This window comes from Myxococcus sp. MH1, assembly GCF_059738865.1.
In genome coordinates, this window is record NZ_AP026947.1 from 3,596,456 (window position 1) to 3,654,126 (window position 57,671).

Annotated in this window: 20 protein-coding genes and 1 pseudogene (1 of these 21 cut by a window edge); 8 read left to right on the forward strand and 13 right to left on the reverse strand. The window is 70.2% G+C overall.

Going from position 1 to position 57,671, the window contains the following annotated elements:
* Positions 1-392 precede the first annotated feature (392 nt).
* The 5 genes from AC6JA9_RS14455 to AC6JA9_RS14475 all read right to left on the reverse strand — a co-directional run bounded on the left by AC6JA9_RS14455 (position 393) and on the right by AC6JA9_RS14475 (position 38,472).
* The gene (locus AC6JA9_RS14455) at positions 393-1,616 is read right to left on the reverse strand and encodes an alpha-hydroxy acid oxidase (protein ID WP_223785117.1); all 1,224 of its coding nucleotides are present in this window, start codon (positions 1,614-1,616) and stop codon (positions 393-395) included.
* An 84-nt stretch (positions 1,617-1,700) separates the two neighbouring features.
* Positions 1,701-2,804 carry a serine hydrolase domain-containing protein gene (locus AC6JA9_RS14460; protein WP_497959954.1) on the reverse strand — a complete coding sequence of 368 codons (1,104 nt, stop codon included), beginning with the start codon at positions 2,802-2,804 and terminating at the stop codon, positions 1,701-1,703.
* 15 nt (positions 2,805-2,819) lie between these two features.
* Positions 2,820-3,311, reverse strand: a complete 492-nt coding sequence (locus tag AC6JA9_RS14465; RefSeq protein WP_223751316.1) for a Cif family virulence factor — start codon at positions 3,309-3,311, stop codon at positions 2,820-2,822.
* A 99-nt stretch (positions 3,312-3,410) separates the two neighbouring features.
* Positions 3,411-36,995, reverse strand: a complete 33,585-nt coding sequence (locus AC6JA9_RS14470) for a non-ribosomal peptide synthase/polyketide synthase (protein ID WP_497959955.1) — start codon at positions 36,993-36,995, stop codon at positions 3,411-3,413.
* Between the two features lie 49 nt (positions 36,996-37,044).
* Positions 37,045-38,472 (reverse strand): MFS transporter, encoded by a 1,428-nt coding sequence (locus AC6JA9_RS14475; RefSeq protein ID WP_223783163.1) that lies wholly within the window; start codon positions 38,470-38,472, stop codon positions 37,045-37,047.
* Positions 38,473-38,742: 270 nt separating this feature from the next.
* Between AC6JA9_RS14475 and AC6JA9_RS14480 the strand changes: the two genes are divergently transcribed.
* Positions 38,743-39,180 (forward strand): DUF2383 domain-containing protein, encoded by a 438-nt coding sequence (locus AC6JA9_RS14480; protein WP_046712600.1) that lies wholly within the window; start codon positions 38,743-38,745, stop codon positions 39,178-39,180.
* Positions 39,181-39,530: 350 nt separating this feature from the next.
* Positions 39,531-40,223, forward strand: a complete 693-nt coding sequence (locus tag AC6JA9_RS14485; RefSeq protein ID WP_223746904.1) for a hypothetical protein — start codon at positions 39,531-39,533, stop codon at positions 40,221-40,223.
* 6 nt (positions 40,224-40,229) lie between these two features.
* Here the strand turns inward: AC6JA9_RS14485 and AC6JA9_RS14490 are convergent, their stop codons facing one another.
* Together AC6JA9_RS14490 and AC6JA9_RS14495 are read right to left on the reverse strand one after the other, a co-directional pair.
* Positions 40,230-41,324, reverse strand: a complete 1,095-nt coding sequence (locus tag AC6JA9_RS14490; RefSeq protein ID WP_248546433.1) for a hypothetical protein — start codon at positions 41,322-41,324, stop codon at positions 40,230-40,232.
* 21 nt (positions 41,325-41,345) lie between these two features.
* Entirely contained in the window at positions 41,346-41,906 is a 561-nt protein-coding gene (locus tag AC6JA9_RS14495; RefSeq protein WP_223783162.1) for a DUF2378 family protein, read from the reverse strand.
* A gap of 486 nt (positions 41,907-42,392) precedes the next feature.
* Between AC6JA9_RS14495 and AC6JA9_RS14500 the strand changes: the two are divergent.
* Positions 42,393-42,671: pseudogene (locus tag AC6JA9_RS14500) on the forward strand (VWA domain-containing protein); the annotation flags it as partial.
* 706 nt (positions 42,672-43,377) lie between these two features.
* On the opposite strand, the gene AC6JA9_RS14505 reads toward AC6JA9_RS14500, so the two are convergent.
* The 6 genes from AC6JA9_RS14505 to AC6JA9_RS14530 form a co-directional block, all read right to left on the reverse strand.
* On the reverse strand, positions 43,378-44,340 hold the full coding sequence (locus AC6JA9_RS14505) for a VWA domain-containing protein (protein WP_497959957.1): 963 nt from the start codon (positions 44,338-44,340) through the stop codon (positions 43,378-43,380).
* Between the two features lie 62 nt (positions 44,341-44,402).
* Positions 44,403-46,640: an RCC1 domain-containing protein gene (locus tag AC6JA9_RS14510; protein WP_483577551.1), complete on the reverse strand. Its 2,238-nt coding sequence runs from the start codon at positions 46,638-46,640 to the stop codon at positions 44,403-44,405.
* A gap of 162 nt (positions 46,641-46,802) precedes the next feature.
* On the reverse strand, positions 46,803-47,960 hold the full coding sequence (locus AC6JA9_RS14515; RefSeq protein WP_497959959.1) for a hypothetical protein: 1,158 nt from the start codon (positions 47,958-47,960) through the stop codon (positions 46,803-46,805).
* Positions 47,957-48,289, reverse strand: a complete 333-nt coding sequence (locus AC6JA9_RS14520; RefSeq protein ID WP_223746492.1) for a hypothetical protein — start codon at positions 48,287-48,289, stop codon at positions 47,957-47,959. The genes AC6JA9_RS14515 and AC6JA9_RS14520 overlap by 4 nt, the downstream gene beginning before the upstream one ends.
* Before the next feature lie 89 nt (positions 48,290-48,378).
* Complete coding sequence (locus AC6JA9_RS14525) at positions 48,379-49,206, reverse strand: hypothetical protein (RefSeq protein WP_223746493.1); 828 nt, start codon at positions 49,204-49,206, stop codon at positions 48,379-48,381.
* Positions 49,207-49,299: 93 nt separating this feature from the next.
* The gene (locus AC6JA9_RS14530) at positions 49,300-50,565 is read right to left on the reverse strand and encodes a hypothetical protein (protein ID WP_141332117.1); all 1,266 of its coding nucleotides are present in this window, start codon (positions 50,563-50,565) and stop codon (positions 49,300-49,302) included.
* Positions 50,566-51,446: 881 nt separating this feature from the next.
* On the opposite strand from AC6JA9_RS14530, the gene AC6JA9_RS14535 reads away from it, so the two are divergent.
* From AC6JA9_RS14535 to purL, 5 genes are all read left to right on the forward strand, one after another.
* Positions 51,447-52,886: a hypothetical protein gene (locus AC6JA9_RS14535; RefSeq protein WP_497959960.1), complete on the forward strand. Its 1,440-nt coding sequence runs from the start codon at positions 51,447-51,449 to the stop codon at positions 52,884-52,886.
* 38 nt (positions 52,887-52,924) lie between these two features.
* Positions 52,925-53,764 carry a metal-dependent hydrolase gene (locus AC6JA9_RS14540; protein WP_141327062.1) on the forward strand — a complete coding sequence of 280 codons (840 nt, stop codon included), beginning with the start codon at positions 52,925-52,927 and terminating at the stop codon, positions 53,762-53,764.
* Positions 53,765-53,775: 11 nt separating this feature from the next.
* Positions 53,776-55,035, forward strand: coding sequence for a phospholipase C/P1 nuclease family protein (locus AC6JA9_RS14545; protein WP_497959961.1), 1,260 nt, complete (start codon positions 53,776-53,778; stop codon positions 55,033-55,035).
* A gap of 87 nt (positions 55,036-55,122) precedes the next feature.
* Positions 55,123-56,286, forward strand: coding sequence for an NAD-dependent epimerase/dehydratase family protein (locus tag AC6JA9_RS14550; protein WP_267696911.1), 1,164 nt, complete (start codon positions 55,123-55,125; stop codon positions 56,284-56,286).
* A 163-nt stretch (positions 56,287-56,449) separates the two neighbouring features.
* Positions 56,450-57,671: the start of a phosphoribosylformylglycinamidine synthase gene (gene purL / locus AC6JA9_RS14555; protein WP_497959963.1), read on the forward strand. The gene runs 2,690 nt beyond the window's last position; only the first 1,222 of its 3,912 coding nucleotides appear in the window; its start codon is at positions 56,450-56,452; its stop codon lies beyond the right edge, outside the window.

The following is a 57,671-nucleotide window of genomic DNA, read 5'->3' on the forward strand; positions in this document are numbered from 1 at the left end:
GCTCGTGGGCCGCCCGGAGGCGGACACACCACGCACGCACACGCCAGACAGCGACAGGCGGCCTTCACGTCAGCGCACGCGGACGCGCGGGCCCGCTGGAGGGCCGGCGACATGGCGGAGGGCTGGAGGAAGGCAAGGCGCATGGAGGAGCGACGAAGGGGGAACAGCGGTGTGCGGAAGGGGAGCGCCGGACCTCGGGGCGAGGTGGCGCTGGGCGAGGCACGAGGACTCAGGCAGCGTCCGACGCGCGCTTCAACAGCCCAGGCCCGAGCGGGCACAACAGGCACACCCCTGACAGCAGCGGCGGAACGGCGCGGCCATCGAGGTGGAAGGCATCAGCACGAAGCGCAAGCTAACGGCTGACATGGTGAGCCGTCAACCCACGCTCCGCTTCACGACTCGTGAGCCCCACCCGCGCGTCGTGGCAGGGCATGTGGCCCCAGGTGGGTGGACGTCGTGGCGCGCTCCAGGGACGCGGGGGCGTCGAGTCGCAGCGCCGAGCGGTCCAGCTCCGAGAGCCGCGGGCGGCCCAGCAGCGCGAGCGTGCGGTCGACCTCGGCGGTGAGGAGGTCCAACGCCTGCTCCACGCCGGCCTGTCCGTTCGCGGCCAGACCGTAGAGGAAGGGGCGGCCCACCATGCAGGCGCGAGCGCCCAGGGCGATGGCCTTCACGATGTCCGAGCCCCGGCGGATGCCGCCATCGAGGATGACCTCGGAGCGGCCCTCCACGGCGTCGACGACCTCGGGAAGCACGTCGATGGCGGCGGGGAGGAAGTCGAGCTGTCGTCCGCCGTGGTTCGACACGACGAGCGCCTCGACTCCGAGCGACACGGCCTTGCGCGCGTCCTCCGCGCACGAGATGCCCTTGAGCACGAGGGGGCCGGGCCAGATGGAGCGCAGCCACTCGACGTCCTTCCACGTGACGGCGGGGTCGAACTGGCTGTTGGTGAAGCGCGCCACGCCCACGGCGTTCGCCTGGGTGAGCGCGGGGTGGTCCACGAAGTTGCCGAAGGTGGCGCGTGGGCTGGACGTCATGCGCAGCACCCAGCCGAGGTGGCGCAGCACGTCCATCACGTTGGAGAAGTGCAGGCGCGGCGGGACGGTGAAGCCGTTGCGCCGGTCCTGCTCCCGGTTGCCCATGACGGGCACGTCCACGGTGAGGCACAGCGCGCGGTAGCCCGCGGCCTTCGCGCGCTCCACGAGGGACTGCGTGACGCTCCGGTCCTTCCAGACATAGAGCTGGAACCAGAGGGGCGCGGAGGACGCGGCGGCGACCTCTTCAATCGTCCCGATGGACATGGTGCTGAGCGTGAAGACGGCGCCCCGGCTCGCGGCGGCCTTGGCGGCCAGCTCTTCTCCACGGGGTGCGAGCAGGCCCGCGAGCCCCGTGGGGCCGAGGATGATGGGCGTGGCGAGCCGCTCACCCAGGAGCGTGACGGAGTGGTCGATGACGCTCACGTCCACGAGCGAGCGGGCACGGAAGAGATAGCGCTCGAAGCTCCGTCGATTCGCGTCGGCGGTGAAGCCGTCGTCCGAGGCGCCCTCGACATAGTCGAAGACGGTCCGGGGCAGCCGCCGCCGCGCGCGCTGACGCAGGTCCTCGATGCTGACGCTCACGATGCGGGCTCCCGGGAAGCGACGACGCTTCCGAGGATAGCAGCCCTGGCTTGGACTGCGTCACCCAGGCGACGAGCCGCGGGGTTACTCGTCAAGCTCCGTGCGCGAGCGGCTCCCGGGCTCGAACCCCAGAGCCAGCTCCTTCAGCTCGAACGTCAGCTCGCGGATGGGAAAGGGCCGCACGTTCCCGAGGACAATCACGGTCAGTCGGTCCTCGGTGTAGTGGTGGAGATTGGAGAGGAAGCCATCCATCGAGCCTCCGTGCCGCACCAGCACGCCGCGCTCCTGGACGCCGGGGCCTCGCTGGTAGGGCTGAATCCGGAAGCCATAGCCGTAGTAGCCCTGCTCGCGCGTCCCTCCTGTGAACAGCCGCGTCCTGCTCTCCGCGGAGAGCCACTTCACTCCGAAGAGCGCCTGGGCCCAGGTGTACAGGTCATCGACCGTCGCGTAGATGTCGCCCGAGCCCAGGGCATAGGAGACGTTGTTCTCGTCGCGTGAAACGCCCAGCAAGCCCTTGGCGTAGCCGAATGACCGCTTGGGCGGGACGTTCGTGGCGCGCTCGATGCCCGAGTCCGACATCGCGAGCGGACCGAAGGTCTTCGCCTGGAGCACCTGCGCATGGGACCTCCCCGTGACGGCTTCGATGACGAGGGCCGCGAGGTGGTAGTTCAGATTGGAGTACTCGTACTTCGTTCCAGGCTTGAACGAGAGTCGCGCGGTGTTGATGAGCCGCAATATCTCCTCGGAGGAGACATCCGTCTTGGACTCGCGCTCCACCAGGGAGTCCAGGTGCGTGGGCAGTCCGGACTGCTGCTTGAGCAGCAGGTGGAGCGTCAGGCTGTTGCCCAGGTCGGCGCGCAGCTTCGGGAGGTAGCGCGAAATGGGCGTCTGGAGGTCCAGGGTGCCATCCTCCACCAACTGCATCACCGTCACGGCGGTGAAGGACTTGGTGAGAGAGCCGATGAGGAACTGGGAGTCCACCTGATTGGGGCGCTTGCCCTTCTCGTCCGCCAGTCCGTACGCGGCACGATGAATCACCTTCCCGTCCTTCGCGACGAGCACCGCGCCGCGAAAACCCTCCTTGTCGACATAGGTCCGGAGGTGGGCGTCGAGTTTCGCGGCGACGGGGTCCTGGGGCGCGGCCCCCAAGCAGAAGGACGCGAGGGCGAGGACAGAGAGGAGGGCCATGTCGTTTCACCCGCCCTAGTTGTTGGACCAGATGACGGAGGCGATCTTCCAGCCCGAGTCCGTGTTCACCAGGTGCCAGCTCTCCTGTCCTCGGTTGATGACGCGGTCATCGAAGAGGAAGGTGAACTCGAAGGAGACCGAGGCGATGGTTCCGTCCGTGTCGATGCGGACGTTGATGAACTTCTCCTCGCTGCGCCCCTTGTCCGCCACGATTCCGTCGATGAACCGCGTCGGAGTCTCGCGTGCCGTCAGATTGATTCGGGTCGCCTGGGGGTTCTTCTGACGACGGCGCTTCATGAGCTCGTCGCCATCGACGGACTGCCAGGTGATGTCCTCGCGCAGGAACAAGCCGAGGAACTTCTTCTTGTCCTTCTGGAGGATGGCGTCGCGGAAGTCGTCGACCACGGCGGTGATCTGCTGACGCGCCGCGGTGGTGTCCTTGGCTGTTGCTTGCGCGAAGGCGGGCAGCGACACGAGACAGGAGAGCAGCAGGAGAGACAGCTTCACGCGGGCTCCGTGACAGGACGGCGGGGTGTGTTCGCGCGGCGGACCTGGAAACCCAGGGCCGCCGCGCTTATTCCGTCGTGTCGCGCCTGACGGGAGACGTCAGGCCGCGTCCCGCTTCAGCGCCGCGAGGAGCTGCTCGAACAGCGCCGCGAGCGTGTCGACATGCGGCGCGCGCAGCATCGTGTAGTGGTCTCCCGGGACCTCGTGCACCGTGGGCGCGGTCGCGAGCCACGCACCCCAGCCGAGGTCCGGCGTCACCGTCACGCCTTCGAGCGGCGTGCTGGCCCGGATGAGCACGCTGGGCCCTTCGTACGGCGCGCCCGTGGGGACGTAGGCCCGCTGTGCGGCGCTCATCCGCTGATAGAGGGCGAAGAGCCGCTCCGCCGTGTCGAGGTCCAACGCCAACCCCGGGGAGGCGACCCGCGCCTGCTCCAGCAGATACGCCAGTCGCTCGCGCCCCTCGAGCCGCGTCAGTTGCTCCCGGTCCACTGGCAGCCCCCGCCACGGCAGCCCCAGGATGTGCGCGAACGAGACCAGCTGCGTGAGCGCCTCGGGGGCGGGGCGCGGCTCCGGCTTGGGCGCGTGGCTGTCGACCAGGACCAGCAGCTCCACCTGCTCACCCTGCGCCTGGAGTCGACGCGCCATCTCGTGCGCGACGAGCCCGCCGAAGGACCAGCCCGCGAGCAGGTACGGCCCCTTGGGCTGCACGACGCGAAGCTGCGACAGGTAGTCGCGCGCGAGGACCTCGACCGAGGCCGGAGGCAGCTCTCCCCCGTCGAGCCCGCTGGCGGAGAAGCCGTGGATGGGACGGCTCGGCGTGAGCCCGCGCACCAGCTCCGTGTAGCCCAGCGCGCTGCCGCCGCCGCCGTGGACGAGGAACAGCGGGCGCTCGGTGGACGTGCCCGCGTCGAGTCGCACGAGGTTCGGCAGGGCGCGCACTCCGGCTTGCTGCACTTCGAGCACGGAGGCCAGTCGCTCGATGCTGGAGCCCTGGAAGAGCGCGGTGACGGGGAGCGAGCTGCCCGTCCGCTCGCGAATCCGCGCCATCAAGCGGATGGCGAGCAGCGAGTGGCCACCCAGCTCGAAGAAGTCATCCGAGACGCCGACCTGGGGGACGCGGAGGACGTCCGCCCAGATGGACGCGAGCAGCTCTTCGGTAGGCGTGCGCGGCGCGACGTACGTCTCGGACGGTGCGCCGAGGACGGACTCCGGGGCCGGCAGCGCCTTGCGGTCCAGCTTCGCGTTCGCGGTGAGCGGGAGCGCGTCGAGCCGCAGCAGCGACGACGGCACCATGAACTCGGGCAGCCGCGACTTGAGGAAGGCGCGCAGCGACGTCGTGTCCACGTCGTCACCCACGAAGTAGCCGACGAGGCGCTTGTCACCAGGGACGTCCTCGCGGGCGATGGCCACGGCCTCCCGGATGGCGGGATGCGCGAGCAGGGCCGACTCGACCTCGGACAGCTCGATGCGGAAGCCTCGGACCTTGACCTGCGCGTCCGCGCGGCCGACGAAGTCCAGCAGGCCGTCATGCCGCCAGCGAACGAGGTCGCCGGTGCGGTAGAGGCGAGCGCCGGGCTCGGAGGAGAACGGGTCGGGGATGAAGCGCTCCGCGGTGAGCGAAGGCTGGCCGACGTAGCCCCGCGCGAGGCCCTCGCCGCCGATGAACAGCTCGCCCGTGACACCGACGGGGACGGGCTGAAGCGACGCGTCCAGGACCCGGACGCTCGTGCCGAGGATGGGGCGGCCGATGGGCAGCGTGGACCCGATGTCCTCCACGCCCTCGATGGTGAACATCGTGGCGAAGACCGTGGTCTCGGTGGGGCCGTAGGCGTGGCCCACGGGCACTCCCCACTCCGTCAGCGCGCGGCGGACGTGGAGCGGCGAGACGACGTCGCCGCCCGTGAGGACGCGCTGGAGCGAGGCGGGCGCGGGCAGACGGGCCTCGACGAGCTGCGCGAACAGACCACTGGTCGCCCAGAGCGTGGTGACGCCGTGGCGGGCGATGGCCTGGAAGAGCTCCTCGAGCGAGGGCGCGTGCGGCGGGAGGATGACCAGTCGCGCGCCGTGCAGCAGCGCGCCCCAGATTTCGAACGTCGAGGCGTCGAAGGAGATGGGCGCGAGCAGCAGGTGCGTCTGCTCGGGACCGAACCGCGTGTAGTCGGTGCCGATGAGCGTGCGGATGACGTTGCGATGGGTGCTGCCAACGCCCTTGGGCCTGCCCGTGGAGCCGGACGTGAAGTCGACGTAGGCGAGCGACTCCGGGAGGGCGGCGTGCGGCACGGCGTCGATGGACTGGTGCGCCAGTGAGACCTCGTCCAGGAGGACCGTGGTGAGGCCCTCCGCGGGGAGGTTGGGGAGCAGCGCCCTCGTGGTGATGAGGGCTCCGGGCCGCGAGTCCTCGAGCATGGAGACCAGACGCTCCCGCGGATAGGACGTGTCGAGCGGGACGTAGGCGGCGCCGGCCTTGAGGATGGCGACCAGGGTGATGACGAGCTCGGGTGAACGCTCGAGGGCGAGCGCGACGCGGGAGTCCGTGGAGATGCCGAGGGCGCGCAGGTGTCGGGCGAGCTGGTTCGAGCGCTCGTCGAGCTGTCGGTACGTGAGGCTCGTATCGCCGTGGATGAGCGCGACGGCATCGGGAGTCTGGGCCACGACGCGGGCGAAGACCTCCGGGAGCGTGGAGTCCGTGGACACTCGCGCGGGCGCCAGGGCCCAGGTGCCGAGGACGTCGCGGCGCTCGTCCTCCGTGAGCATGGTGTGCTCGGAGAGGGCGGCCTCGGGGCGCTGGGTGATGGCCTCGACGAGCTGCTCGAAGTGCCGGGCCAGGCGCTCGATGGTGGCTCGCTCGAACAGGTCCGTGTTGTAGCCGAGTCCTCCGAAGACGCCGTCCGGGGTCTCCGTCAGGTTCAGCTGAAGCTCGAACTTGGCGGTGGCGACCACGGAGCCCACGTCGACCGGGCTCAGCGTCAGCTCGGTCTTCTGGATGGAGGACTCGGGCGTGTTCTGGAGGACGAACAGGGCCTGGAACAGGGGGCTGCGGCTCAGGTCGCGCGCGGGATGCAGCTCCTCGACGAGTCGCTCGAAGGGGATGTCCTGGTGCGCGTAGGCGCCGAGCGCGGTCTCACGCACCTGACGCAACAGCTCGACGAACGAAGCGCGTGGAGTGATGCGGGCACGGAAGACGAGCGTGTTGACGAAGAAGCCGATGAGGCCTTCGACCTCGGAGCGGTGACGGCCGGCGATGGGCGATCCGACGGCGATGTCGTCCTGTCCGCTGTGCCGCGAGAGCAGCAGCTGCCACGCCGCGAGCAGCGCCATGAAGGGCGTGGAGCCTTCACGCTGGCAGAGCGCCTTGAGCTTCGCGGTGACGGCCTGGGGAATGAGGACGGGTTGCGTGGCGCCTCGGAAGGTCTGGAGCGGAGGCCGGGCCTTGTCGATGGGCATCGCCAACGGCTGGATGCCCGTGAGCTGGTGCCGCCAGTAATCGATTTGAGCGTCGAGGACGGGGCCCTGGAGCCAGGAGCGCTGCCAGACGGAGAAGTCGGCGTACTGGATGGAGAGAGGGGCGAGGGGAGAAGGCTTGCCGTGAGAGAAGGCGTCGTAGAGGGCAGCGACCTCCTGGATGAGGACACCCATGGACCAACCGTCGGAGACGATGTGGTGCATGTTGAGGGCGAGGACGTGCTCGGTGTCGCTGAGCTCCAGGAGCTGAGCGCGGATGAGCGGACCCGTGGAGAGGTCGAAGGGCCGCTGGTACTCCTCACGCAACCTTCGCTGGATCTCCGTGCGTGAGGACTCTTCGTCGAGTCCCCGCAGGTCGACCCGCGTCAGCGGTAGCTCTCCGTTCGGACTGACGCGCTGGAAGGGCTGACCGTCGTGCTCGAAGAAGGTCGTGCGCAGCGCTTCGTGGCGAGAGACGAGGGAGTCGAAGCTGAGCTGGAGGGCCTTCGCATCGAGTGGGCCTGAGAGGCGCACGAAGGAAGGCATGTTGTAGGTGGCGGAGCCGGGCTGGAGCTGGTCGATGAACCAGAGGCGCTGCTGGGCGAAGGAGAGGGGAAGAGGCCCGGTGCGAGGGACAGGGAGGATGGGAGGAGGCTGGGCGGTGAGGGCCTCGCGAGAAGCGGAAAGGATTCGCGAGGCGAGAGAGGCGACGGTGGGAGCCTCGAAGAGGGCCCGGAGAGGCAACTCGACGCCGAAGGAGGAGCGGATGCGGGAGATGACCTGGGTGGCGAGGAGCGAGTGGCCACCGAGGGAGAAGAAGTTGTCGGTGACGCCGACGCGCTCCAGGCGGAGGACGGAAGAGAAGATGGAGGCGAGCTTCTCTTCGGCGGGGTTGAGGGGAGCGACGAAGGAGGAGTCGCCACGCAGGGAGTCGACGTCGGGGGCGGGGAGGCGGTTGCGAGCGAGCTTCCCGGAGGGAGTCAGGGGCAGGGCCGCCAGGGAGACGAAGGCGGAGGGCACCATGTACTCGGGGAGGCGCTGGAGGAGGAAGGCGCGGAGGGCCTCGGAGTCGAGAGGCGAGTCAGTGCCGAGGACGACGTAGCCGATGAGGCGCTTGTCGCCCGGGACGTCCTCACGGACGACGGCTGCGGCGTCACGCAGGCCGGGAGCCATGCGGAGGACGGACTCGACTTCGCCCAACTCGACACGGAAGCCACGCACCTTCACCTGGAAGTCGAGGCGGCCGAGGAACTCGAGGGTGCCGTCGGCCTTCCAGCGAGCGGAGTCACCGGTGCGGTAGAGCCGGTCGCCGGGGATGCCACTGAACGGATTCGGCACAAAGGCGGCGGCGGTGGTGTCCGGCCGAGCCAGGTAGCCGTGAGCGAGGTGGGTGCCACCGACGAAGACTTCACCGGCGACGTCGATGGGGACGGGCTGGCCGAGGGAGTCGAGGACGTAGAGCTGCGTGTGGCCAACGGGGCTGCCGATGGAAGGCAGGCGAGGCCAAGCGGAGGGCGCACCGTCGAGACGGAAGGCGGAGACGACGTGGGCCTCGGAGGGGCCGTACTGGTTTTCAAGGACGCTGCCGGGGAGCTTCTCGAAGAAGGAGGTGAGGGTGGAGTTGACCTGAAGCTGCTCACCCGCGGTGACGACTTCGCGAAGCGAAGACGGAAGCGTCGCACCATGGGAGACGGAGTCGGCCATGGCCTGGAGTGCGACGAAGGGGAGGAAGAGCCGCTCGACCTTCTGCGCGTGCATGAAGTCGAGGAGGGCTGGGATGTCCTGGCGAAGGCCACCGAGGGGGAGGACGACGTGGGCGCCCACCCACCAGGAGGCGAAGAACTCCTGGATGGAGACGTCGAAGTTGAGGGAGGCGAACTGGAGCGTCACCGCGAGAGGGTTGGGTGACTGCCGGATTTGCCAGGCGAGCAGGAAGCTGAGGGCCCTGTGGGGCATGACGATGCCCTTGGGGATGCCGGTGCTGCCGGAGGTGTAGATGACGTAGGCGATGTCCTCGGGCGAGACGTGGATGGGGGGCGCCACCGAGGGGCGCAGGGCCACCGCGTCGGCCTCGGAGTCGACGAGGATGCGTCGGGCGGAGGAGGAGGCGGGGAGGACGGAGGAGAGGGAGGAGTGGGTGAGGACGACAGGCGCGCGGGTGTCCGCGAGCATGAAGGCCAGACGCTCAGCGGGGTAGTTGGGGTCGAGAGCGACGTAGAAGGCACCGGCCTTGAGGGTGGCGAGGACGGCGACGGCCATGTCGAGGGACTTGTCGAGGCAGATGCCGACGGCACTGCCAGGAGAGACCCCGAGGGCGAGCAGGTGGTGCGCGAGCTGATTGGCGCGAGCGTCGAGCGCGGCGTAGGAGAGCGAGCGCGTACCGTCAGACAGCGCGATGGCGTCAGGCGTGCGACGCACCTGTGCCTCCACCGGCCCATGCATCGTCGTGACGGCGTGCGACTCGCCCGACGTGTCATTCCAGGTGACGAGGATCTGCTGGCACTCCTGTGCATCGAGCATCGGCAGTCGCCAGATGGACTGACTGGGGTCGCGGACGGCGGACTGCAACAGCCGCTGCAAGTGCGCGCCCATCCGCATGGCCGTGGCCGGCGTGAACAGGTCGGTGTTGAACTCGAGCAGACCGCTGATGTCGTCGCCGTGGTCCGCGAGCAGCAATGACAGGTCGAACTTGGCGCTGCCGTGGGTGACGGTCATGGGGCCCGGCGCGGGGGCCGGCTCCTCACGACGGGCATCACCACGCGCCTGTCGCGGAGTGTTCTGCAGCGCGAGCATCACCTGGAACAGCGGAGAACGGCTCAGGTCACGCTCGGGCTTCAGCTCGTCGACGAGCTTCTCGAACGGCACGTCCTGGTGCGCGTAGGCCCCGAGCGTCGTCTCCTTGAGCTGAGCGAGCAGCTCGCGGAACGACATCGTCCCGGACAGTCGTGCACGCAGGGCGAGCGTGTTGGCGAAGAACCCGACGATGCCCTCCAGCTCCGTCTGCTGCCGGTTGGCGATGGGCGAGCCGACGACGATATCGTCCTGCCCCGAGTACCTCGCCATCAAGATGTGGAACGCGGCGAGCAGCCCCATGAAGGGCGTGACGCCCTCGCGCTTGCACAGCGAGCGGAGTGACTCGGTCAGCTCGGTGCTCAGGTGGACGGGCAGCGTTGCGCCGACATGCGTCTGCACGGGCGGCCGGGGTCGGTCGGTCGGAAGCTCCAGCGCATGGGGAGCGCCGGCGAGCTGCTGCCTCCACCAGGAGAGCTGCTGCTCCAGTGCCTCGTCCTTCAGCCAGCCGCGCTGCCACAGCGCGTAGTCCGCGTACTGGAACTCCAGCGGCGCGAGCGGAGACGGACGTCCCTGCGAGAACGCCTCGTAGAGCGCGCCCACTTCGCGCAGCAGGATTCCATTGGACCAGCCATCAGAGACGATGTGGTGCACCGTGACGAGGAGTACGTGGGTCTCTTCCGTCACGCGCAACAGGGACGCACGCAGCAGGGGCGAGCTCGTCAGGTTGAACGGCTTGCCGGACTCCTCGGAGGTCAACCGCCCCACCTCCGCGTCCAGCGCGGGACCCGTCAAATGTCGCAGGTCGATGACGGGGACCGATAGCTCGGCGTGCGGATGGATGACCTGGACCGCGGTGCCGTCCTCCTGCACGTGGAACGAGGTGCGCAGCGCCTCGTGTCGCTGCACCAGCTCCTGGAGCGCCCGCTCCAGAGCGGCCGTATCCAGGTGGCCATCGAGCACCTTGCCCGAGTGGATGTTGTAGGAGGCGTTGTTGGGTTCCAGCCTGTCGAGGAACCACAGTCGCTGCTGAGCGAAGGACAGCGGCAGCGGCCCGGTACGAGGCGCCGCCACCAGCGGAGGCCGTGTGTTGGACGGGCCCTCACTCAGTGCTGCCTCGACCCGCTGCGCGAGCTCCCAGATGGTCGGCGCTTCGATGAGCGCACGCAGGGGCAGCTCGACCTGGAAGGCCTTGCGGATGCGGGAGACGACCTGGGTGGCGAGCAACGAATGGCCACCCAAGGAGAAGAAGTCGTCGGAGACGCTGACGGCGTCGAGGTGGAGGACCTCTGCCCAGATGGAGGCGAGGAGCGTCTCGGTGGGGTTGCGAGGCGCGAGGAAGGAGTCAGTGGGCCCGGAGTCGGGGGCGGGGAGGGCCTTCCTGTCGAGCTTGCCGTGGGTGTTGAGAGGCAGGGAGTCCAGGGCGACGAAGGCCGAGGGCACCATGTACTCGGGGAGGTTGCGAAGCAGCTCGGAGCGGAGTGCCGAGGTGTCGATGGAAGCCGGGGTGACGTAGGCGACGAGGCGCTTGAGTCCCGGGACGTCCTCGCGGACGAGAGCGGCGGCGTGGTGGACGGAAGGGAGGGCTTCGAGAGCGGCCTCGACCTCACCCAACTCGATGCGGAAGCCGCGCAGCTTCACCTGGAAGTCGATGCGGCCGAGGTACTCGAGGTGGCCGTGAGGCAGCCAGCGGGCCTTGTCACCGGTGCGGTAGAGGCGCGCACCCGGCGTGGAGGAGAAGGGGTTGGGGATGAAGCGCTCCGCGGTGAGGTCGGGCCGAGCGAGGTAGCCACGCGCGACACCGTCACCACCGACGAAGAGCTCTCCGGGCACGCCGATAGGAGCGGGCTGGAGGGAAGCGTCGAGGATGAAGGTGGAGACGTTGGGAAGAGGAGGGCCGAGAGCAGGCCGAGAGGCGGAGGTAATAGGAAGCGCGGTGGCGTCGACGGTGGTTTCGGTGGGGCCGTAGACGTTGAAGGCGCGCAGGGAAGGCGAGGAGGAGAGCGTCGCCCAGAGGGAGTCGTCGATAGCCTCACCGCCGATGAGGACGCGAAGGGGCCGCTGAGAGGAAGCGAGGCCCTCGTCGAGGAGGAGGCGGAGGTGAGAGGGGGCGCAGTCGAGGACGTCGAGCTGGTGACGAGACAGCCAGGAGAGAAGCAGGGGGACGTCTTCACGGGCCGCCTGAGGGACGAAGCAGAGGGCGTGACCGAGAGCGAGGAAGACGAGCTGCTTGACGGAGGCGTCGAAGGAGAGGGGGGCGTTGAGGGAGATGCGAAGAGGGCGCTGGACGTCGGAGTAGATGGAGGAGGAGAGGGCGTGGAGGAGATTCACCACGGAGGAGTGGTGGATGAGGACGCCCTTGGGCCTGCCGGTGGAGCCGGAGGTGTAGATGACGTAGGCGGCGTGGGAGGGAAGCGAGACGCGGTGCGGATTGGAGTCCGGGAGCGCGGCGAGGGAGTCGAGCAGGGCCGAGTCGTCGAGGCACAGAGGCGTGGAGACGCCGGTGTCGAGACGAGGCAGGAGGTGGGAGTGGGTGAGGACGAAGGGGGCGCCGGAGTCCTGGAGCATGAAGGCCAGGCGCTCGCGAGGGTAGGCGGAGTCGAGGGGGACGTAGGCGGCGCCGGCCTTGAGGATGGCGAGGAGGGCGACGAGGGAGTCGACGGAGCGCTCCAGGCAGAATGCGACACGGACTTCGGGCCCGACGCCGCGGGAGCGCAGCAGGTGCGCGAGCCGATTGGCGCGCTGGTTGAGGGCAGAGAAGGAGAGGGACGCGGAGTCGTCGAGGACGGCGAGCGAGTCAGGCGTGAGGGCGGCCTGGGCCTCGAAGAGCTCGTGGAAGGCACCCTTCCAGGGCATCTCCCGGCGCGTCGAGTTCCAATCGACGAGCACGCGGCGGCGCTCCTCGGCGGACAACATCGGCAGCTCGCCCACGAGCGTGTCGGGGGCGTTGATGGCCGCCTCCAGCAGCGTGTACAGATGCCCCACCCAACGCTCGATGGTCGCGTCGTCGAACAGGTCCACCCGGTAGCTGAGCCCACCGGCCAGCCCGTCCGGCGTCTGTGACAACGTGAGCGTGAGGTCGAACTTCGTCGTCTGGTGGTCCTGCGCGAACGGCTCCAGATGCAGCGGCGGACTGTCCTCGGTCGCGCTCGCCACGGTGCGGCTCGCGACGGGGATGTTCTGGAGCGACAGCATCACCTGGAAGAGCGGCGTGTGGCTCAGGCTGCGCTGGGGCTTCAGCTCCTCGACGAGCTTCTCGAAGGGCACATCCTGATGCTCGTAGGCCGCGAGCGTCGTGGCCCGGACCTGGGCGAGCAGCTCACGGAATCGCAGTCCCGGACGGACCCGGGTGCGCAATACGAGGGTGTTCACGAAGAAGCCGATGAGCCCCTCGGTCTCCGTCCGCGTGCGGCCCGCGATGGGCGAACCCACGGCGATGTCGTCCTGCCCCGAGTAGCGCGAGAGGAGGACCTGCCACACGGCGAGCAGCGCCATGAACGGCGTGGCGCCCTCCTGGCGGCAGAGGACGGCCAGTCGCTCGGTCAGCTCCCGCGACAACCGAACGGGACGCGAGGCTCCGCGCGGATTGCGGACGGGCGGACGCGGCTTGTCCGTCGGCAGCTCCAGCAGCGGCGGCAGCTCACCGAGCTGCTGCCTCCAATAGGCGAGCTGCTGCTCCAGCACGTCGCCCTTCAACCACGAGCGCTGCCACGCGGCGAAGTCCGCGTACTGGATGGGCAGCGGCGAGAGCCGCGCCTCGACGCCCGTGGAGAACGCCTCGTACAGGGACGCGAGCTCCTGGATGAGCACACCCATCGACCAACCGTCCGAGACGGCGTGGTGCAGGGTGACCAGCAGCACGTGCTCCTCGGCGGCGAGGCGCAGCAACATGGCGCGCAGCACCGGCCCTCGCGCCAGGTCGAACGGACGCTGGGCCTCCTCGGTGGCGAGACGCACGGCGCGCTCCTCGCGCTCCTCGGTGGGCAGGATGCCCAGCTCCACGACGGGCAGCACGAACGCCCGCACCGGATGGATGACCTGGATGGGCTCACCGTCGCGCGCGAGGAACGTGGTGCGCAGGGACTCGTGACGCTCGACGAGCGCGGTGAAGGCGCGCTCCAGCGCCGCGACGTTCAGCGTGCCGCGGAGCCTCAGCGCCGAGGGGATGTTGTACGCGGAGCTGCCGGGCTCCAACTGGTCCACCAGCCACAGTCGCTGCTGCGCGAAGGACAGCGGTAGCTCCCCCGTGCGAGGCGCGGGCACCAAAGGCGGCGCCTGCGTCCCGGACTCTCCCCTCACGGCCAGGATTCGCGAGGCCAGGGCGGAGATGGACGACGCCTCGAACAGGGCGCGCAAGGGCAGCTCGACCTCGAAGGCCCTCCGGACGCGCGAGACCACCTGCGTCGCGAGCAGCGAGTGTCCACCCAGCTCGAAGAAGTCGTCGGCGACGCTCACCTTGTCGAGTCGCAGGACGTCCGCCCAGATGGCCGCGAGCAGCTCCTCGGTGGGGTTTCGCGGGGCGACGAAGGTGGACGAGGTGAGGGTGTCGGGCGCCGGCAGGGCCTTCCTGTCGAGCTTCGCGTTGGCGGTCAGCGGGAAGGCCGCCAGCGGGATGAGGAACGACGGAAGCATGAACTCGGGCAGCCGCTGCTTGAGGAAGGCGCGCAGGGCTGCCGGGTCGACGGGCGAGGACGCGGTGAAGTACGCGGTGAGGCGCTTGTCCCCGGGCACGTCCTCGCGGACGAGCGCGAGGGCTCTCGTGATGGACGAGTACTCACGCAGCGCGGCTTCGATCTCCGCCAGCTCGATGCGGAAGCCACGCAGCTTCACCTGCGAGTCGGCGCGGCCCAGGAAGTCGAGGGTGCCATCCGCGCGCCAGCGGACCAGGTCGCCCGTGCGGTAGAGGCGCGCACCCGACGACGCGGAGAAAGGGTCGGGGACGAACCGCTCGGCCGTGAGGTCCGGGCGGAGCAGGTAGCCGCGAGCGAGTCCCTCGCCGCCGATGAAGAGCTCTCCGGTGACCCCCGGAGCCACGGGTTGGAGCGAGGCGTCGAGGACGAGGAGCCGCGTTCCCTGGATGGGCCGACCGATGGGCAGCGTGGCGCCGATGTCCTCGGCGCGTGTGATGGCGAAGGTGGTGGCGAAGACGGTGGACTCGGTGGGGCCGTAGGCGTTGGTGACCTGCGCGCCCCAGGCCGTCAGCGCCTTGCGGGCGTGGACCGGCGAGACCACGTCGCCGCCGGTGAGGACGTGCTGTACCGTGCTCAGCCCCGGGAGCACCGCGTCCGCGAGCTGCGAGAACAGACCGCTGGTGGCCCACAGCGTGGACACGCCGTGCCGCGAGACGGTGAGTTCGATCTCCTCCAGCGACAGCGTGTGGGCCGGCGGCACCACGAGCCGAGCGCCGTGCAGCAGCGCGCCCCAGATTTCGAACGTCGAGGCGTCGAACGAGATGGGCGCGAGCAGGACATGGGTCTGCTCGGGGCCGAAGCGCGTGTACGTCGCGCCGACGAGCGTCCGCAGCACGCCAGCGTGAAGTGTCCCCACGCCCTTGGGCCTGCCGGTGGAGCCGGAGGTGAAGTCGACGTAGGCGAGCGACTCGGGGAGGGCCAGGGAGGGCAGCGGTCCAGCGGGCTGGGCGGAGGTGTCGACCTCCTCGAGGACCAGCGTGGTGACGCCTTCGGTCGGCAGCTTGGAGACCAGCGCGCGTGACGTGAGGAGCAGGCGCGGCTGGGTGTCCTCCATCATGGCGAGGAGCCGGTGCGACGGATAGGACGCGTCGAGCGGCACGTAGGCCGCGCCCGCCTTGACGATGGCGACGAGCGCGATGACCAGCTCGAAGGAGCGCTCCAGGGAGAGCGCGACGCGGTCATCGGTGGTGACGCCGTGGTGGCGCAGGAGCCGGGCGAGCTGGTTGGAGCGCTCGTCGAGCTGCCGGTAGGTGAGCGCCGTTTCGCCGAAGACCAGGGCGGGGGCGTCGGGCGCGAGCGCCACGGCGCGGGCGAAGGCCTCGGGAATCGTGGAGTCGACGGGGGCGCTCAGCGGCGCCGAGGCCCAGTCGACGAGGACCTGCCGGCGCTCGTCCTCCGTGAGCATGGCGTGCGCGGAGACCGGCGCGTCGAGGTTGTTGACGATGGCTTCGACGAGGCGCTCGAAGTGACGCGCCATGCGCTCGGCGGTGGCGCGCTCGAACAGGTCGGTGTTGAAGCTGAGGCCTCCGAAGAATCCCTCGGGGGACTCGACGAGGCTGAGCTGGAGCTCGAACTTCGAGGTCCCGCCGCTGATGTCCACCGGGCTCAGGGAGAGCTCATGCGTCTGGACACCCGAGGCCGGCGTGTTCTGGAGGACGAAGAGGACCTGGAACAGCGGGCTGCGACTCATGTCGCGCGTGGGCTGCAGCTCCTCGACGAGACGCTCGAAGGGGATGTCCTGGTGCGCGTAGGCCCCGAGCGCCGCCTCCTTCACCTGTCGCAGCAGGTGCGGGAAGGACGCGTGCGCGTCGACGCGGGAGCGCAGGACGAGCGTGTTGACGAAGAAGCCGATGAGCCCCTCGAGCTCCGAGCGGTGACGACCCGCGATGGGGGAGCCGACGGCGATGTCATCCTGGCCCGAGTAGCGGGAGAGCAGGAGCTGCCACACGGCGAGCAGGGCCATGAAGGGCGTCGCCCCTTCCTGCTGGCACAGGCTCTTGAGCTTCTCCGTGGTCGCGAGCGGAAGGGTGATGAGCGCCACATCGCCCGCGGACGTCTGGACGGCCGGACGCGGCTTGTCCAAGGGCAGCTCGAGCGTCGTGAGGTCCGCGAGCTGGTGCCGCCAGTAGTCGATCTGAGCGTCGAGGACAGGGCCCTGGAGCCAGGAGCGCTGCCAGACGGAGAAGTCGGCGTACTGGATGGAGAGGGGCGCGAGGGGAGAAGGCCTGCCGTGGGAGAAGGCGTCGTAGAGGGCGGCGACCTCCTGGATGAGGACACCCATGGACCAACCGTCGGAGACGATGTGGTGCATGTTGAGGGCGAGGACGTGCTCGGTGTCGCTGAGCTCCAGGAGCTGAGCGCGGATGAGCGGACCCGTGGAGAGGTTGAAGGGCCGCTGGTACTCCTCGCGCAGCAGACGCTCGACCTCGGCGCCGCGGACCTCGGGCGCGAGAGCCCGGAGGTTCACGTGTGTCACCGGTAGCTCCGCGTGCGGCGCGATCACCTGCAGCGGCTGGTCATCCTTCTGGATGAAGGAGGTGCGCAGCGCTTCGTGACGGGAGACGAGGGAGTCGAAGCTGAGCTGGAGGGCCTTCGAATCGAGTGGGCCTGAGAGGCGCACGAAGGAAGGCATGTTGTAGGTGGAGGAGCCGGGCTGGAGCTGGTCGATGAACCAGAGGCGCTGCTGGGCGAAGGAGAGGGGGAGGGGCCCGGTGCGAGGAACAGGGAGGATGGGAGGAGGCTGAGCGCCGAGGGCCTCGCGAGAAGCGGAGGAGATGCGCGAGGCGAGAGAGGCGACGGTGGGGGCCTCGAAGAGGGCCCGCAGAGGCAGCTCGACGCCGAAGGAAGAGCGGATGCGAGAGATGACCTGGGTGGCGAGGAGCGAGTGGCCACCGAGGGAGAAGAAGTTGTCGGTGACGCCAACGCGCTCCAGGCGAAGGACGGAGGAGAAGATGGAAGCGAGCTTCTCCTCGGCGGGATTGCGAGGAGCGACGAAGGAGGAGTCGCCACGCAAGGCGTCGACGTCCGGAGCAGGGAGACGGTTGCGAGCGAGCTTCCCGGAGGGAGTCAGGGGCAGTGCCGCCAGGGAGACGAAGGCGGAGGGCACCATGTACTCGGGGAGGCGCTGGAGGAGGAAGGCGCGGAGGGCCTCTGCGTCAAGCGGAGCGTCGGAGGAGAGGACGACGTAGCCGATGAGGCGCTTGTCGCCCGGGACGTCCTCACGGACGACGGCTGCGGCGTCGCGCAGGCCGGGAGCCATGCGGAGGACGGACTCGACTTCGCCCAACTCGACACGGAAGCCACGCACCTTCACCTGGAAGTCGAGGCGGCCGAGGAACTCGAGGGTGCCGTCGACCTTCCAGCGAGCGGAGTCACCGGTGCGGTAGAGACGAGAGCCGGGGATGCCACTGAACGGATTCGGCACGAAGGCCGCGGCGGTGGTGTCCGGCCGAGCCAGGTAGCCGTGAGCGAGGTGGGTGCCACCGACGAAGACTTCACCGGCGACGCCGATGGGGACGGGCTGGCCGAGGGAGTCGAGGACGTAGAGCTGCGTGTGGCCAACGGGGCTGCCGATGGAAGGCAGGCGAGGCCAAGCGGAGGGCGCACCGTCGAGACGGAAGGCGGAGACGACGTGGGCCTCGGAGGGGCCGTACTGGTTTTCGAGGACGCTGCCGGGGAGCTTCTCGAAGAAGGCGGTGAGGGTGGCGTTGACCTGGAGTTGCTCCCCCGCGGTGACGACTTCGCGAAGCGAAGAAGGAAGCGTGGCGCCATGGGAGACGGAGTCGGCCATGGCCTGGAGTGCGACGAAGGGGAGGAAGAGCCGCTCGACCTTCTGCGCGTGCATGAAGTCGAGGAGGGCTGGGATGTCCTGGCGAAGGCCACCGAGGGGGAGGACGACGTGGGCGCCCACCCACCAGGAGGCGAAGAACTCCTGGATGGAGACGTCGAAGTTGAGGGAGGCGAACTGGAGCGTCACCGCGAGAGGGTTGGGTGACTGCCGGATTTGCCAGGCGAGCAGGAAGCTGAGGGCCCTGTGGGGCATGACGATGCCCTTGGGGATGCCGGTGCTGCCGGAGGTGTAGATGACGTAGGCGATGTCCTCGGGGGAGACGTGGATGGCGGGCGCCACCGAGGGGCGCAGGGCCACCGCGTCGGCCTCGGAGTCGACGAGGATGCGTCGAGCGGAGGAAGAGGCGGGGAGGGCGGAGGAGAGGGAGGAGTGGGTGAGGACGACAGGCGCGCGGGTGTCCGCGAGCATGAAGGCCAGGCGCTCAGCGGGGTAGTTGGGGTCGAGGGCGACGTAGAAGGCGCCGGCCTTGAGGGTGGCGAGGACGGCGACGGCCATGTCGAGGGACTTGTCGAGGCAGATGCCGACGGCACTGCCCGGAGAGACCCCGAGGGCGAGCAGGTGGTGCGCGAGCTGATTGGAGCGAGCGTCGAGCGCGGCGTAGGAGAGCGAGCGCGCACCGTCAGACAGCGCGATGGCGTCAGGCGTGCGACGCACCTGGGCCTCCACCGGCCCATGCATCGTCGTGGCCGCGTGGTCGTGGCGTGAGGTGTCGTTCCAGGCGACCAGCGTGCGCTGGCGCTCCTCGATGCCGAGGAGCGGGAGCTTCCAGATGGACTGGCCCGGCTCGCTCACGGCTGCGCGCAAGAGGTTCAGCAGATGCGCGCCGAGTCGCTCCGCGGTGCTCCGGTCGAACAGGTCCGTGTTGAACTCGAGCAGGCCGCCGATGTCGTCGCCGAAGTCGCCGCAGAGCAGGGACAGGTCGAACTTGGCGGTGCCGCTGTCCACATGCATCGGCTGGATGGCGCCCGCGTCCTCACCGTCCTTCGGTCCAGTTGTCCGCTGCGTGTTCTGCAGGGCGAACATCACCTGGAACAGCGGCGAGCGACTCAGGTCACGTTCGGGCTTCAGCTCGTCGACGAGCTTCTCGAACGGCACGTCCTGGTGCGCGTAGGCACCGAGCGTCGTCTCCTTCACCTGGCTCAGCAGCTCGCGGAAGGTCATCCCGACGGACAGCCGCGCACGCAGGGCGAGCGTGTTGACGAAGAACCCGACGATGCCTTCGATCTCCGCCTGCTGCCGGTTGGCGATGGGCGAGCCGACGACGATGTCGTCCTGTCCCGAGTATCGCGCGAGCAACACCTGGAACGCGGACAGCAGCGCCATGAACGGCGTGACGCCCTCTCGCAGGCACAGGGCACGCAGCTCCGCAGAGAGCTGGGCTCCCAGTGCGATGGGAAGCGTGGACCCGTTGGACGTCTGGACCGGCGGCCTGGGCCTGTCCGTGGGCAGCTCCAGCGCGTGCGGTGCGCCGGAGAGCTGTTGTCTCCACCAACCGACCTGCTGGGACAGCGCCTCGTCCTTCAGCCAGCCACGCTGCCATGCGGCGTAGTCCGCGTACTGCAACTCCAGTGGAGCGAGCGGTGACGGCAGGCCCTGCGCGAACGCGCCGTAGAGCGCTCCGACCTCGCGCGTGAGGATGCCGTTGGACCAACCATCCGAGACGATGTGGTGGACGGTGACGAGCAGGATGTGGCGCTGCTCGGACAGCTGGAGCACGGAGGCTCGGAGCAGCGGTGCGTGGGCCAGGTCGAACGGTTTCTGCGCCTCGGCCTGGGCCTGTCGCAGGGCCTCGGCTTCCCGCTGGGACTCGGGCACGTGCCGCAGGTCCACGACGGGGACGGACAGCGTCACATCCGTGTGGATGTGCTGCACGGCCTCGCCATCCGCCTGGACGTGGAAGGAGGTGCGCAGGGCCTCGTGTCGCTGGACGAGCGTGCGCAGCGCACGCTCCAGCGCATCGAGGTCCACTCCGCCGTGGAGCTGGATGGCCGAGGGGATGTTGTAGAAGGGGCTACCCGGCTGGAGTCGATCCAGGAACCACAGTCGCTGCTGCGCGAAGGACAGCGGCAGCGGTCCCGTGCGAGGCACCACCACGAGCGCCGGCTTCTCGTTCGCAAGCCCTGACTGCTTCTCGACCTCGATGCGCGCCGCGAGCGATGCCACCGTGGGCGCCTCGAAGAGCGCGCGCAGGGGCAGCTCGACCTGGAAGGCCTTGCGGATGCGGGAGACGACCTGGGTGGCGAGGAGGGAGTGGCCACCCAAGGAGAAGAAGTCGTCGGAGACGCTGACGGCGTCGAGGTGGAGGACCTCTGCCCAGATGGAGGCGAGGAGCGTCTCGGTGGAGTTGCGAGGCGCGAGGAAGGAGTCAGTGGGCCCGGAGTCGGGGGCGGGGAGGGCCTTCCTGTCGAGCTTGCCGTGGGTGTTGAGGGGTAGGGAGTCCAGGGCGACGAAGGCCGAGGGCACCATGTACTCGGGGAGGTTGCGAAGCAGCTCGGTGCGGAGTGCGGAGGTGTCGACGTCCGAGGGGGTGACGTAGGCGACGAGGCGCTTGAGTCCCGGGACGTCCTCGCGGACGAGAGCGGCGGCGTGGTGGACGGAAGGGAGGGCTTCGAGAGCGGCCTCGACCTCACCCAACTCGATGCGGAAGCCGCGCAGCTTCACCTGGAAGTCGATGCGGCCGAGGTACTCGAGGTGGCCGTGAGGCAGCCAGCGGGCCTTGTCACCGGTGCGGTAGAGGCGCGCACCCGGCGTGGAGGAGAAGGGGTTGGGGATGAAGCGCTCCGCGGTGAGGTCGGGCCGAGCGAGGTAGCCACGCGCGACACCGTCACCACCGACGAAGAGCTCTCCGGGCACGCCGATAGGAGCGGGCTGGAGGGAAGCGTCGAGGATGAAGGTGGAGACGTTGGGAAGAGGAGGGCCGAGAGCAGGCCGAGAGGCGGAGGTAATAGGAAGCGCGGTGGCGTCGACGGTGGTTTCGGTGGGGCCGTAGACGTTGAAGGCGCGCAGGGAAGGCGAGGAGGAGAGCGTCGCCCAGAGGGAGTCGTCGATAGCCTCACCGCCGATGAGGACGCGAAGGGGCCGCTGAGAGGAAGCGAGGCCCTCGTCGAGGAGGAGGCGGAGGTGGGAGGGGGCGCAGTCGAGGACGTCGAGCTGGTGACGAGACAGCCAGGAGAGAAGCAGGGGGACGTCTTCACGGGCCGCCTGAGGGACGAAGCAGAGGGCGTGACCGAGAGCGAGGAAGACGAGCTGCTTGACGGAGGCGTCGAAGGAGAGGGGGGCGTTGAGGGAGATGCGAAGAGGGCGCTGGACGTCGGAGTAGATGGAGGAGGAGAGGGCGTGGAGGAGATTCACCACGGAGGAGTGGTGGATGAGGACGCCCTTGGGCCTGCCGGTGGAGCCGGAGGTGTAGATGACGTAGGCGGCGTGAGAGGGCAGCGAGACGCGGTGCGGATTGGAGTCCGGGAGCGCGGCAAGGGAGTCACGCAGGGCTGAGTCATCGAGGCACAGAGGCGTGGAGACGCCGGTGTCGAGACGAGGCAGGAGGTGGGACTGGGTGAGGACGAAGGGAGCGCCGGAGTCCTGGAGCATGAAGGCGAGGCGCTCGCGGGGGTAGGCGGAGTCGAGGGGGACGTAGGCGGCGCCGGCCTTGAGGATGGCGAGGAGGGCGACGAGGGAGTCGACGGAGCGCTCGAGGCAGAAGGCGACCCGGACTTCGGGCCCGACGCCGCGAGCGCGAAGCAGGTGCGCGAGCTGATTGGCGCGCTGGTTGAGGGCAGAGAAGGAGAGGGAGGCGGAGTCGTCGAGGACGGCGAGCGAGTCAGGCGTGAGAGCGGCCTGGGCCTCGAAGAGCTCGTGGAAGGCACCCTTCCAGGGCATCTCCCGGCGCGTCGAGTTCCAATCGACGAGCACGCGGCGGCGCTCCTCGGCGGACAACATCTCCAGCTCGCTCAGCCGTGAGTCCGGCGAACCGAGCGCGGCCTCGAGCAGCGTTCCGAAGTGCTCCACCATCCGGATGATGGTGGCCTCCTCGAACAGGTCCGTGCGGTAGCCCAGTCCGCCTTCGAGTCCCTCGCCCAGCGTCAGGGTGAGGTCGAACTTCGCGCTCGGGGCGCCCGAGTCGAACGCCTCCAGGCGCAAGGGTGCCTTGACCTCCGTGCTTCCACGCACCTCCATGCTCGTCGTCGGCGCGTTCTGCAGGACGAGCATCACCTGGAACAGCGGCGAGTGGCTGAGCGTGCGGTGGGGGTTGAGCTCCTCGACGAGCTTCTCGAAGGGCACATCCTGGTGCTCATAGGCGGACAGCGTGGTGCGCTTCACCCGCGCGAGCAGCTCACGGAAGCGCAGCGACGCGGGGACCTGCGTGCGCAGGACCAGTGTGTTGACGAAGAAGCCGATGAGTCCCTCGGTCTCCGCGCGCGTGCGGCCCGCGATGGGTGAGCCCACGGCGATGTCGTCCTGCCCCGAGTAGCGGGACAGCACCACCTGCCACACGGCGAGCAGCGCCATGAACGGCGTGATGCCCTCTTGCTGGCAGAAGGCCGCGAGTCGCTCCGCCACGGAGCGAGGCAGACGCACGGGGACCGTGGCCCCCCGGTTCGTCTGCACGGGAGGCCTGGGCTTGTCCGTGGGCAGCTCCAGGAACGGCGGAGCGTCCGCGAGCTGCTGCCTCCAATACGAGAGCTGCCGCTCCAACGCCTCGTCACGCAGCCACGCACGCTGCCACGCGGCGAAGTCCGCGTATTGGATGGGCAGGGGCTCCAACTGCGAAGCCCGTCCGTTGAGCTTCGCGGAGTAGAGCTCCGCCAGCTCACGGAGCAGCACGCCCATGGACCAACCATCCGACGCGATGTGGTGCACCGTCCCCACGAGCACGTGCCGCTCGGCCTCCAGCTTCAGCAGGAGCACGCGCAGCACCGGGCCGCGCTCCAGGTCGAACGGGCGCGAGGCCTCTTCGCTCACCCGTCGGTGAGCCTCGTCGAGCCGAGTCACCTCGGGATGCGACTGGAGATCCACCACGGCCAGGTGGACCGGAGAGGAGGCGTGGATGTGCTGACGCGGAGCGCCCTCGTGCGTCACGAACGTGGTGCGGAGGGCCTCGTGTCGGTCGACGAGCGCCGTGAAGGCACCCTGGAGCGCCACCACGTCGAGCGGCCCCTGAAGGAGCAGCGCGAGCGGGATGTTGTACGTCGAGCTGCCCGGCTCCAACTGGTCGATGAGCCACAGGCGCTGCTGGGCGAAGGACAGCGGCAGCTCTCCCGAGCGTGGCACCGGCACCAGCGCGGGTGTCTTCGTGCCCGCGGACGTGCCGGAGGTCTGCGCGAGTCGAGCGGCGAGCGTGGCGACGGTGGGCGACTCGAAGAGCGCGCGCAGCGGCAGCTCCAGGTCGAGCGTCCTGCGCACGCGGGAGACCACCTGCGTGGCCAGCAGCGAATGTCCGCCCAGGGAGAAGAAGTTGGCGGTGACGCTGACCCGGTCGAGCTGGAGGACCTCGGCCCAGATGCCGGCGAGGGCCGTCTCGAGCGCGTCACGCGGCGCGACGAAGAGCGTGTCCTCGGCGCTCTGCTCCGGAACGGGCAGGGCCTGCCGGTCGACCTTGCCGTTGGGCGTCAGCGGCAGGGCCTCCAGGGGCACGAAGACCGTGGGCAGCATGTACTCGGGCAGGTGCTCGCGCAGCGCGGCCACCAGGGCCACGGTGTCGACCGCCCCGGGCACGAGGTAGGCGACGAGTCGGTGCTGGCCGGGCACGTCCTCACGCACCAGGACGACGGCGTCGCGAATGCCCGGTTGAGTGCGGAGCGCGGCCTCGATCTCCCCCAGTTCGATGCGCAGACCGCGCAGCTTCACCTGGAAGTCGGTGCGGCCGAGGTACTCGAGCTGTCCCTCGGCGAGCCACCTCGCCCGGTCACCCGTGCGATAGAGCCGCGCCCCGGGCGTGGAAGCGAACGGGTCGGGGATGAAGCGCTCCGCGGTGAGCGCGGGCCTGCCGAGGTACCCGAGTGCCACCTGCGCGCCGCCCAGATACAGCTCGCCCGGGACGCCCGCGGGCACGGGGTGCAGCGCGCCGTCCAGGACGTAGGCACGCGTGTTGGCGACCGGGCGGCCGATGGGGATGGAGCCTCCTGCCACGGCCTCGCCCACGACGGTGGACGTCGAGTCGATGGTGACTTCCGTGGGGCCGTAGAGGTTGACGAACCGGGTGCCCACGAGCTGCTCACGGACCCTCGATGCGAGCGACGTGGACAGCGCCTCGCCTCCGCAGAACAGCCACTTCAGCGACGTGACACGCGACAGCGAGGGCTCATCCAGCGCGAAGCGCAGCAGCGACGGAACCAGTTGGAGCACGGTGATGCCGTGCCGGATGACGGAGTCGAGCAGCAGCGCGGCGTCGCGGTGTGCATCCCGCGGCGCGAGGACCAGCGGCGCGCCGACGAGCAGCGGCGCCCAGCACTCCCAGACGGAGGCGTCGAAGGCCAGCGGCGTCTTGAGGAGGACCTTGTCCTGGGCCGTGAGCGGGAAGGCCTCGAGGAACCACGCCATGTGGTTGGCGAGGGCTCGATGCGGGATGAGCACGCCCTTGGGCTGACCCGTGGAGCCGGACGTGTAGATGACATACGCCGGCGCCTCGGCCTCGTGACGCGCGGAGAGCGGCTCGGTGGATTCGCGCGCGAGGGCCTCCTGGTGCTCCGCGGAGTCCAGCCGCTCGGCCGTGACACCTTCGGGCAGCAGGTCGAGCAGGGACTCCTGGGTGAGCACCAACCGCGCGCCGCTGTCGCGGAGCATGAAGGCCAGGCGCTCGCGCGGATAGTCGGGCGAGAGCGGGAGGTACGCGGCGCCCGCCTTGAGGATGGCGAACAGGCAGACGGGGAGCTGGAGCGTGCGGTGCGAGAGGAGGGCGACGAAGTCTCCCTGCTTCACGCCACGGGAGACCAAAAGCCGCGCGAGCTGGTTCGCGCGCGCCTCGAGCTGACGGTACGTGAGCGCTCCGTCATCGGAGAGGACCGCGACGGCCTCGGGCGTGAGCCGCGCCTGCTGTTCCACGAGCCGGTGGACGCAGGGCTCCGTGGGGATGTCCCAACGCGTGTCGTTCCATTCGACCAGGACCTTCCGCTGCTCGTGCGCGGTGAGCAGCGCATGGCCGGCGATGGGGGCGTCGGGGCGCGAGACGAGGGACTCGACCAGCTGGGTGAAGTGGAGCGCGAGCCGCTCGATGGTGCCGTGCTCGAACAGGTCGGAGTTGTAGCCGAGCGAGCCGGCATATCCGTCCGGCAGCTCCACGAGGTTGAGGTTGAGCTCGAACTTGGACGTGGTGTCGTCGATGTCGACGGGGCTGAGTGTCAGCTCCTGCTTCTGGATGGCCGAGGCCGGCGTGTTCTGGAGCGAGAACAGGACCTGGAACAACGGGCTGCGGCTCAAGTCACGCGCGGGCTGGAGCACCTCCACCAGACGCTCGAACGGCACGTCCTGATGCGCGTAGGCGCCGAGCGCGGACTCCTTCACCTGCTTGAGCAGGTGCTGGAACGACGCCTGCCCATCGATGCGCGCGCGGAAGACGAGCGTGTTGACGAAGAAGCCGATGAGGCCCTCGAGCTCCGCGCGCTGACGGCCCGCGATGGGAGAACCGACGGTGACGTCGTCCTGGCCCGAGTAGCGCGACAGTAGCACCTGCCACGCGGCGAGCAGCACCATGAACGGCGTGGCGCCCTCGCGCTGGCACAGCTCCGCGAGCTTCTTCGCCGTGGTGGCCGGCAGGAAGACGCCGACATTGCCACCGCGCGAGGACATGACCAGCGGCCGCGACTTGTCCGTGGGCAGGTCCAGGGCCGTGACGCCGGCGAGCTGACGGCGCCAGTAGGAGAGCTGTCCCTCCAGCACGTCACCCTGGAGCCAGGCGCGCTGCCAGATGGCGTAGTCGGCATACTGGAGCGTCAGCGGCGGCAGCGGTGACGGCTTGCCGTGCGCGAAGGCGTCGTAGAGGGCGGCGACCTCCTGGACGAGCACGCCCATGGACCAACCGTCGGAGACGATGTGGTGCATGTTGAGCGCGAGCACGTGCTCGGTGGGTGACAGGGCCAGGAGCTGGGCGCGGATGAGCGGCCCGGTGGACAGGTTGAAGGGGCGGGCGAGCTCCTCGAGGAGCAGGCGCTTCACCTCAGCGTGGGCCTGTGTGGATTCCAGGGACTGGAGGTCCACTCGGGCCAGCGGCAGCTCGCCGTGCGGCGCGATGCGCTGGAAGGGCTGGTCGTCCTGCTGGAAGAACGTGGTGCGCAGCGCCTCATGACGCCGCACCAGCTCGTCGAAGGCGCGCTGGAGCGCCGCCGTGTCGAGCGGTCCCTCCAGCCGGACGAACGACGGCATGTGGTACGCGGCGCCGCCGGGCTGGAACTGGTCGATGAACCAGAGGCGCAGCTGGGCGAAGGACAGCGGCACCGCGCCGTCGCGCGGCACGGCGACGAGGGGAGGCGCGCGGCCGGCTCCAGGTGTCTCGTCCTCGATGCGGGCGGCGAGGGCGGCCACCGTCGGCGCCTCGAAGAGCGCGCGCAACGGCAGCTCCAGCTCGAACGCCGAGCGGACGCGCGAGATGACCTGCGTGGCCAGCAGCGAGTGCCCACCGAGCGCGAAGAAGTTGTCGGTGATGCTCACCCTCGGCAGGTGCAGCACGTTGGAGAAGATCTCCGCGAGCTTCTCCTCCCGGGGCGTCCGGGGCGCGATGAACGGCGCCTCGCGCTCCTGCTCGCTCACCTCGGGCGCGGGCAGCTGGCGGCGCGCCACCTTGCCGCTCGGCGTGAGGGGGAGCGCCTCCAGCGTGACGAACGCGGAGGGCACCATGTACTCGGGCAGGCGCTGGAGGAGCGCGGCCCTCAGGGCTTCGAGGCCCGGCGACGCGGACTCGGCCGCGGGCACCAGATACCCCACGAGGCGCTTGAGGCCGGGGACGTCCTCGCGGACCGTGGCGGCCGCATCGCGGATGCCCGGGAGGGCGCGCAGCGCGGACTCGACCTCGCCCAGCTCCACGCGGAAGCCACGCAGCTTCACCTGACCATCCAGGCGGCCGAGGAACTCGACGGTGCCGTCCGCCTTCCACCGCGCGGAGTCGCCCGTGCGATAGAGCCGCGCGCCCGGCGTGGGACTGAACGGATGGGGGACGAACTTCTCCGCCGTCAGCTCGGGGCGGCCCGCGTACCCCAGCGCGAGGTGGGCGCCGCCGATGAACAGCTCGCCGGGAACGCCCACGGGCGTCGGCTGTCCGAGCGCGTCCAGCACGTAGAGCTGCGTGTGCGGCAACGGGCCGCCGATGGACGGCAGCCGGGGCCAGGACGCGGGAGGGCCCTGGAGTCGGAACGCCGAGACGACGTGCGTCTCCGATGGGCCGTACTGGTTCTCCAGGATGCAGCCCGGGAGCCGCTCGAAGAACGCCACCAGCGCGGGCGTCACCTGGAGCTGCTCACCGGCGGTGACGACTTCGCGCAGCGCGACCGGCAGCGTGGCGCCGTGCGCGACGGCGTCCGAGATGGCCTGGAGCGCGACGAAGGGGAGGAAGAGCCGCGCGACGCCCTGCCGGTGCATGAAGTCGAGCAGCGCGGGAATGTCCTGACGCAGTCCTCCCGTGGGGAGCACCAGCGTGCCGCCGGCCCACCACGTGGAGAACAGCTCCTGGCAGGAGACGTCGAAGCTGAGCGACGCGAACTGGAGCGTGGTCGCCGAGGGCACTGGCGACTGGCTCAGCTGCCACGTCAGCAGGTGGCTCAGCGCGCGGTGCGGCAGCGCGACGCCCTTGGGCCTGCCCGTGGAGCCCGACGTGTAGATGACGTAGGCGGGGGACTCCGGCGAGACGAAGACCTCCGGGGCGTGCGTGGACCGGGTGGCCAGGTCCTGTGCCTCCTCATCCAGCAGCACGAGCCTCGCGCGTGACGCGGGCACCGAGGCGCGCAGCGTGGAGTGCGACAGGACGACGGGCGTCGCCGAGTCCTCGAGCATGAAGGCCAGGCGCTCGGCGGGGTAGTTCGGGTCCAACGGGAGGTAGGACGCGCCGGCCTTGAGTGACGCCAGCACGGCGACGGTCATGTCCAACGACTTGTCCAGGCAGATGCCCACGGGCACACCCGCCTCGACGCCGAGCGCGAGCAGCCGATGCGCGAGCTGGTTGGCACGGCCTTCGAGCTGCGCGTAGGTGAGCGCGCTCGTCCCATCGGTGACCGCGATGACGTCCGGCGTGAGCCTGGCGCGCGCGCTCACGGGCTCGTGGATGGGCGTGGCGGTGTGCGGTCCCTTCGCGGTGCTGTTCCAGTCGACCAGGAGCCTGCCGCGCTCCTCCTCGGCCAACAGCGGGGCGCTCCAGATGGACTGCTCGGGGCCGCCCACGACGGACGCGAGCAGCCGCGTCCAGTGCGACCGCATCCGCTCCGCCGTGCTCCGGTCGAACAGGTCCGTGTTGAACTCGAGCATGCCTCCGATGTCGTTGCCGGAGTCGAACAGGAGCAGGGACACGTCGAACTTGGCGGTGCCGCTGTCCACGTCCAGCGTGTCGGAGTCGCCGCCGTCGCCGCCGGTGCGCTCGTAGGTCTGGAGCGCGAGCAGGGCCTGGAAGAGCGGTGAGCGGCTCAGGTCGCGCTCGGGCCGCAGCTCCTCCACCAGCTTCTCGAAGGGCACGTCCTGATGGGCATAGGCCCCCAGCGTCGTGTCACGCACCTGCTTCAGCAGCTCACGGAAGCTCAGGCCGGGCGTGAGCCGGGCGCGCAGGGCGAGCGTGTTGACGAAGAACCCGACGATTCCCTCCACCTCGGACTGGTGCCGGTTGGCGATGGGCGAGCCGACGACGATGTCGTCCTGACCGGAGTAGCGGGCGAGCAGCACCTGGAAGGAGGCCAGCAGCGCCATGAACGGCGTGACGCCCTCGCGCTTGCACATCGCCTGGAGCCGCGCGGTGAGCTCGCGTCCGAGGCGCACGTTGAGCGTCGAGCCGTTCGCCGTCTGCACGGGCGGCCGGGGCCTGTCCGTGGGCAGCTCCAGCACCCGCGGCGCGCCCTCCAGCTGCGTCCTCCACCACCCGACCTGCCGCGCGAGCACCTCGCCCTGCAGCCAGCCTCGCTGCCACACGGCGTAGTCCGCGTACTGGTACGTCAGCGGCGGCAGCGGAGAGGGCTGCCCGCGCGCGAAGGCGTCGTAGAGCACGACAATCTCGCGCGAGATGATGCCGTTGGACCACGCGTCGGAGATGATGTGGTGCTGGGTGACGAGCAGCACGTGGCGCTCGTCGGACAGGCGCAGCACGGAGGCGCGGAGGAGGGGCGCCTGTCCCAGGTCGAAGGGCTTCTGGGCCTCGGCCGCGGCCAGCTCGAACGCCCGGGCCTCGCGCTCCGCTTCCGGAAGCGCGCTCAGGTCGACGATGGGGAGGCGGAGCTCCGCGTGCTCGTGGATGCGCTGGAAGGGCACGCCGTCCGGCTGCACGTGGAAGCTGGTGCGCAGGGCCTCGTGTCGTTGCACGAGCGCCTGGATGCCCTTCTCCAGCGCGTCCAGGTCCAACGCTCCGTCGAGGGGGAGCGCGGACGGCACGTTGTAGAACGGGCTGTCGGGCTGGAACCGGTCCAGGAACCACAGGCGCTGCTGCGCGAAGGACAACGGCAGCGGGGCGCCATCGCGCGGCACCAGGAGCAGCGGCGGACGCACCGGCCCCCTGCCCGCGAGCGCCATCGCGTCGAGCCGGGCGGCCAGGGTCTCGATGGTGGGCGCCTCGAACAGCTCCCTCAGCGCGAGCTCCGCCTGGAAGGCCGTGCGGATGCGCGACACGAGCTGCGTGGCCAGCAGGGAGTGTCCTCCCAGTGCGAAGAAGTCGTCGGTGACGCCGATGCGCGGGACGCGGAGGATCTGCATCCAGAGCGTGGCGAGCCGCTCCTCGGTGGGCGTCCGCGGCGGGACGAGCTCGGCGGAGGACGTCGGCGTGAGGACGGCCTCGGGCGGAGGCAGCGCCTTGCGGTCCACCTTCCCGTTCGCGGTGAGCGGGAACGCCTCGAGCCGCAGCAGGGACGACGGCACCATGAACTCGGGCAGTCGCGACTTGAGGAAGGCCCGGAGCGTGACGGCGTCGAGCTCGTCCGAGACGAAGTAGCCGACGAGGCGCTTGTCGCCGGGGACGTCCTCGCGGGCGATGGCCACGGCCTCGCGCACGGCAGGATGGGAGAGCAGCCCCGCCTCGACTTCGGACAGCTCGATGCGGAAGCCGCGGACCTTGACCTGCGCATCCGCGCGGCCGACGAAGTCCAGCGCGCCGTCCTGCCTCCAGCGCACCAGGTCGCCGGAGCGGTAGAGGCGCGCCCCGGGCACGGTGGAGAACGGGTCCGGGACGAAGCGCTCCGCGGTGAAGGTGGGCTGCCCGACGTAGCCTCGCGCGAGGCCGTCACCGCCGATGAACAGCTCCCCCGTCACGCCGACGGGCACGGGCTGCAGCGACGCGTCGAGGACGCGCAGGTGCGTTCCGTTCGTCGGACGGCCGATGGGGACGGAGACGCCGACGTCGTCGGGGCTCGCGACGGTGAAGGTCGTGGCGACGACGGTGATTTCGGTGGGGCCGTAGCAGTTGGTGACCTGGATGCCCCAGTCCGCCACGGCGCGGCGCGCGTTCAACGCGGAGACGACGTCGCCACCGGTGAGGAGGCGCTGAAGGCAGGCGGGCACGGGGAGGCGGCTCTCGACGAGCTGCGAGAACAGACCGCTGGTGGCCCAGAGCGTGGTGACGCCGTGGCGGGCGACAGTCTGGAACAGCTCCTCGAGCGACGGCGTCCTCGGCGGCAGGAGGGCCAGCCGCGCGCCGTGCAGCAGCGCGCCCCAGACTTCGAACGTGGAGGCGTCGAAGGAGATGGGCGCGAGCATCAGGTGCGTCTGCTCGGGCCCGAAGCGGGTGTAGTCGATGCCGACCAGTGTGTGGATGACGCCGCGATGGGTGCAGGCGACACCCTTGGGCCTGCCCGTGGAGCCGGACGTGAAGTCGATGTAGGCCAGCGAATGCGGGTGCGCGGCGGGCGCGAGCGGCGTGGAGGCGAGGCCGTCCAGCGGGGCCTCCTCGAGCAGCACGCACGTGAGCCCGTCTGCGGGGAGCAGGGAGCGCAGCGCGCCCGTGGTGACGAGCGCGTCGGGGCGCGAGTCCTCGAGCATCAAGACCAGCCGCTCCCGCGGATAGGACGTGTCGAGCGGGACGTAGGCCGCGCCGGCCTTGAGGATGGCGACCAGGGCGACGATGAGCTCGGGCGAGCGCTCCAGCGAGACGGCGACGCGGCAGTCGGTGGTGACGCCGAGCGAGCGCAGGTGCCGGGCGAGCTGGTTCGAGCGCTCGTCGAGCTGCCGGTAGGTGACGGTGGTGTCGCCGAAGAGGAGCGCGGTGGCGTCGGGCCGCTCGGCCGCCACGCGGGAGAAGACCTCCGGCAGCGTGACGTCCACCGGGACGCGGGCGGGCGTGGAGGCCCAGTCGACGAGGAGCCGACGGGACTCCTCCTCCGGCAGCATGGAGAGCGTGGCCAGGGGCGCGTCGGGCCGGGTGACGACGGCCTCGACGAGCACCTCGAAGTGCCGCGCCATGCGCGCGATGGTGGCGTGCTCGAACAGGTCCGTGTTGTAGGTCAGCGCGCCGAGGAACCCCTCGGGCCCGTCCACGAAGTTCAGCTCCAGCTCGAACTTGATGACGGTGTCCTTCACCTCCACGGGCTCGAGCGCCGTGTCCTGCTTCTGGGCGGAGGTGCCGGGCGTGTTCTGGAGCGCGAAGAGGACCTGGAACAGCGGGCTGCGGCTCAGGTCCCGGCGGACCTGGAGCTCCTCGACCAGCCGCTCGAAGGGGACGTCCTGGTGCGCGTAGGCGCCGAGCGCGTTCTCCTTCACCTGCCGGAGCAGCGTCAGGAAGGACGCCCGCGCATCCACGCGCGCGCGGAAGACCAGCGTGTTGACGAAGAAGCCGATGAGGCCCTCGAGCTCCGCGCGCTGACGGCCCGCGATGGGAGAGCCGACGGCGATGTCGTCCTGGCCCGTGTGCCGCGAGAGCAGCAGCTGCCACGCGGCGAGCAGCGCCATGAACGGCGTGGTCCCCTCGCGGTTGCACAGCGTCTTCAGCCGCCGGGAGACCTCCGGCTTCAAGGTGATGGGTGCCTGGCTTCCGTTGAACGTCTGCACCGGAGGCCGGGGCTTGTCGATGGGCAGCTCCAGCGGCGGCACTCCGCCCAGCCGTCCCCGCCACCACGCGAGCTGCTGCTCCAGCACCTCGCCCTGGAGCCAGTCGCGCTGCCACACGGCGTAGTCGGCGTACTGGAGGGCCAGCGGGGGCAGCGGCGACGGCAGCCCCATCGCGAACGCGCCGTAGAGCGCGCCGACCTCCTGGACGAGCACGCCCATGGACCAACCGTCGGAGACGATGTGGTGCATGTTGAGCGCGAGGATGCGCTCCGTCGGGGTCAGCTCCAGCACCAGCGCGCGCACCAGCGGCCCGGTGGAGAGGTTGAAGGGGCGCAGGTACTCCTCGTGGAGCAGGCGCTCCACCTCCCGCTGCTTCGCCTCGGCCTCCAGGGCCTTCAGGTCCACGTGCGTCACGGGCAGCTCGCCCTGCGGTGCGATGAGCTGGTAGGGCTCGTCGTTCTGCTGGAGGAACGTGGTGCGCAGCGCCTCGTGACGCCGCACCAGCTCGTCGAAGGCGCGCTGGAGCGCGGCGCGGTCCAGCGGTCCGTCCAGCCGGACGAACGACGGCATGTTGTACGTCGCGGTACCGGGCTGGAGCTGGTCGAGGAACCACAGGCGCTGCTGCGCGAAGGACAGCGGCAGGGGCCCGGAGCGCGGCACGGGGACGAGCGGAGGCGGCTGCCGCTTGCCCGACATCAGCAGCATCGTGTCGATCTGCGCCGCGAGCGCCGCGACGGTGGGCGCGCCGAAGACGGTGCGAAGCGGCAGCTCCACGCCGAGCGCGGAGCGCACGCGCGACACCACCTGCGTGGCGAGCAGGGAGTGCCCCCCGAGCGCGAAGAAGTTGTCGGTGACGCTCACGCGCGGCACGTGCAACACGTCCGCGAAGAGCGTCGCGAGCTTCTCCTCCAGCGGCGTGCGCGGCGGGGCGAAGGCGCCGCCGCGCAGGCTCTCCGCGTCCGGCGCGGGCAGCCGCTTGCGCGCGAGCTTTCCGCTGGGCGTGAGCGGGAGCGCCTCCAGCGCGACGAACGCGTTGGGCACCATGTACTCGGGCAGCCGCTCCTGCAGGAAGACGCGGAGGGCCTCGACGTCCGGCGCCGCGTCCGAGGCGGAGACGACGTAGCCGACGAGCCGCCGGTCCCCCGGGACGTCCTCGCGCACCACCACGGCCGCGTCACGCAGCCCCGGCGCGGAGCGCAGCACCGTCTCCACCTCGCCCAGCTCGATGCGGAAGCCGCGCAGCTTCACCTGCGAGTCCAGGCGGCCCAGGAAGTCGAGCGTCCCGTCCGCGCGCCAGCGAGCGGCGTCACCGGTGCGGTACAGCCGCGCGCCCGGCGTCCGCGAGAACGGGTCCGGCACGAAGCTGCGCGCGGTGACGTCCGCCTTGCGCTGGTAGCCATGCGCCAGGTGCTCACCGCCGACGTACACCTCACCGGCGACGCCCACGGGCACCGGCTGTCCCAGCGCGTCCAGCAGGTAGATGCGCGTGTGGCCCACGGGGCTTCCGACGGACGGCAGGGGAGGCCAGGCCGCGGGCTCGCCGCGCAGGCGGAACGCGGTGACGACGTGGGCCTCGGAGGGGCCGTACTGGTTCTCCAGGGAGCAGCCCGGGAGCTTCTCGAAGAAGGCCACGACGCTGGCGCTCACCTGGAGCTGCTCGCCGGCGGTGACCACCTCGCGCAGCGCGGTGGGAAGCGTGGCCCCGTGGGCGACGGCGTCCGCCATGGCCTGCAGCGCGACGAACGGGAGGAAGAGCCGCGCGACGCCCTGCTGGTGCATGAAGTCGAGCAGCGCGGGGATGTCCTGGCGCAGCGCCCCGGTGGGCAGGGCGACGGTGCCGCCCGTCCACCAGGTGGAGAAGAGCTCCTGCACGGAGACATCGAAGTTGAGCGACGCGAACTGGAGCGTCGTGGCCCCGGGCAGCGCCGACTGGCCCACCTGCCACGTCAGCAGCGAGCTCAGCGCGCGGTGGGGCATGACGATGCCCTTGGGCAGGCCCGTGCTGCCGGAGGTGTAGATGACGTAGACGGTGGCATCCACCGGGACGTCGATGCCGGGCGCGTGGCGCGGCTGCTGCCCGAGCGCGTCCGCCTCGTCATCCAGCGTGATGACGCGGGTGGACTCCAGGAAGGACAGGGCGGACTTCAGGCTCGAGTGCGTGAGGACCACGGGCGCGAGCGTGTCCGCGAGCATGTAGGCCAGGCGCTCGGAGGGGTAGGTCGGGTCCAGCGCCAGGTAGTTGGCCCCGGCCTTGAGCGTGGCCAGGACGGCGATGGCCATGTCGAGCGACTTCTCCAGGCAGATGCCGACGGTGCTCCCGGTCGCGACGCCGCGCGCGCGCAGGTGCCAGGCGAGCTGGTTGGCCCGCGTGTCCAGCTCCGCGTACGTGAGCGCGTGGGTCCCATCCGTGACGGCGACGGCGTCGGGCGTGCGGCGGGCCTGCGCCTCCACGGGGACGTGGATGGGCGAGGGCGTGAAGTCGCCTTTCGACGTGTCGTTCCAGCCGACGAGCAGCTGGTGGCGCTCGGCGTCCTCGAGCAGGGGCAGCCGGAAGACGGACTGGCCCGGCTCGCAGACGGCGGCCTCCAGCAGGCGCACCAGCCGCGTGGCCATCCGCTGGATGGTGGCCGTGTCGAAGAGGTCCAGGTTGTACTCGAACACCGCGTGGAAGGCGGTGCCGTCATCGGACATCAGCAGCGTCAGGTCGAACTTCGACGTGCCGCTGATGGCGTCCAGCGGGCGGACCTTCAGCGCGGAGCTCCCGTCGTCCTGGCCCACCGCCTTCGGCGTGTTGAGCAGGGCGAGCATCACCTGGAACAGCGGCGTGCGGCTCTGGTCCCGCTCCGGACGCAGCTCGTCCACCAGCTTCTCGAACGGGACGTCCTGGTGCGCGTACGCGCCCAGCGTCGTCTCGCGCACCTGGAGGAGCAGCTCGCGGAACGTCATGCCCGGCTTGAAGCGGGCGCGCAGCGCGAGCGTGTTGGCGAAGAAGCCGATGAGCCCTTCCAGGTCCGCGCGCGTGCGGTTGGCGATGGGCGAGCCGACGATGATGTCGTCCTGGCCGGAGTAGCGCGCCAGCAGCGTCTGGAACGTGGCCAGCAGCACCATGAAGGGCGTGACGCCCTCCTCGCGGCACAGCGCGTAGACGGCCGGCGCCAGCTTCTCCGGGATGTCCACGCGCAGCATGTCGCCGCGCAGGGTCTGGATGGGCGGGCGGGGCCTGTCGGTGGGCAGCTCCAGCGCGTGCGGCGCGTCGGCCAGCTGCGTGCGCCAGTACGCCAGCTGCGACTCGAGCACGTCCCCCGTCAGCCACCCGCGCTGCCACACGGAGAAGTCCGCGTACTGCACGGGCAGCTCGGGCAGCGGCGTTGGCTGTCCCCGCGCGAAGGCCAGGTAGAGCGCGGGGACCTCCTGCGTGAGCACGCCGATGGACCACCCATCCGAGATGATGTGGTGGATGACCATGAGCAGCACGTGCTCGTGTGCGTCCAGCTTCAAGAGCGTCGCGCGCAAGAGCGGTCCCGACGCCAGGTCGAAGGGCGTGCGCGCCGCCTGGTCCGCCAGGCGCTGGGCCTGGGCGTCGCGCTCCTCCGGCGACAGCGCGCGCAGGTCCACCACCGGGATGCTGAACGGCGCGGGCTCGGAGACCGCCTGCACGGGGCCTTCCGGCAACGCACGGAACGTGGTGCGCAGCGTCTGGTGGCGCCGCGTCAGCTCCGTGAAGGCGCGCTCCAGCAGCGCGTGCTCCAGCGGCCCGGTGAAGCGCAGTCCGTAGAACATGTTGTACGCGGGGCTGCCCGGCTGGAGCTGGTCCAGGAACCACAGCCGCTGCTGCGCGTAGGACAGCGGCGCGCCGTCGCCATGCCCCGTGGGGATGGGCCCCTCGCCCGCGCGCGCGGCGTCGAAGAGCCGGGCGGCGAGCGCCTTCGCGTGCGGCTCGCGCAGCAGCGTGTAGCCGTCACCCGGCGTCACCTCGAGCCGTGAGCCCTCCTCCGCCAGCACCGCCCAACCCCGGTCCTGCTCGGTGTCGCTGGCCCCGGTGGCCTCCGCGGCGCGGACCACGAGCGCGGAGCCGGGGAAGGGCTCCGGGACGTAGCGGCGGGCGGCGCGCAGGTGAGCGGAGAAGACCTTGAAGCGCGCGCGCAGGGACTCGATGGGCGTGCCCTCGGGCAGCAGCCCCGCGCCATGCAGGTGCGCGAGCAGGGGCTCCGGGTCCTTTCCCGTGGTGAGCGCCGCGGGCAGCTCCAGCGGAGCCAATCCCCCCTGGAGCGCCAGGTCCCTCGCGAACAGGGCCGCGTGGGCCGCGAGCGCGGTGGCGGACACGCTCCGGTCGGGTGCCGCGGGGGGCGGCTCGAGCAGCGTGAGCCGCGCGGCGTGCCCGTCGCGCTGGAGCAGGCGTGCCATCTCCCACGCGATGACGGCGCCCAGCGCCCAGCCCGCGAGGTGGTAGGGCCCCTCGGGCCGCTCGGCGCGCAGCGCCTCCACGTAGAAGACGGCCATCGCCTCCAGCGACTCCAGCGGGGCGCGGCCGTCGGTGAGGCCTCGCGCCTGGAAGCCCAGCACGGGCTGGGACGCGGGCGCGTGCCCGGCGAGCGCGGCGTAGCAGTCCAGCCGGCCGTCCAGCGGATGCACGAGGTAGAGCGGCGGAGTCTTCTCGTCACCGGCGCGCAGGACCACCAGCGGCGAGCCGGAGGCGGCCACGGGGGCGTCGGATGGGGTGACGGGGCCGACGGACGTCGGAGAGTCGATGCGCGTGCTCACGGATACTCCAGTGGATACATGGGCGCGGACGGCCAGAACCGCGACGTGCTCAAGACGGGGTGTTCCCCGTCGCCGAGAGCCTGTTCTCGGGCACGGCGTTGGCCGCGGGCGGTTCGGAAGGAAGCGTCGAGGCGAGCGGATGGGAGGGAATCACGTCCGGAAGCTCTTCCTGGACGCGCCGCGCGCGAGGGGACGAAAGCAGCAGGCCCACGGCGCACAACACCGTGAGGCCGATGACGACGAAGAGGAGCGCGATGCCGCGGCCGGGGCCGGTGCCCAGAAGGCGCCCCATGCTGTCCGCCAGCGCGCCGCCCGGAGCCATCCACGGCTCGAAGACACGGTCGGCCAGCGGACCCGCCACCAGCGTGACCAGCAGCACCGCGGACTGGCCCACCGTCTTTCGCAGCGCGGCCACCCGGCCCTGGATCTCCAGCGGCACCTTCGTCTGCCAGAGCACCTGCGAGTTGGCCGCGGTGAGCGGCATGGAGAACAGGAACAGCATCGCCGCCGTGGCGAGCAACGCAACGCTGGGGGGCAGCGCGGCCAGCAGCAACATCGTCGCGGCGATGAGCGGGAAGCCCGCCACGCCCCGCATGCGCTGCTTGGGGCCGCCCCACACGCTGGTGAGCACGCCCCCGGCCAGCATGCCCAGGCCGGACACGGAGCCGATGACGCCCAGGTTCTTCACGTCCGTGAAGCTCAGCACCAGCGGCGTGATGAGCAGCAGCACCAGCGCCATGCTCGCGTTGGTGAACGTGGTGAAACACAGCAGGTACGTCAGCCCCCGCCGCTCGCGCACGAAGCGCCACGCCTCGGCGAGCTCCGCGCGCATCGAGCGCTGGCCCGGAGCCCGCGCCGCGCTCGGCGGTGGTGACGGGAAGCGCACCGCGACGAGCACGCTCGCGGCGAACAGGAAGCTCAGCACGTCCATGAAGAGCACGCCGTGCAGGCCGATGCTGCCCACCAGCACGCCCGCGAACACCGGCGAGGCAATCTGGCTGATGGCCGCGCCCAGCTCCGCCAGTCCGCTGGCGCGCCCCAGGTGCCGCTTGGGGATGAGCAGCGGCGTCGTCGCCTGCCACGCGGGCCACCGGAACGCCGTGCAACAACCGCCCAGCAGGACGATGGGGTACATGTACCAGCTCTGGAACTTCAGCCAGCCGGCGTTGTCCGCCACCAGCAGCGTCCAGATGAGCCCCGTGGTGACGCCCGAGCCCACGTCGCTCCAGAGCATCGCCTTGCGCCGGTCCCACCGGTCCACCAGCACGCCCGCGAACGGCGACAACACCGCCAACGGCAGCGTCGCGCAGAACGAGATGAGCACGAAGCGCGTCGTGGAGCCGGTGAGCTGGTAGACGTACGCGCCCAGCGCGAACGATGTCAGCCCGGAGCCGAACAGGGAGACGAACTGACCCAGCCAGACCAGGGCGAACGTGAGCAGCGGGCGCGACGGTGAAGCAGGCGACGGGGCGGTCATTCGTCGAGGAGGAGCGAGCTGGGTTGCCTGGCCAGCTTCCCACGGGCCAGGGGCACGGCACAGGAACCGGGGTACTCTGCGATCAGCTTCACAGCCCTGACGCATTCTTGCAAACAGACTACCCGGACAGTCGCGCCGGCCCGCGTGGAAACACGGACGGTGCGTGTGGCCCGGGGGAGGTGGCGGGGGAGGGGGCCCTCGTTGCGAGCCGCCGGCCGCGCCTCAACTTCTTGGAACAGCAATCCGTTCACCCTCACCAGGAGGCCGTCGATGGCTCAGGCTGGCAAGGATGTCGAGACGCTCAATTCCTTCTTGCGGGGCGAGATTTCAGCGGTGGAGACCTACCGCCAGGCGATGGGGCACATCGAGCACGACGTGCGGCGGCGCACGCTCGAGGAGTGCCTGAAGGACCACGAGCAGCGCGTGGAGGCGCTCAAGGAGCGCATCCGGCAGCTCGACGGAGAGCCCGCGGAGGGCTCGGGCGTGTGGGGCGTCTTCGCGAAGGTGGTCCAGGGCGGCGCGGACCTCCTGGGCGAGGACAAGGCCATCTCCGCCCTGGAGGAGGGTGAGGACAAGGGCCTTCGCGACTACGAGCAGAACGCGGGCAAGGTCCACGGTGACTTGCGCCGCTTCGTGCGCATGGAGCTGTTGCCCAAGCAGAAGAGCACGCACAAGAAGCTCAGCCACCTGAAGCACACCCTGCACTGAGGCCTGGGGCGCCCCCCTCACCTGGGTCCGGGCCTGCGCGCGTCGCGGGTCCGGGCCCGCTTTTGTTGGGGCTCTCAACTTTCGGGAATGCCTGTGACCTTTTGAATGCCCGAACGGCCACGGACGTCGACGTCCGGGACGCACGTCGGGTGTCCTTCATGCCGGGTCGCGAGGCTCTTGGAGGTTGCCGACGGGGCGTGCGATAACCGGGGGTCCGCCGACGAGGCCGGAGGAGATGCATGTGGCTGGACGACAGCTCTTCGGAACGCGAACATTCCTCGTCGGAAGGCGCGCGGCGCGAGCACGAAGGAAGTGTTCAGCATGAGCCCCAGGAACCGGAGCCCTTGAAGATGGCCCAGGCCCCCGCGGTGCCGAAGGAGGGCAGCCACGCGGGCGCGCTGAGCGCGAGCTGCGAGGCGCTGTTCCGCTCCACCGAGCAGGCCCTTCCGTGGGCCTGGAAGCTGCTGCAGCTGGCCAAGGGCTCCGGCGCGCTGGCCGTCGAGGCGCGTGGCGCCGCGCTGGAGTTCCTGGACCGCATCCCTCCTCACGTCCGCCGCGGGGTCAGCGAGCTGCTCGCGTACAGCAACCTCTGGCAGGCCGTCTGCACGCGGCTGGGCCGCCCGGTGGCGCGCTCGACGGAGGAGCTGCTGCGCGAGCTGAACGAGGACCTGCAGCTGCTCTTGCGCGGGGCGCAGGCGCGGCTGGGCACCACCGCGGCGCTGGAGCAGGGGCTGCTGTTGCACCTGGGGCGGCTGCGCGAGTCGCGCGGCAAGGAGCCCTCGGCGGCGCTGGAGCTGAGGGCGTCGCTGGATGCCTTCACGCACGCGGTGACGCAGGTGATGTCCTCGGCGAGCGCCTACCGCCGGGCGTGGGAGGCCGCGCAGGCGGAGCTGACCGAGTCGGCGGAGTGGCTCGGTGCTGGAGACCCGGGCTTCTGCGCGTGGCTGGCCGAGCACCTGTCGGCGTCGGTGCCCGCGTGGCGGGAGGCGCACGCGTCCAGCCGCCTGTTGCAGGAGCTGGGCGCGCTGTCCGGCCCTCCGTAGCCGAGCCTAGACCTCCACGAGGATGCGGTGCCGGTAGAGCTCCAGCAGCACGTCCTCGGACAGGTCCGCCTGCTTGTGCTCGCGCAGGTGGTGGCGCACGGCCTCCACGCTCTGTCGCCCGGTGAACTCCACGAGCAGTCCGTAGGCCTCGCCGGGCAGGGCCACGGCGTCGAAGTCGCTGTACGCGCCCAGGGCCACGCTGCCGTCGGGCATCCACTGCACGGTGGCGTCCGCGTTGAACTTGAGCGTGCGAGGCAGCTGGGAGGACACGGCGGTGCCCAGGTGCGCCTCCAGCGCCTTGAGCTCGATGAGGCCGTCCAGGCCGAGCAGCTTGTCGAGCCCCGCGGCGTCCAGCCCGCGCACCAGCCGGTGGCACTCGCGGTAGTAGTCCACCTCCAGCCCCACGTAGCCCTTCCACAGGTCCGCGTAGGCGCGCGCGGGAGGTGGCGCGTCGTCCAGGTCCTCGACGGCGAGCGGTGAGGGCTGCAGCTCCGGGCGGTCCTTGCCGGACAGGATGTAGTCGGGCAGCAGCTGGAGCGTCGTCCAGCGCGACAGCTGGATCTCCGTCAGCGTCAGGTACGTCTTGAGGGACATGTAGAACCTGCGGCCGTCCGCGCCCGCCACGTACTTGCAGAAGAACGTGGAGCACACCGCCTCGCGGTAGGGCCAGATGGTGCAGCCGCCGCTCTGCTGCGCGTAGTAGGGGCAGCGCAGCGACGCGGCCCGGCCGAAGAACTGGGTGCCGTTCTTGTAGAGGAAGTTGAACTTGGCCGGGGGCTTCACCCACTGCGGCGTCACGCCGATGCGCGCGGCGATGCGCGCCTCCATGCGCGAGCGGCCCTCGGACAGCTCCGGCCGCTCATCCGACAGGAGCGCGCCCACCAGGTAGTTGGGCAGGCGCGGGAAGTAGGTGCAGCACTTGGTGTCGGGGCGGAACAGGCGGCTGACGCCGTCCACGGCCTCCACGCTGCCCTGGGCGGAGCCCTCGCACATGGCGCAGTTCGAACAGGTGGCCTTGGTCTCCTCGGGGACGTCCTGGCGGAAGAAGCCGGGGAGCAGCTCGCGGTAGAGCTCGGGGAGGGAGTCGAGGAGGCGGGGCATCGAGGGGCTCGGGGAAGGAGGTCAGCGAGCGGAGGGGTCGTACCACTCGAGCCGATAGGTACAGGAGTCCTCGTCGTGACGGGTGCGGGAAATGGTCAGCCCCCGGACACCGATGCGATGCAGCCCCTCCTCCAGCACACCCTCGACGAAGCCCTCGGTGGCCGCGGGCTCGTTGAACCAGAGGTCCGCGGTGGTGGGGTTCACCACCGTGACGCGGGTCTCGGTGAAGTTGTTGCCGCTCCTGAAGTTGTGCGTCATCCGGCCCAGCGAGCGCATGGGGCCCAGCACGCGCGCCAGGGTGAGCACCGCCGCGCCCATGACGGTCTGCGCGTAGCCTTCAATCATGCGCCGCGCGAGCAGCCGGCGCGCCTCCTCGAGCGTCCGGTCCGGATGGAGCGCGCGGGCCACCGTGTCCAGGCAGCGCACCCAGACGGCGTGGGGATAGGCGGCCTGGAGCGGGCCGTCCAGGTCCATGCCCATCTCCCGCAGCTCGTTGCGAAGGTCGTAGGACAAGTCCTTGTCGAGGGTCTTCAGATACAGGCTGTCCACCGTGTTGCCGAAGATGACGCGCTCCTGGCTCATGCGCTTTCCCCCAAGGTCGCCGGCCACCCACCGGCGCGCGCGCATTCTCTCCGGAGCCGACCTCCCAAGGCCAGTCCTGTCGGACGTGCCCCGCACGGTGGGGCTCCGAGGAGGGGGCAGACCGCGACGGGCCTCGGGACAGGTGATCGCGCCCCGGCGACGCTCCTGGATGTGACGGAGGGCGTCATCGAAAGTGTGTCACGCCATCGCAAGGTGTGTCTGTCCGATGGAGTCCTGGATGGGCGTCCGTGGTGTGGTTTGGATGTTATGTGATTCCCCTTATTGGTCGGGTTGAAACTGTATGGCATACAGGGTTCGAGCGCTCGAATGTCTGGCGTTCTGGGGACGGATTCCGCTCAGTCGTGGACTTCGAGTCGGGTCGTCCCTCCTCCCTCACGAAAGGATGCCCCCGTGACGAAACACGATGCCGTCGTTCGTTGGGCCATGCTCCTGGGACTGCTGGTGTTCGCCAGCCCAGGCGTGGTGATGGCGCAGCCGCTCCCTCCCTTCAAGGAGGTGCACGTGGTCTTCCTGATTGACCGCAGCGGGTCGATGCAGACCGTGCGCTCGCTGGACAACCGGCAGCGGTTCGCGGTGGGCATGCAGATGGCCAGGGAGGCCGTGGAGGCGGGTTCGTCGCTGCCGCGATACATGGCGGTCTGGTCGTTCGAGAATAATTCATATCAGGTGCATCAGGATTTCACGACGGAGCCCCAGCTCATCTTCAATGCCTTGAGCGCCTTGCAGGCGGGAAGTGGGACGACCCCGCTGGCCTACTCGGCCTGCGAGGCGGTGAACAAGCTGAGAGGGTTTCGTACGAATGTCTTCGCGCAGAAGCGAATCGAGCTGAGCTCCGACGGCCAGGAGAATGACAGTCCCATTGGCTCCGAGTGCCAGGGCTCGGACAGCCCCGCGATGGACCCCCAGTCCTGGCAGTGGAAGGTGAGGAACAAGCTGCGGACCGGAAATGCCCAGAACACCAACGTGCCTCCGACCGGCTATGAGATTGTTTCTCATATCACCTTCTTCGGGAGCTTCCTGACTCTTCGGGATGGCGGCTCGGAGGTGGTCCCGGAGGTCTCGCGGGACGGGAGGCTTGTCGCGGATGCGAGCATTCCCGCTCCCACTGGCGGCCCGTTCGTCAGGTACCTGCGCACCATCGCCGAGGAGTCCGGTGGGCGGCTCACGGTCGTCGAGGACAACCAGCCGGTTCCCGCGCTCGGCGACGTCGACCGGAACGGCTGTGTCAACAACGTGGACCTGGACCTGGTGCTCGCCAACTTCGGGAACACCGTTCCGCCTGGGGACAAGCGGGCCGACATCAACGGTGACTTCATCGTCGACTACAACGACTACTCCATGGTCATCGCTCAGTGGGGGATGGGCGGTCGGTGCAACGTGACCTTCTGACCTGAGACCTCGGGGCGCGGACCCGGCCGGCTGTTTCGTGCCGGGTCCACGCCGGGGCTGACTATTCTGGCACGCCGCCCGTGGGGAGCCAGGGCTGAGGGCTGGCCCCGCAGCCTCGGCCCAGATTGCCCAGGACGATGCTGTAGTCGGTGAAGTCCACGACCTTGTCTCCGTTGAAGTCGGCCTTGGGGTCTCCAGGGGGGATGCTCAGCCCGTAGTTTGCGAGCATGAGGTAGTAGTCCTTCGAGTCGATGCACCCGTTGCCATCCGTGTCACCCGGGATGGGAAGCGGTCGTGAGTCCTCGATTGGCATGTATTGACCGCCCGAGTCGCGCGACAACCCCCGGAGCAGGACGAGGAAGGGGGATTCGAGCGGGTCCGCGAAGGGCGACAGGTTGAGGTGGTTGTAGAAGACGTCCGCGTCGAACACGAGCTGGAAGGGATTCGGGCTGTCGCGCAGCGGGTCGCCCGTCTTGAGCATGTTGCGGACCTTCCACTGCCACGAGCCCTCCTCCAGGTCCGGGTAGCGCTTGTTGCTGGACGGCCCGTAGCACAGCGAGTCTTCGGGCGTGCTGTTCTCCTCTCCGTCGGAGATGAGGTGGACCACCTTGCGTGCGTCCACGCCGGGCTCGAACTGGAGCAGCTCGTCCGCGGCATCGCAGACGGTCACCGCCAGCGGCGTGGCCCCCAGGCCCGAGGTCAGGTTGTTCAGCGTCGTCACCGTCGACGCCCCGTCCATGAAGCCCTGCTCACGGCGGTAGGTGGCCCCCTCGAACGTCCACACGGCGAAGCGTCGCGGCAGGACATTGGGCGTCTGCACGAAGTCGCGTCCCCGCGTCACGGCCTCCACGAAGCGCGTCTGGCCCGAGGCGCGCGTCGTGAGCATGGAGCCGCTGCGGTCGATGAGGATGATGACGTGCTCCTCGGTGAAGGCCCGCGCGTCGGCGCCGCCCAGCAACACCAGGGCGAGTCCGCTGGCCGCGAGCGCTCGAGGCGCCCGCCCGTTCAGTCTTCGAGGCAACATGGGTGTCTCCTAGTCGGGTGCTGCGGAAGGGACCCAACGGCCGTCCCGTGAAGCGTGGCGCCTCAGAACATCTCCACCTGCGTGGGAATGAGGCGGTCATCCCGCGTGCCGTCCCCCAACTGGCCCTCGCCGTTGTATCCCCACGCCCACGCCGTCCCGTCCGAGCGCAGCGCCATCGAATGGTGGTCCCCCGCGATGATGGCCACCGCGTTGCTCATCCCCGCCACCATCACCGGCACGTGGCGGTTCTCCAGCAGCCCATCTCCCAGCTGGCCGTCGAAGTTGAACCCCCACGCGCGCACCGTGCCGTCCGAGCGCAGCGCCAGCGAGTGGAAGTTCCCCGCCGCGATGGAGACGACGCCCGTCAGGTTCGACACCGGCCCGGGCGCGTTGAGGTTCAGGGTCGAGCCATTCCCCAGCTGCCCCGAGCCGTTGTAGCCCCAGGACCACACCGTGCCGTCCGAGCGCAGCGCCAGCGAGTGGTAGCCCCCCGCGATGATGCTCGTCACTCCGGTGAGCCCCACCACCTGCACCGGGACGATGTGCCAAGCGTTCGTCCCGCTGCCAATCTGTCCGTCGAAGTTGTAGCCCCACGCCCACACGGTGCCGTCCGAGCGCAGTGCCATGGAGTGGCTGTGGCCCGCGGCGATGGCCGTCACGCCAGTCAGCCCCGTCACCCGCACGGGCACGTTGCGGTCCGCCGTGGAGCCATCCCCCAGCTGTCCGTAGCGGTTGAAGCCCCACGCCCACACCGTGCCGTCGTTGCGCAGCGCCAGCGCGTGCAGGGCCCCGGAGGAGATGGCGGAGATGCCCGTGAGGTTGGAGACCCGCACGGGCTGCGAGCGGTCCACGTTGCTGCCGTCGCCCACCTCGCCCCGGCTGTTGACTCCCCAGGCCCACACGGTGGTGTCTGCCTTGAGCACCACGGTGTGCTTGTCGCCCGCGGCCACGGACACCGCGCCTGACAGCCCCATGAGGGCGGGCGTCAGCCGGTCCGCGCCCGTGCCGTTGCCCAGCTGGCCGCTCTCGTTGTCGCCCCAGCTCCAGACATTCCCGGACGCGTCCAGGTAGACGGAGTGCAGCTGGCCCGACGTGACACCCGGGTTGCCCAGCGTCTGCGTCGTCCCCACGCGCACCGGCGACATGCGCGGCTGGAAGGTGCTGTCACCCAGCTGGCCGAACGCGTTGTCGCCCCAGGCCCACACGGTGCCGTCCGCGCGCAGCGTCAGCGAGTGCTTGAAGCCCGCCACCAGCGTGACGCCGCCCGTGAGCCCCGCGAGGATGGGCACCCGGCTGCTCGTCAGCGTCCCGTTGCCGAGCTGCCGGTAGCGGTTGTCGCCCCAGGCCCACACCGCGCCGTCCGAGCGCACCGCCAGCGAGTGGTAGTTGCCGGCCACCACCGCCATCACCTCCGTCAGCGGCACCTGGACGGGCGCGGTGCGGTTGCTCACCGTGCCGTCTCCCAGCTGCCCGGTGGCGTTGAGTCCCCAGGCCCACGCCGTGCCGTCCGAGCGCAAGGCCACGCAGTGTGACGCGCCCGCGGACACCGTCGCCACGCCCGTCAGGCCGAGCACCTGGGCGGGCTGGCCGCGCGTCGTCACCGTGCCGTCGCCGAGCTGACCGCTGCGGTTGTCGCCCCAGGCCCACACGGTGCCGTCCGCGCGCAGCGCCAGCGAAGTGTTGCCGCCGGCCGCCACCGCGATGACCTCGCGCAGGCCGGGGACCTGGATGGGCAGCGAGTTGCTCGTCGCCGAGTGGGGACCGACCTGCTTGTAGCGGTTGTCACCCCAGGCCCAGACGGTGCCGTCCGAGCGCAGCGCCACGGAGTGCGAGAAGCCCGAGCCCACCGAGAGCACACCCGTCAGGGACTGGACCCGCACCGGCTGCACGCTCGCGCTGGTCGTCCCCGTGCCGAGCTGTCCGGAGTAGTTGTCGCCCCAGCCCCAGACGGTGCCGTCCGAGCGCAGCGCCAGCGAGTGGTAGTCCCCCGAGGCCACCGCCACCGCGTCCGTGAGCTGGCTCACCTGCACCGGCGTCGGGCTGTCGGTGAGCTGGCCGTTGCCCAGCTGTCCCTGGCGGTTGTAGCCCCAGGCCCACACGGTGCCGTCCGAGTGCACGCCCACCGAGTGGTATTGGCCCAGCGACAGGCGCGACGCGGAGCTCCGGCCGGCGAGCGGCACGCGCACCTGGCTCAGCGCGGGGGCCGGCGCCATCGCCCACTCGCCGCAGCCCGCGAGGAGCCACAGCGCCAGGACGGCGCACCACCGGACGGAACTGCTCCACGTCGCGTTGCGGAACATGCGCGAACCTCCCCGACAAAGGCCGTCAGCGACGGCACCAGGACCTGCTTGCGGAAACTCCTTCAACCCTCCACCCCCCCACCGAGCGACGAGCGCCCGCAGCTCCGAGGGGCGCGCCATGCGGTGTCGCGGAACCTGCGCGAACGTCCCCCACAAAGGCCGTCAGCGACGGCACCAGGACTTGCCTTCGGTGTCCTTGCAGCCGTCCACCACCCACCGAGCGACGAGCGCCCGCAGCTCTGGCGGCAGCTCCACGCCCGCCATGGGCATGCCGGGCGAGGCGGCCACCAGGCCGTGCTCGGCCTCCAGCGCGCGCGTCTCCAGCCGCCGCCAGAACTCCTCGCCGGACTTCTTCTTCAGATAGGTCTTCAGCCCCTGTGCATCCGCCGTGAAGGCACTGGCGGCGCGAGGGCTCGTCGCGTGGCAGTGCACGCATGTGGCGTCCCGGAAGAACGGGCCCCAGAGGTACGCGAGCATCGTCGGAGGCACCGGGCCCGGCGCGGCGGCCTGCTTCACCGCGAGGCCCGTGACGCGTGCATCCAGCTCGCGCTCCTTCTCGCGCCGCTGCTCGTCGAACAGGCGATGCAGCAGCTTCGCCTCGTCGAGCGTGAGCGGCACCTCCGGCATCTGCCGCCCCTGGCGAGCGTGGGGCGAGGGCTCGCGGCAGTACTCGTACGTCCACTCGGGCGTGTAGAGCCCCAGCGACACGCCGTCGCGTCCGGAGAGCGGACGGGGGCCGGTGTGGCACGCGGCGCAGCGCGCCTTCCACAGCGCGTCGGCGGCGGGGCGCTCGTGCGGCGTCAACCTGGCCAGCGGCGCCTCCTTCGCCGGCAGGCGCACGGCCAGCAGCGCGGCGATGTCCTGGACGTCGCCCGGGCGGAGCGCGGGGTAGGCCATCATCCGGGGGGCGCGGCTGCCCTCCTTCTGCGAGAGCGTGCTCGGCCGCCTGAGGAACGCCGCGAGGCCCCGCGCGGAGATGCGCGGCACCGCGTGTCCGGGCTCCTCGAGCAGCTCCGGCGCGTTCATGTACGACAGCGGCGTGGTGGCCAGGTGGGCGAGCTTCTCCTCGCGCACCGGCACCGCGAAGTAGCGCGGGTCCGGCTCGCGCTTCTGGCGCTTGCGGGCCACGTCGTTGATCTCCGCGTGGCAGCCGTAGCACTGGCTGTCGGTCCACCGGCCCAGGCCGTTGGCGAAGCGCGTCTGGGGCTCGGTGCGCTGGGACGTGTGGCACCCGGTGCACTCCTGGGCCACCCCGCCTCGCGCGGACGCGGACGCCATCCCCGCGAGCAGCACCAGCGCGAGCACGGCCAGCCGCCTCACGGCGCCAGCTCCGCCGGCTGCGTGAGCCTCACGCGCGAGACGTCCTCGGACTCCCATCGCGCGATGTCCTCCACCACCTGGCCGAAGTCCGAGGCCGTGGCGCGCTCCGCGTCCGGCTCACAGGCCCGGTAGGCGCCCACCAAGGCGAAGCCGGACACGGACCACGTGGGCTCCACGGAGCCCGTGGGCCGGGGCAGCCGGGTGACGATGCAGCGCTGGAGCTTCGCGCGGCGTTGCCGCGGCGTCTCGCCCTCGTCGGGGTCGTCCTTGCCCGAGCACGCCATGCCGCCCACGAGTCCCATCAGGACCCAGACCCATCGTGTCTTCATGAAAAGCTCCCGAGCCGGGAGCGTCATGGCCCACGCCATGTCCGCCCCCGGCTGCCGATGTGAGGGTTCGAATGTCCGGGCGCGGCGTCTCAGCCGTGCTCGAGCGCCAGCGGCGCGGGCGTGCAGATGGCCGAGGAGCTCCCGGCCACCGCGGGTGTCATCGTCGCCGTCTGGGCGGCGAGGTCCAGCGTGAAGGCCTTCACATACGTCTCCCAGCCCACCTGAGGGTCCGTGGTGACGAAGAGCGAGGGATTGGTCTGCGCGAGCTTCGCGGACTCGAAGAGCACGTCCCAGCTGTTGCCCGTCACGCCCCCGGTGGGCTGCGACTGGAGCGCGCCGTTGGTCACCAGCACCTGGTTGATGCCCGGCACGTTGAGCAGCGGGCTGGAGGGCGCGCACAGCGGCACGTTGACGCGCAGGGTGATGACGGGGTTGGCGGCGATGTGGGCGCGCACCATGGCCTCGTCCGCCGGCAGGAAGTGGACGCTGATGCCACACACGAGCGGGTAGTTGCCGCCCACGGCCTTCGGCTTGTAGCTGGCGGGGATGCCGGGGAGCAGGTCGATGATGGCCTGCGTCGGCTGGCAACCGGTGGCGGGGAAGGTGGGCAGCAGGCGCGCGTCGGTGATGCCGTGACGGCTGATGAAGCCGTTGTACAGGTTGAGCGTATGGGCGGTGGGGTGCAGGTTCACGAACAGCCGCCGCATGCCGCCCACCGTGGCCACGGAGTCCGTCGCGACCTGGGCGTACTGCGTATAGAAGATGGGACCGCGGTTCATGCCCATGTACGGGATGAACACCATCTCCGACTCGCGAAGGGTGCGCGCGTAGTCGAGCGGGGGCGTGTCCGTCTGGGCCTGGGCGGGGGCTGCCGCCAGACACAGGGCGAGCGTGAGACAGAGCGAGAGCAATCGCATGGGTGCAGGGCCTGGGGTGAGGATGGAAAGGGGGGGCGGAAGCCGCCAGGAAGGTGGCCTCCGCCCCGGAGTCGAATCAGCGCCAGCGACGGATTACGGCTGGCCCAGCAGCGCGCGGCAGCCCGCGTCGTTCATGTTCCAGTTCACGCGGCCCATCTCGAAGCCATCCATGAGGCAGGTGACGTTGAGGTTGGTCTTGACGGTGAAGTCCGTGGGACCCGGGTTGTACTGGATGTAGACGACCTCGTTGCGCTCCAGGATGAGCTTCTCGTAGTTGGCGCGCATGGTGAAGATGGAGTTGGTCTGGTTGGAGACCTGGCCGTTGACCGGCGTGGTGTAGCGGCGCACCTCGTTGAACAGCTCGTCCTGGAGGCGGGCCTGGACGGCGTTCACGACGTTGATGAAGTTGGCGTCATTGGGCGCGGTGGGGCCCCACTGGCCGTTGCTGCCGAGGTACTCGATGCGGATGCCGCAGGCGTTCTCCGCGGAACACGTCACCAGGCGCTCGAAGAAGGCGCGAACCTCGATGTCCACGCAGGAGCTCAGGTGGAAGGCCGCGAACGCGCTGGCCTGCTCGAACAGCGAGCGCCAGTTCACCGTGAAGCGCGCCTGACGGGTGAGGTTGTGCGTCTTGATGTCCCAGTCGATCTGCGCCGTCATGATGTTGTCCCACTGGGCGCCGGTGGCCATCAGCGCGCGCAGCTGCGGCGTCCAGCCGGGCAGGGTGGTCGCCTGGAAGGCGATGTCCTGCGCCACGACGCTGCCGCTGACGGCGGGCAGCGTGTTGAACTTGTACATCACGTTGGTGTTGATGTCGTACGGCTGGGACGGGTCCAGGTGCGTGAAGCACACGGGGACGCGCACCTCACGGCCGTTGACGACGAGGATCTCGAAGTCGCAGTCGACCTCCACGCGACCGTTGACGGGCGCGTAACCGGACAGCACGAACTGCGTGGTGGAGCGGTTGGCCGGGGCCGGGGCGATCTGGAAGCCCAGCGCGGCGGCCTCCGTGGACAGCCGGTTCAGCGCGCCCAGGTCACTGGTGGTGGAGAACGAGCCACCCAGGTTCGCCAGCTCCAGGCCCGCGAAGTAGCCGAAGATGGGGATGAAGGAGGTGATCTGGAAGCGGGGGATGGGGTTGGTCGTCTGGGGCGACTGCACGGCCACGCCGCCGCGGCGCGGGACGTAATAGACGAGGTTGTTGTTGTCCGTGTCACCCAGCAGGGTGAACGCGTCCTGGACCGTGGGGGAGAAGTACTGCGCCATGGGCTTGGCGGACGGGGACATGGGCGCCGCGAGCGCCTGCGTCGCGGTGAGCGAGAGCGCCGCGGCCGCGGTGGTAGCGAGAAGCTTCTTCATGGATTGCATTCCTTTTGCGTGGCGTGAGGAATAGAGGGCGCACCCGTCCCGTGCCTGCGTGCCATGGGCGCGCAAGCCGCGTGCTGGCGTCGCGGTCACCCGCCCGTCACCGAGCAGGCACCGAAGCCGGGCCAGGTGCTGTGTGGCTGGATTCCCCCCTCTGTCCAGACGGGGTGCTTCTTCCTGGACAAACCCATCCTACCGATTGCGGGTGTGACTGCCAGTGCGGGTTGGGTTAAAGCGACTTTGTCGTTCAATGTTGTTTTGTCAGTGAAATCTAGTTTGATTTTGTTTGGGTTTCCCGAGGGGTCGGCGCGAGCCTCGGGGGCGACACGTCACACGCGCGTGAAGCCTGTCGTTCTGATGCAAGTGCTTGGATGGGATGTCTGCGTGGAAACCGCACGTCGGTGTGCGTCGTGTCCTGGCGCGGCGGGTGACACACCCGTGCGCGGCGCGAAAGACGGACCCGGAGCCTTCCTGGCAGGGACGTGGGAGGGCGTCCGGGTGGACGGTCCACGCGGGCCGCTGGGAGCGGAAGTGTCCCGTCCCGCTGCGCCCGGCTGGAGACCTTGGGGGCGGCCCGCGCTGTGCGTGTGGCGGGCTGGGACTCGGTGAGGTGCTGGTCGCGGTTCCCTGCCGGCGATGAAACGGGGATGAGGGCGTGAGTCCTTCACCACCCGTATGAATGCGGGGTGTGTCTCGACATGAGGACGTGCGACAGAATCCCGTTGGCGGGAAGTGTCCGGTACACTCCACGGCCAATGCAGTGGGTCACCTCGCCGGTGCGCTTGCGCGGGACACGTGCCATGGACGGCTCTGGTTCCTTTCCTTCGTTCGCTGTTCACCGTGCCGGGGACACCCGCTCACGCGTGCGGGAGTCGATGGCGCACAAGTTCCCGCACTTCGTGCCGGTGGCGCGTCAGGCGCTGTCGGTGCTGGTGGGGGCATGCGACGGCTGGCAGCGGACCTTCCCGGCGAGCCGGGTGTCGGACGTGGTGCCGGAGCTGACGTCGTGGGAGCGCTTCCTGTCCACCGAGCCGCGCTCGCGCCGCGTCATGATGACGGTGCAGCCGCTGGGCATCGACACCCGGGGGGGAGGGTGGGTGTCCGCGCTGCTCGCGCAGGTGGCCCGCTGGCACGTGGGCACGCGGGGACGCCGGCACAACCAGCCCACGGATGTCTGGCTGGCGGGGCTGGGGCGCATGGGCCTGGATGCCCGTCAGCGCGTCGCGGATGACGGGGTGCTCACCGTGGCCGTCACCGTGCCCGGAGGCGGCTTCCGGGTGGCCCGGCTCCCCCTGGTGGGCGCGTCGCTCACCTCCGAGGCGGTGGCGGCGCTCCTCGAGTCCCGCGCCCCCTGCTCGCTCTCCGAAGCGCGCCGCGACGGGCTGCATCCCCAGGTGGTGGTGGACGCCGCGGGCCACGGCGACAGCGCCTGGACGTCCCATCTGCTGACGTCGAGCGCCTGGCTGGGGGCGCGGGTGGAGCGGACCACGGGCTCGCTGGAGCTGGCGTTCGACCACCTGGTGATGGACGGCACGGCGATGATGGAGGTGTCGCGGGCGATTGCCGCGGGGCTGCCTCGCGGGCCCCGGGGCGCCGACGGCGGGGAGTGGCTGACGGGGCCTTCGGACCCTTCTCCGTTGCTGCGCGTGGCGCTGCCCGAGCAGCTCGACTTCCGCAACCTGGCGTGCGCGGTGCTGGGGGCGCTGGGGCGCTCCCACGGGGGGCTGTTGCGCACGGACAACCCGACGATGCTGGTGCCGGTGTTGCCGGACGCGCCCACGTCGGTGCCAAGGCCCTGGCGGCGCATCCGCATCGCGGTGATTCCCTCCCTCACCCGAGACGGCCCGGTGACGCCCGCGCGGGTCTCCCACCTGCTCGAGCACACCCGGACGGAGGGCGGCGTGCTGGAGGACATCTTCTCCACCCTGTACTCGCCGTCGCTGCCCTGGTGGATGCCGTCGCTCACCACGCACGGCTTCGCCTACACGCCGGGGCTGCGGCAGGTGGCCTCCGCGCTGTGCGGCAACGCGCTCCTGTCGAAGATCACCCTGGAGGTGGAGGACGAGGCCGCGCTGGAGCGGCACGCGCCCATCCACTTCAACACCATGCGGCCGCTGCCCGCCGTGGGCGGCGGGGTGGCACTGTGCGTCACGGAGGTGCTCTGCGTGACGCGTAAAGGCGTGCGCAAGCGCTTCTTCGGCGCTATCGCTGGCAGCGGTCCCTTCACCGCCCGGGAGCGGCTCATCGCCTTCCGAACCGAGCTCGAGCGCGAATTCCCCCGAAGGGTGCGTTCCGTCACGCCCCCTTCCTTCTGACCCGCCGTCCCCCTCCGGCGCACGAGAATCCCCCACTCATGGTCAATCCCCCCGACCCCGGCCGCATCGTCCCCAGGCCGCACCTGAAGTTCCACTTCGATGCCACCTTCCCCCGGGTCTGGCACCACAACGGCCTGGGCTCGACGCACCTGTGGAACGGACTCAACCTGCTCTTCCCCCAGGGCGAGCGCTTCTTCGTGCGCAGCGTCAACCACTACCTCCCCGCGCTGGCCGACGTCCCGGAGCTGCGCGCGCAGGTGAAGGCGTTCTTCGCCCAGGAGGGCCAGCACGCCCGCGAGCACCAGGACTACATCGAGCTGCTGGAGTCACAGGGCTACGTCATCACCGGCTTCATGAGGGCGTACCAGCGCATCGTCTGGGGCTTCATCGACAAGTACTTCCCGGCCTCCCTGCGGCTCTCCATCACCGCCGCGCTGGAGCACTACACGGCCATCATGGGGGAGAACACGCTGACGCTCGGCGTGTTCAAGGACGGCCACCCCGCGATGCGCCAGCTCATCGAGTGGCACGCCGCCGAGGAGATTGAACACAAGGCCGTGGCCTTCGACGTGCTGCGCAAGGTGGCGCCGGGCTACGGCCTGCGCGTGACGGGGATGTTCGCGGGCATCATCGCGCTGTACGGCCTGTGGTTCGCGGCCACCGTCACGCTGCTGAAGCAGGAGCCGGGGCTGGGGTGGGGTGGCATCTGGCGGGAGCTGCGGCGCGCGCACCAGAAGGACCCGGTGCTGGTGCGGGTGCTCTGGCGTGGGCTCAAGGAGTACCTGCGGCCGTCGTTCCACCCCCTGGACAACGACAACCTGCACATCGCGCGCGCCCACCTGGACTCGCTCGACGTGCCCAGGGCGGAGGCCGCCTGAGCGGACGTGTCGTGGCGCCGCGGCTCGCCGTCCTCGCGGCCTTGTTGGCGCCGATGGGGGCGGGGGCCTTCTGGGTGAAGGACCACGAGGCCCTGACGCGGGTCGCCATCGAGCGGGCGACCCAGGCGTCGCCGGGCCTGGAGAAGCACCGTGACGCGGTCCTGCACGGTGCGACGGCGGAGGACCTCAACCTCCACGTGAAGTGGACCGGGTGGCACCACTACTTCCGGCCCGAGGGGAGGGTGGACTCGGGGCCGCGCGAGGGCTCGGCGGCGCGGGTGCGCAAGCTGTGGGAGGAGGCGCTGGACGCGGCGCGTGGAGGAGACCTGGCGCGCGCGTGGGACAGGGCCGGACACCTGGCGCACCACATCCAGGACGTGGCCTCGCCGCCGCACGTGGTGCCGGTGAGCCATGGCTTCTCGGACGGGTTCGAGGGCTGGGGCCTGCGCGGCGTGCTGGAGCAGCTCCCCACGCGCGAGGTGGCGCCGATGTCCGGGTCCGACGCGCAGCTGGCGCTGGCGCGGGAGACCCTGGAGGTGGTGCGCACGCAATCGCTGCGCGCCGAGGATGGGACGCGGATGGCCTGGCGTGCGTTCTGGGTGGAGCCGGACGCGGCGCTGCAGGGTGCGTTCGGTGGGTATGGCGCGTCTGGGAAGGTCTTTGGACAGACGGAGGGTGTCTCGCCGGAGGCCTTTGATGTGTTCATGGCGGACCGGGCCGCCGCGGCGATTGCCTATACCCAGTCATTCCTCACCTGGGCGGCTCAGCGCTTCCAGGAGGTCGCCGAGCCCGGCGCCGTCTGGGTTTCGACTGGCGACTACAGCCCCGCGCCGGAGCTGTCCTTCCAGTTGCTGGGAGGCATGACACGCGACGCGCGAGGCGGCGCACCCGTCGCCGGGTTTCGCGCGGGGCTGCCACTTCCGTACGCGTCGCGGTTGTCCTTCGAGTGGATGCGCGGCGTGGGGCTGGGACGTCGTCCCCTGGCGACGGGAGGCTTCAGCCTGTCGTTGTCGTCGCCACCCTTGTGGGCGTGGCGGCCGACGTACGCGGTGGGCGTGGACGTGCGGGCCTCGCTGGGGGCGGGCGTGTTCTCGTGGGAGGGAGGCTCGCGCTTCGGGGTGCCCGTGGGCCTGCGGGCGCAGGCGACGCTGGGGGCGTTGTTCATCGCGAGCGCGGAGGCGCGCTACCAGGGCCTGCGCCCGCTCACCGACGACAGGACCCATGGGTTCGTGTGGACGCTGGGATGGGGCGTGGCGCTGGGAGACCGCTGACCCGACGCTTGCCCGGGAATGAAACAGGCGGGCTCGCGTTGTCCGGCGCGTCCCCCCGAGCACACCACGGCCCCTGGAGCCGTCGTCATGAAGACCTCGCGTAGGAAGTTCCTGGTGTATTCCGCCACGGGTGCGTCGCTGCTCGCGCTCGGGCCCGAGTCGCTGGCCGCGTCGAAGATGTCGGTGAAGAAGCGCATCCTCATCCTGGGAGGCACGGGCTTCCTGGGGCCCGCGGTGGTGGAGGCCGCGCGGGTGCGAGGCCACTCGCTGACACTCTTCAACCGCGGCAGGACGCGCCCGGAGCTCTTCCCCGACGTGGAGAAGCTGCGCGGCGATAGAGACCCCGACAAGGACGAGGGCCTGAAGGCGCTGAAGGGCCGCAAGTGGGACGCGGTGGTGGACACGTCCGGGTACTACCCGCGCATGGTCCGCGCGTCGGCGGCGCTGCTGGCGCCGAACGTGAAACAGTATGTCTTCATCTCCAGCGTCTCCGCGTACGCCAGCGACAAGACGCCGGGCGAGGACGAGCGCGGCCCCACCGCGACGCTCGCGGACCCCAACGTGGAGACGATGGGCAAGGACTACGAGTTCTACGGCGGGCTCAAGCGCGCGTGCGAGGAGGCCGCCGAGGCGGCGCTGCCGGGGCGCGTGGCCAACATCCGCCCGGGCTACATCGTCGGACCGGATGACCGCTCGGACCGCTTCACGTACTGGCCCGTGCGCTTCGACCAGGGCGGGGAGATGCTGGCGCCCGGCACGCCGAAGGACCCGCTGCAGATCATCGACGTGCGCGACCTGGCCGAGTGGCTGGTGCTGCTCATCGAGGGCCAGGTGAACGGCGTGTTCAACGCCGTGGGGCCCGCGGAGGCGTGGTCGATGGGCGCCATGCTCGACACCTGTCGGAAGGTGACGGGCAAGGACACGAAGGTGACGTGGGTGCCCGCGGAGTTCCTGGAGAAGCAGGGCGAGACCGGCGATGTGCGGCTGCCCATCTACATGCCGCCCACCGGCACCAGCGCGGGCACGCACCTGCGCTCCAACGCGAAGGCGGTGAAGGCCGGGCTCACGTTCCGTCCCGTGGACGTCACCGTCCGCGACACGCTGGCGTACTTCAAGGGCCTGCCACAGGAGCGGCGCGACAAGCCGCGCGCGGGCCTGCCACGGGAGCGTGAAGCGGAGCTGCTCGCGCTGTGGCGCAAGGCCCAGGAGGCGCCGAAGCCCGTGCCCGCAGCTTCCGGCAAGGGCGGGTAATTCCGGCTCTCCTACGTGCCGCGCCAGCGCTGACGTGTGAGGGGCACCCACCGTGCCCCCTGTCCGTCCGGGCAGCGAGCGGGCTGGCACGAAGTCTGTGCTCGCCCTCGCGACACACGGTGATAAGGACGCCCCGGCTGTTACCCAGGGCCTACCCTTTCCCATGTCCAGCATGCACTTCCTGCGCGGCGCTCCCGTCCTCTCCGAATTCCGGCTCGCCAAGCTGCTCGCGCAGTGCCGCGAGCAGGTGCCCTCCGTGTCGTCCGTCTACGCGGAGCACGTGCACTTCCTCGACGCCCCGGAGCCCCTGTCCGGTGACGAGCAGGCGATGCTCGGCCGGCTCCTCGAGTATGGCCCCAGGGTCCCCTCGGGGGAGCGCGCGGGCAGCCTGCTGCTCGTCGTGCCGCGTCCGGGCACCATCTCTCCCTGGTCCTCGAAGGCGACGGACATCGTCCACAACTGCGGCCTGGGCGCGAAGGTGCGCCGGCTGGAGCGCGGCCTCGCGTACTTCGTGGCGGGTCCGCAGGGACGTCCGCTGGAGCGCGAGCAGGTGGACGCGCTCGCGCCGGTGCTGCACGACCGGATGACGCAGGCGGTGCTCACGCGGATGGAGGACGCGGCCGTGCTGTTCTCCACGCACGAGCCCCGGCCGCTCACCACGGTGGACATCCTGGGCGGCGGCAAGGGCGCGCTGGACCGGGCCAACCGCGAGCTGGGGCTGGCGCTCGCGGACGATGAAATCGACTACCTGGTGGCGCGCTTCACGGAGCTCTCGCGCAACCCCACGGACGTCGAGCTGATGATGTTCGCGCAGGCCAACAGCGAGCACTGCCGGCACAAGATCTTCAACGCCAGCTGGACGCTGGACGGCAAGCCGCAGGAGCGCTCGCTCTTCCAGGCCATCAAGAACACCTACGCCCAGCACCAGGAAGGCGTGCTGTCCGCCTACAAGGACAACGCGGCCGTCATCGAGGGCTTCACGGTGGACCGCTTCTTTCCGGACGCGGACACGGGCGAGTGGGGCACGGTGCGCGAGCCGTCCCACATCATGGTGAAGGTGGAGACGCACAATCACCCGACGGCGATTTCGCCGTACCCGGGCGCGGCGACCGGCGCGGGCGGAGAGATTCGCGACGAGGGCGCCACCGGTCGCGGCGCGAAGCCGAAGGCGGGCCTGACGGGCTTCACCGTCAGCCACCTGCGCATCCCCGGCCACGAGCGGCCGTGGGAGCAGCCCTACGGCAAGCCGGACCGCATCGTCTCCGCGCTGGACATCATGATGGATGGCCCCCTGGGCGGGGCCGCGTTCAACAACGAGTTCGGCCGGCCCAACCTCGCGGGCTACTTCCGCAGCTTCGAGGCGCAGGTGTCCACGCCCGAGGGCG

Bases quoted from the DNA above. Each gene is read 5' to 3' on its own strand.
- AC6JA9_RS14460 (WP_497959954.1), bottom strand. From the start codon at position 2,804: ATGGCCCTCCTCTCTGTCCTCGCCCTCGCGTCCTTCTGCTTGGGGGCC.
- AC6JA9_RS14475 (WP_223783163.1), bottom strand. From the start codon at position 38,472: ATGACCGCCCCGTCGCCTGCTTCACCGTCGCGCCCGCTGCTCACGTTC.
- AC6JA9_RS14480 (WP_046712600.1), top strand. From the start codon at position 38,743: ATGGCTCAGGCTGGCAAGGATGTCGAGACGCTCAATTCCTTCTTGCGG.
- AC6JA9_RS14485 (WP_223746904.1), top strand. From the start codon at position 39,531: ATGGCCCAGGCCCCCGCGGTGCCGAAGGAGGGCAGCCACGCGGGCGCG.
- AC6JA9_RS14490 (WP_248546433.1), bottom strand. From the start codon at position 41,324: ATGCCCCGCCTCCTCGACTCCCTCCCCGAGCTCTACCGCGAGCTGCTC.
- AC6JA9_RS14495 (WP_223783162.1), bottom strand. From the start codon at position 41,906: ATGAGCCAGGAGCGCGTCATCTTCGGCAACACGGTGGACAGCCTGTAT.
- AC6JA9_RS14505 (WP_497959957.1), bottom strand. From the start codon at position 44,340: ATGTTGCCTCGAAGACTGAACGGGCGGGCGCCTCGAGCGCTCGCGGCC.
- AC6JA9_RS14510 (WP_483577551.1), bottom strand. From the start codon at position 46,640: ATGTTCCGCAACGCGACGTGGAGCAGTTCCGTCCGGTGGTGCGCCGTC.
- AC6JA9_RS14520 (WP_223746492.1), bottom strand. From the start codon at position 48,289: ATGAAGACACGATGGGTCTGGGTCCTGATGGGACTCGTGGGCGGCATG.
- AC6JA9_RS14525 (WP_223746493.1), bottom strand. From the start codon at position 49,206: ATGCGATTGCTCTCGCTCTGTCTCACGCTCGCCCTGTGTCTGGCGGCA.
- AC6JA9_RS14530 (WP_141332117.1), bottom strand. From the start codon at position 50,565: ATGAAGAAGCTTCTCGCTACCACCGCGGCCGCGGCGCTCTCGCTCACC.
- AC6JA9_RS14535 (WP_497959960.1), top strand. From the start codon at position 51,447: ATGGCGCACAAGTTCCCGCACTTCGTGCCGGTGGCGCGTCAGGCGCTG.
- AC6JA9_RS14540 (WP_141327062.1), top strand. From the start codon at position 52,925: ATGGTCAATCCCCCCGACCCCGGCCGCATCGTCCCCAGGCCGCACCTG.
- AC6JA9_RS14550 (WP_267696911.1), top strand. From the start codon at position 55,123: ATGAAGACCTCGCGTAGGAAGTTCCTGGTGTATTCCGCCACGGGTGCG.